Annotated in this window: 64 protein-coding genes (1 of these 64 cut by a window edge); 13 read left to right on the top strand and 51 right to left on the bottom strand. The window is 58.1% G+C overall.

Features of this window, described 5'->3' with window-relative positions; all coding sequences use genetic code 11:
- The 8 genes in view from F3K02_RS12715 to F3K02_RS12680 are tightly spaced (at most 52 nt apart) and all read left to right on the top strand, a layout consistent with a single transcriptional unit that may run on beyond the window.
- Positions 1 to 740: the final stretch of a hypothetical protein gene (locus tag F3K02_RS12715; RefSeq protein WP_177136002.1), read on the top strand. The gene continues 943 nt to the left of window position 1, outside the view; 740 of the gene's 1683 nt are visible here — the last part of the coding sequence; its start codon lies beyond the left edge, outside the window; the stop codon is at positions 738 to 740.
- Between the two features lie 9 nt (positions 741 to 749).
- Complete coding sequence (locus F3K02_RS12710) at positions 750 to 2048, top strand: type 4b pilus protein PilO2 (RefSeq protein WP_177136001.1); 1299 nt, start codon at positions 750 to 752, stop codon at positions 2046 to 2048.
- Positions 2035 to 2547 (top strand): hypothetical protein, encoded by a 513-nt coding sequence (locus F3K02_RS12705; protein WP_177136000.1) that lies wholly within the window; start codon positions 2035 to 2037, stop codon positions 2545 to 2547. Before F3K02_RS12710 ends, F3K02_RS12705 begins: the two co-directional genes overlap by 14 nt.
- A gap of 50 nt (positions 2548 to 2597) precedes the next feature.
- Positions 2598 to 4586, top strand: a complete 1989-nt coding sequence (locus tag F3K02_RS12700) for a GspE/PulE family protein (protein ID WP_177135999.1) — start codon at positions 2598 to 2600, stop codon at positions 4584 to 4586.
- Entirely contained in the window at positions 4583 to 5662 is a 1080-nt protein-coding gene (locus tag F3K02_RS12695) for a type II secretion system F family protein (RefSeq protein WP_177135998.1), read from the top strand. The genes F3K02_RS12700 and F3K02_RS12695 overlap by 4 nt, the downstream gene beginning before the upstream one ends.
- Before the next feature lie 52 nt (positions 5663 to 5714).
- Positions 5715 to 6308, top strand: a complete 594-nt coding sequence (locus F3K02_RS12690; protein WP_177135997.1) for a type II secretion system protein — start codon at positions 5715 to 5717, stop codon at positions 6306 to 6308.
- Between the two features lie 17 nt (positions 6309 to 6325).
- Positions 6326 to 7477: a hypothetical protein gene (locus F3K02_RS12685; protein WP_177135996.1), complete on the top strand. Its 1152-nt coding sequence runs from the start codon at positions 6326 to 6328 to the stop codon at positions 7475 to 7477.
- Positions 7478 to 7503: 26 nt separating this feature from the next.
- On the top strand, positions 7504 to 7773 hold the full coding sequence (locus tag F3K02_RS12680) for a hypothetical protein (protein ID WP_177135995.1): 270 nt from the start codon (positions 7504 to 7506) through the stop codon (positions 7771 to 7773).
- Between the two features lie 7 nt (positions 7774 to 7780).
- Here F3K02_RS12680 and F3K02_RS12675 read toward each other — a convergent pair whose 3' ends face one another.
- Entirely contained in the window at positions 7781 to 9277 is a 1497-nt protein-coding gene (locus F3K02_RS12675) for an IS5 family transposase (protein WP_246309432.1), read from the bottom strand.
- Between the two features lie 637 nt (positions 9278 to 9914).
- Here F3K02_RS12675 and F3K02_RS12670 point away from each other — a divergent pair.
- Positions 9915 to 10457, top strand: a complete 543-nt coding sequence (locus F3K02_RS12670; protein WP_177135994.1) for a hypothetical protein — start codon at positions 9915 to 9917, stop codon at positions 10455 to 10457.
- On the opposite strand, the gene F3K02_RS12665 is transcribed toward F3K02_RS12670, so the two are convergent.
- Positions 10438 to 10959 (bottom strand): CAP domain-containing protein, encoded by a 522-nt coding sequence (locus tag F3K02_RS12665; protein ID WP_177135993.1) that lies wholly within the window; start codon positions 10957 to 10959, stop codon positions 10438 to 10440. The two genes, F3K02_RS12670 and F3K02_RS12665, sit on opposite strands and share 20 nt — an antisense overlap.
- Before the next feature lie 233 nt (positions 10960 to 11192).
- Positions 11193 to 11786: a CAP domain-containing protein gene (locus F3K02_RS12660; RefSeq protein WP_177135992.1), complete on the bottom strand. Its 594-nt coding sequence runs from the start codon at positions 11784 to 11786 to the stop codon at positions 11193 to 11195.
- Between the two features lie 247 nt (positions 11787 to 12033).
- Between F3K02_RS12660 and F3K02_RS12655 the strand changes: the two genes are divergently transcribed.
- A complete protein-coding gene (locus F3K02_RS12655) occupies positions 12034 to 12405 on the top strand; it encodes a hypothetical protein (RefSeq protein WP_177135991.1) in 372 nt (123 codons plus the stop codon).
- Between the two features lie 60 nt (positions 12406 to 12465).
- On the opposite strand, the gene F3K02_RS12650 is transcribed toward F3K02_RS12655, so the two are convergent.
- From F3K02_RS12650 to F3K02_RS12610, 9 genes are all read right to left on the bottom strand, one after another.
- Positions 12466 to 12660: a YqaE/Pmp3 family membrane protein gene (locus F3K02_RS12650; protein ID WP_177135990.1), complete on the bottom strand. Its 195-nt coding sequence runs from the start codon at positions 12658 to 12660 to the stop codon at positions 12466 to 12468.
- A 10-nt stretch (positions 12661 to 12670) separates the two neighbouring features.
- Positions 12671 to 12931 (bottom strand): H-NS histone family protein, encoded by a 261-nt coding sequence (locus F3K02_RS12645; protein ID WP_246309430.1) that lies wholly within the window; start codon positions 12929 to 12931, stop codon positions 12671 to 12673.
- Positions 12932 to 13008: 77 nt separating this feature from the next.
- A complete protein-coding gene (locus F3K02_RS12640) occupies positions 13009 to 15009 on the bottom strand; it encodes an AAA family ATPase (RefSeq protein WP_177135988.1) in 2001 nt (666 codons plus the stop codon).
- Positions 15006 to 16070 carry a hypothetical protein gene (locus F3K02_RS12635; RefSeq protein ID WP_177135987.1) on the bottom strand — a complete coding sequence of 355 codons (1065 nt, stop codon included), beginning with the start codon at positions 16068 to 16070 and terminating at the stop codon, positions 15006 to 15008. Before F3K02_RS12635 ends, F3K02_RS12640 begins: the two co-directional genes overlap by 4 nt.
- Complete coding sequence (locus F3K02_RS12630) at positions 16027 to 16533, bottom strand: polymer-forming cytoskeletal protein (RefSeq protein WP_177135986.1); 507 nt, start codon at positions 16531 to 16533, stop codon at positions 16027 to 16029. Before F3K02_RS12630 ends, F3K02_RS12635 begins: the two co-directional genes overlap by 44 nt.
- A gap of 33 nt (positions 16534 to 16566) precedes the next feature.
- On the bottom strand, positions 16567 to 16953 hold the full coding sequence (locus F3K02_RS12625) for a hypothetical protein (protein ID WP_177135985.1): 387 nt from the start codon (positions 16951 to 16953) through the stop codon (positions 16567 to 16569).
- Positions 16950 to 17276: a hypothetical protein gene (locus F3K02_RS12620; RefSeq protein WP_177135984.1), complete on the bottom strand. Its 327-nt coding sequence runs from the start codon at positions 17274 to 17276 to the stop codon at positions 16950 to 16952. The genes F3K02_RS12625 and F3K02_RS12620 overlap by 4 nt, the downstream gene beginning before the upstream one ends.
- A gap of 112 nt (positions 17277 to 17388) precedes the next feature.
- Entirely contained in the window at positions 17389 to 18447 is a 1059-nt protein-coding gene (locus F3K02_RS12615; RefSeq protein ID WP_177135983.1) for a ParM/StbA family protein, read from the bottom strand.
- The gene (locus F3K02_RS12610) at positions 18444 to 18980 is read right to left on the bottom strand and encodes a hypothetical protein (RefSeq protein ID WP_177135982.1); all 537 of its coding nucleotides are present in this window, start codon (positions 18978 to 18980) and stop codon (positions 18444 to 18446) included. The genes F3K02_RS12615 and F3K02_RS12610 overlap by 4 nt, the downstream gene beginning before the upstream one ends.
- A 1043-nt stretch (positions 18981 to 20023) precedes the next feature.
- Here F3K02_RS12610 and F3K02_RS12605 point away from each other — a divergent pair.
- Both F3K02_RS12605 and F3K02_RS12600 read left to right on the top strand, forming a co-directional pair.
- Entirely contained in the window at positions 20024 to 21325 is a 1302-nt protein-coding gene (locus F3K02_RS12605; protein WP_177135981.1) for a DUF1173 family protein, read from the top strand.
- Positions 21326 to 21373: 48 nt separating this feature from the next.
- On the top strand, positions 21374 to 22186 hold the full coding sequence (locus F3K02_RS12600; protein ID WP_177135980.1) for a hypothetical protein: 813 nt from the start codon (positions 21374 to 21376) through the stop codon (positions 22184 to 22186).
- 24 nt (positions 22187 to 22210) lie between these two features.
- Here F3K02_RS12600 and F3K02_RS12595 read toward each other — a convergent pair whose 3' ends face one another.
- The 20 genes from F3K02_RS12595 to gspG all read right to left on the bottom strand — a co-directional run bounded on the left by F3K02_RS12595 (position 22211) and on the right by gspG (position 37333).
- Positions 22211 to 22501, bottom strand: a complete 291-nt coding sequence (locus F3K02_RS12595) for a hypothetical protein (RefSeq protein ID WP_177135979.1) — start codon at positions 22499 to 22501, stop codon at positions 22211 to 22213.
- A gap of 14 nt (positions 22502 to 22515) precedes the next feature.
- Positions 22516 to 22809 carry a hypothetical protein gene (locus tag F3K02_RS12590; RefSeq protein WP_177135978.1) on the bottom strand — a complete coding sequence of 98 codons (294 nt, stop codon included), beginning with the start codon at positions 22807 to 22809 and terminating at the stop codon, positions 22516 to 22518.
- 92 nt (positions 22810 to 22901) lie between these two features.
- Entirely contained in the window at positions 22902 to 23246 is a 345-nt protein-coding gene (locus F3K02_RS12585) for a hypothetical protein (protein ID WP_218179454.1), read from the bottom strand.
- Positions 23221 to 23508, bottom strand: a complete 288-nt coding sequence (locus F3K02_RS12580; RefSeq protein ID WP_177135977.1) for a hypothetical protein — start codon at positions 23506 to 23508, stop codon at positions 23221 to 23223. Before F3K02_RS12580 ends, F3K02_RS12585 begins: the two co-directional genes overlap by 26 nt.
- A gap of 245 nt (positions 23509 to 23753) precedes the next feature.
- Complete coding sequence (locus tag F3K02_RS12575; protein WP_177135976.1) at positions 23754 to 24557, bottom strand: SprT-like domain-containing protein; 804 nt, start codon at positions 24555 to 24557, stop codon at positions 23754 to 23756.
- Positions 24558 to 24642: 85 nt separating this feature from the next.
- On the bottom strand, positions 24643 to 25338 hold the full coding sequence (locus F3K02_RS12570) for an ERCC4 domain-containing protein (protein ID WP_177135975.1): 696 nt from the start codon (positions 25336 to 25338) through the stop codon (positions 24643 to 24645).
- 24 nt (positions 25339 to 25362) lie between these two features.
- The gene (locus F3K02_RS12565; RefSeq protein ID WP_177135974.1) at positions 25363 to 26175 is read right to left on the bottom strand and encodes a hypothetical protein; all 813 of its coding nucleotides are present in this window, start codon (positions 26173 to 26175) and stop codon (positions 25363 to 25365) included.
- Positions 26176 to 26250: 75 nt separating this feature from the next.
- Positions 26251 to 26517, bottom strand: a complete 267-nt coding sequence (locus tag F3K02_RS12560) for a hypothetical protein (RefSeq protein WP_177135973.1) — start codon at positions 26515 to 26517, stop codon at positions 26251 to 26253.
- Positions 26514 to 26684, bottom strand: a complete 171-nt coding sequence (locus F3K02_RS12555) for a hypothetical protein (protein ID WP_218179453.1) — start codon at positions 26682 to 26684, stop codon at positions 26514 to 26516. The genes F3K02_RS12560 and F3K02_RS12555 overlap by 4 nt, the downstream gene beginning before the upstream one ends.
- Positions 26685 to 27013: 329 nt before the next feature.
- Positions 27014 to 29770, bottom strand: coding sequence for a restriction endonuclease (locus F3K02_RS27890; protein ID WP_177135971.1), 2757 nt, complete (start codon positions 29768 to 29770; stop codon positions 27014 to 27016).
- A complete protein-coding gene (locus F3K02_RS12545) occupies positions 29754 to 31751 on the bottom strand; it encodes a site-specific DNA-methyltransferase (RefSeq protein WP_177135970.1) in 1998 nt (665 codons plus the stop codon). The genes F3K02_RS27890 and F3K02_RS12545 overlap by 17 nt, the downstream gene beginning before the upstream one ends.
- Before the next feature lie 120 nt (positions 31752 to 31871).
- On the bottom strand, positions 31872 to 32147 hold the full coding sequence (locus tag F3K02_RS12540; protein WP_218179452.1) for a hypothetical protein: 276 nt from the start codon (positions 32145 to 32147) through the stop codon (positions 31872 to 31874).
- 74 nt (positions 32148 to 32221) lie between these two features.
- The gene (locus tag F3K02_RS12535; RefSeq protein ID WP_177135968.1) at positions 32222 to 32677 is read right to left on the bottom strand and encodes a helix-turn-helix transcriptional regulator; all 456 of its coding nucleotides are present in this window, start codon (positions 32675 to 32677) and stop codon (positions 32222 to 32224) included.
- Positions 32678 to 32809: 132 nt separating this feature from the next.
- The gene (locus F3K02_RS12530) at positions 32810 to 33439 is read right to left on the bottom strand and encodes a hypothetical protein (RefSeq protein WP_177135967.1); all 630 of its coding nucleotides are present in this window, start codon (positions 33437 to 33439) and stop codon (positions 32810 to 32812) included.
- 78 nt (positions 33440 to 33517) lie between these two features.
- Positions 33518 to 34648 (bottom strand): competence protein CoiA family protein, encoded by a 1131-nt coding sequence (locus F3K02_RS12525; RefSeq protein ID WP_177135966.1) that lies wholly within the window; start codon positions 34646 to 34648, stop codon positions 33518 to 33520.
- 82 nt (positions 34649 to 34730) lie between these two features.
- Positions 34731 to 35480 carry a hypothetical protein gene (locus tag F3K02_RS12520; RefSeq protein ID WP_177135965.1) on the bottom strand — a complete coding sequence of 250 codons (750 nt, stop codon included), beginning with the start codon at positions 35478 to 35480 and terminating at the stop codon, positions 34731 to 34733.
- 53 nt (positions 35481 to 35533) lie between these two features.
- Entirely contained in the window at positions 35534 to 36094 is a 561-nt protein-coding gene (locus F3K02_RS12515) for a hypothetical protein (RefSeq protein ID WP_177135964.1), read from the bottom strand.
- Positions 36095 to 36213: 119 nt separating this feature from the next.
- Positions 36214 to 36420, bottom strand: coding sequence for a hypothetical protein (locus F3K02_RS12510; protein ID WP_177135963.1), 207 nt, complete (start codon positions 36418 to 36420; stop codon positions 36214 to 36216).
- Entirely contained in the window at positions 36417 to 36875 is a 459-nt protein-coding gene (locus F3K02_RS12505) for a hypothetical protein (protein ID WP_177135962.1), read from the bottom strand. Before F3K02_RS12505 ends, F3K02_RS12510 begins: the two co-directional genes overlap by 4 nt.
- Before the next feature lie 11 nt (positions 36876 to 36886).
- Positions 36887 to 37333, bottom strand: coding sequence for a type II secretion system major pseudopilin GspG (gene gspG, locus F3K02_RS12500; protein ID WP_177135961.1), 447 nt, complete (start codon positions 37331 to 37333; stop codon positions 36887 to 36889).
- A 47-nt stretch (positions 37334 to 37380) separates the two neighbouring features.
- Here gspG and F3K02_RS12495 point away from each other — a divergent pair, with 47 nt between their 5' ends.
- Positions 37381 to 38775 carry a phage integrase N-terminal domain-containing protein gene (locus F3K02_RS12495; RefSeq protein ID WP_177135960.1) on the top strand — a complete coding sequence of 465 codons (1395 nt, stop codon included), beginning with the start codon at positions 37381 to 37383 and terminating at the stop codon, positions 38773 to 38775.
- Between the two features lie 34 nt (positions 38776 to 38809).
- Here the strand turns inward: F3K02_RS12495 and F3K02_RS12490 are convergent, their stop codons facing one another.
- The 19 genes from F3K02_RS12490 to F3K02_RS12400 form a co-directional block, all read right to left on the bottom strand.
- Entirely contained in the window at positions 38810 to 39664 is an 855-nt protein-coding gene (locus tag F3K02_RS12490; protein WP_177135959.1) for a hypothetical protein, read from the bottom strand.
- A gap of 119 nt (positions 39665 to 39783) precedes the next feature.
- Positions 39784 to 40503, bottom strand: coding sequence for a hypothetical protein (locus F3K02_RS12485; protein WP_177135958.1), 720 nt, complete (start codon positions 40501 to 40503; stop codon positions 39784 to 39786).
- Positions 40504 to 40548: 45 nt separating this feature from the next.
- The gene (locus F3K02_RS12480; protein ID WP_177135957.1) at positions 40549 to 40878 is read right to left on the bottom strand and encodes a TrbM/KikA/MpfK family conjugal transfer protein; all 330 of its coding nucleotides are present in this window, start codon (positions 40876 to 40878) and stop codon (positions 40549 to 40551) included.
- Between the two features lie 111 nt (positions 40879 to 40989).
- Entirely contained in the window at positions 40990 to 41226 is a 237-nt protein-coding gene (locus tag F3K02_RS12475) for a hypothetical protein (RefSeq protein ID WP_177135956.1), read from the bottom strand.
- A gap of 105 nt (positions 41227 to 41331) precedes the next feature.
- Positions 41332 to 42678: a helicase associated domain-containing protein gene (locus tag F3K02_RS12470; RefSeq protein ID WP_177135955.1), complete on the bottom strand. Its 1347-nt coding sequence runs from the start codon at positions 42676 to 42678 to the stop codon at positions 41332 to 41334.
- Positions 42679 to 42870: 192 nt separating this feature from the next.
- Entirely contained in the window at positions 42871 to 44310 is a 1440-nt protein-coding gene (locus tag F3K02_RS12465; RefSeq protein ID WP_177135954.1) for a UvrD-helicase domain-containing protein, read from the bottom strand.
- 45 nt (positions 44311 to 44355) lie between these two features.
- On the bottom strand, positions 44356 to 47712 hold the full coding sequence (locus tag F3K02_RS12460) for a hypothetical protein (RefSeq protein WP_177135953.1): 3357 nt from the start codon (positions 47710 to 47712) through the stop codon (positions 44356 to 44358).
- Positions 47713 to 47999: 287 nt separating this feature from the next.
- Positions 48000 to 48437, bottom strand: coding sequence for a hypothetical protein (locus tag F3K02_RS12455; RefSeq protein WP_177135952.1), 438 nt, complete (start codon positions 48435 to 48437; stop codon positions 48000 to 48002).
- A 137-nt stretch (positions 48438 to 48574) separates the two neighbouring features.
- Positions 48575 to 48949, bottom strand: a complete 375-nt coding sequence (locus tag F3K02_RS12450) for a hypothetical protein (RefSeq protein ID WP_177135951.1) — start codon at positions 48947 to 48949, stop codon at positions 48575 to 48577.
- Between the two features lie 23 nt (positions 48950 to 48972).
- Positions 48973 to 49413: a hypothetical protein gene (locus F3K02_RS12445; RefSeq protein ID WP_177135950.1), complete on the bottom strand. Its 441-nt coding sequence runs from the start codon at positions 49411 to 49413 to the stop codon at positions 48973 to 48975.
- Positions 49414 to 49535: 122 nt separating this feature from the next.
- Positions 49536 to 49880: a hypothetical protein gene (locus F3K02_RS12440; RefSeq protein WP_177135949.1), complete on the bottom strand. Its 345-nt coding sequence runs from the start codon at positions 49878 to 49880 to the stop codon at positions 49536 to 49538.
- 126 nt (positions 49881 to 50006) lie between these two features.
- Positions 50007 to 50228: a hypothetical protein gene (locus tag F3K02_RS12435; protein ID WP_177135948.1), complete on the bottom strand. Its 222-nt coding sequence runs from the start codon at positions 50226 to 50228 to the stop codon at positions 50007 to 50009.
- 200 nt (positions 50229 to 50428) lie between these two features.
- Positions 50429 to 50740, bottom strand: a complete 312-nt coding sequence (locus F3K02_RS12430; RefSeq protein WP_177135947.1) for a hypothetical protein — start codon at positions 50738 to 50740, stop codon at positions 50429 to 50431.
- A complete protein-coding gene (locus F3K02_RS12425; protein ID WP_177135946.1) occupies positions 50719 to 51144 on the bottom strand; it encodes a DUF6283 family protein in 426 nt (141 codons plus the stop codon). Before F3K02_RS12425 ends, F3K02_RS12430 begins: the two co-directional genes overlap by 22 nt.
- 6 nt (positions 51145 to 51150) lie before the next feature.
- Positions 51151 to 51528, bottom strand: a complete 378-nt coding sequence (locus F3K02_RS12420; RefSeq protein WP_177135945.1) for a hypothetical protein — start codon at positions 51526 to 51528, stop codon at positions 51151 to 51153.
- Between the two features lie 14 nt (positions 51529 to 51542).
- Complete coding sequence (locus tag F3K02_RS12415) at positions 51543 to 52745, bottom strand: ATP-binding protein (protein ID WP_177135944.1); 1203 nt, start codon at positions 52743 to 52745, stop codon at positions 51543 to 51545.
- Positions 52746 to 52894: 149 nt separating this feature from the next.
- Positions 52895 to 53218 (bottom strand): hypothetical protein, encoded by a 324-nt coding sequence (locus F3K02_RS12410; RefSeq protein ID WP_177135943.1) that lies wholly within the window; start codon positions 53216 to 53218, stop codon positions 52895 to 52897.
- A 42-nt stretch (positions 53219 to 53260) separates the two neighbouring features.
- On the bottom strand, positions 53261 to 53647 hold the full coding sequence (locus F3K02_RS12405; RefSeq protein ID WP_177135942.1) for a hypothetical protein: 387 nt from the start codon (positions 53645 to 53647) through the stop codon (positions 53261 to 53263).
- A 219-nt stretch (positions 53648 to 53866) separates the two neighbouring features.
- The gene (locus F3K02_RS12400; protein ID WP_218179451.1) at positions 53867 to 54598 is read right to left on the bottom strand and encodes a hypothetical protein; all 732 of its coding nucleotides are present in this window, start codon (positions 54596 to 54598) and stop codon (positions 53867 to 53869) included.
- Between the last annotated feature and the right edge of the window lie 408 nt (positions 54599 to 55006).

Here is a 55006-nt window from a genome sequence, read left to right as displayed (position 1 = left end):
TCGTCGAAGAAAACGCCGGCAGCAGCGCAGGTATCGATGTGAGCATCGTCTACAACAGGTTCCTTGAGTCGGGACTGAAGGTGGATGGCCTTTCGACCGCGCAGAAGCCGAACTACAGCATCAACACGACCGCGCCTTCTTCTCTTCTGGATTCGGCAACCAGCGGGAGCATGAAGGTCAACTTCGCACGCGAAGGCTACTTCCAAGGCTCATCAATTGTTGCGCAGGCCCTCAACGGGCTTGGAAAGGTCGTCAGCAACTCGACCCGTTCGATCGTGACGACGAATCGTGTTCCGGGTCGTTTGCAGGAGGTGACGGACCGAGCCTACCTTGCCAAAACCACACCCGGCACCGGGAGCGCTACCGGCGGCTCCGCAGTCCCTGGTTTGGAGCCGGGCCTGGTCACCTACGGGGACAACATGACCATTGTCCCGACCATCCGGGACAACAGCGAGGTGCTGATGCAGTTGTTCTCGACTCGCAGCAGCCTGGTGGAACTCAAGTCCATCTCGGCTGGCGAAGGTGAATCGTTCCAACAAATCACAACGCCAGTCCTTGCCAGAAAAAAGTACTCGCAACAGTTCCGCGTGCGAGACGGGGAAACACTGGTCATTGTCAGCAATTCGTCGGAAACCATGGGCTCCACCGACAAGCAAGGTTTGACGGGCGCGTCGACGCTGGCCAGCAAAACCAAGCTCATCAGCGTATTGCTGATCACACCGCGAATCATGGGCATCTAAGGGTAGACCGTGGAACACATTCAACATGGCAAGTACAGGCTTGCTTCCGGTCTGAATTGGTCCTTGCTTGACCCGTTTGTTGGGAAGGGTAAGCAATTCAAACTCTGGACCGCTGCCGGACAGGGGTACGGCGTTGTCGTCAAGATCGACGGTGAAATGTTCTACGGGCGTTGCGCACCCGAGGGCAACTCAATGCTCAGTCTCGGTGCGCTTGCCGCCAGGCACCCTGAGCTGAAGGGCAAGACTGCTCTGGTATTGATCGAATTGCCTTCGGGCAACCCCGATTTCCACAACCAAGTGATCGTCATCGGGTTGAAAGAAGGCGTTCCTGAGATCGACGAAATTGTCGATGATGATCGCGTTCCAGAGTATCGAAGCAACTTCATCTCCGGCAAATCGAGTGTCTTCATTGCAGGGGATGGCAATGGAGTTGGTTTTGTCGAAAAAACTCTCACGCTCGATGATCTGATCAAAGGTGGGAAACCCGCCTCAGCAAAGATCGCCGTATTTCGCACGGGAGTACTGATAGCTGTGGCACTGGCAAGTGTCGTGGGTATTGGACTGATCGCCGGTGGCATTCACCTGTACGACCAATACCAGCAGGAACAGCAAAAGAGGGCTGAAGCTGTTCTTGCCGCTTCCAACACGCCGCAGGCGTTGTACTCGCAAAGTATTGTTCAATACCTTGAGCAGCCTAAGGTGTCGCTCAATGGTGCAATGAATTATGTGCGCGATCAACTTAAGAATTTCCCGATCGTTCATCAAGGATGGGTTTTGACGAGGCTGCGTTGCGAGCCCAAGAGCTGTGAATTTACTTGGCGCCGCATCAGCGCTTCAGCTGGGGTTCTGGACGACTTCCTCGAAACCGCTCCAGAAGAATGGAAAGGTATCAGGGCGATATCCCAAGATGAGGTTTTGCATACAAAAGAAATCGAATTGCCAACGATTGTCCTGAAGCGTGAGACCTTCCCAAAGCTGGATGAATGGCGAAACAAGAATTTGACGCAATGGCAATTTCTTGCGCCTTCTGGTTGGAAGACGGCATTTTCGGAGCCGGCTTTGCGTGGGTTGCCGATTGCACTGGCCGGCGGCCCTGAAGAGCAGCAGTTGCAATTTGCAACGGACAAGCTTGTCGGCAGCAATTTTGAGATGAAAGATATGCCGCTCTGGTTCGCTGACGAAGACCAGAATAGTCCGCTGAAATTAGAACTGATTGGTGATGCCATCCTTGATGGTGACATCCTGATCGATATTCAACCAAAAAACATCACCTTCACAACGAAAGGCCTGATCCATGTCCAGCCGTAAATCCCTCGCCATTGCAGCTTGCATGGTGGCAGCCCTCGCAACTCAGTTTGCAAACGCCCAGACGACGAAGGTTGAAGAAAAGGCCACTCCGGCAACCATCGGCGAAATCACAAGGTTGTCGCGCGAGCTGATGGTTGAGAACCTGAAAAAGGAACTCCGCGAAGCCAAAAAAGCCGGGACCGATGCCCCCGTATCGATGCTTCCGGCAGCAGGGTCGGGGAATGGCATTGCTGCGCCACGCTTGCCAGCTCTACCGCCCCCTGAACCCAAGCCGCCCATGGTTTCTTCCATCTATGGCGTCGGTTCTGGAGCCATGGCTCTGGTCGCAACGACAGGGGATGGCCAAACGTTGCGTGTTGGGGATCGAGCTGGAGAGTGGAAAGTGGTTGGCATCAACGAACGCAAGGTGAGCTTCGAGCGCTGCACGTCCACAACGAAGGGCAAGGGCACCAAAGCAGTCACCACCGAGAGCTGCAAGACAGTGGCCTCCGCTCCCTGAGCAACCCAAAGCGGCCAATCCTCCCCTCTATTGGCTGAATATTGATCTCTATGCTTCGGAAAATTCAATCATTGCTGACCCCAAAAGGGACCACCTCAAACAGTACGTTTGAAAGTGGATTCGTTGATAGTCAGGGGTCAATCGATGGATTCCCATCTGGCAATTCAAGAAAGCCACGCCAAAGGTTTGCGACAACAGCTGGGTTTGATGACACTGGCCCTGGCGGATATGTTGATTCCAGTTTGGGCCAGGGTAGTGGGGCTAGCCTGCACACCGGCGATGAGAATGATAGGAATGCATTCGAATTCGATGAGGCGGATAGCGACAATATTGAAGATGTCGAGGCTATTTCTGAAACCTTCACGAATACTGACGGAAACAGAGAGATTGCTATTCACCCAAGTTTCGGGGTGGCATCTGAGGTATCAAATCTCGCCCAGCTTCTCCATCGGGTGGGTCGACCAATCTATGGGTATCTGGTCGATGTCGTGACGCCATCGTTGCAACGCCAGCTCATGGTGCTCAACCTGGGATGTGGTGACACTGCGATTCTCGGAACACGTGAGGTGCTTAAGGAAGCTCACGCAACAACAGTTCGGGCAACCGTATCAGAGAATTGGTATTGCAATATCGTTGACGAAATCACATGCAAACCTGATTTTCTTGCCCAATACTCAGCAAGCTTCCCGATGGTGTCTGGCCTGAAGTTGGAGAAGCTCTACGTTTCAACCTACGATGATATCGTTCGCTTGGCAGTCGCTGCGCGGGCCTCTGATATTCACTTCACAAGCGATACAGTGAAGAATCAGATGGAAATTCATCTCCGAATCTATGGGACCTACCGCCTGTGGCGCACGAACAAGGCTCCGCTCATCCTCGGTGCTATTGCGGCATCATTCGGCCAGCGTTCGAAATCCGATACCGCCACTAAAGAACAGTTCAGTGATCGCAACCCGGTCGCCTATATGACCTCACAAGAGGTCGCTGGTACGGCCTACGAAGGACGGTTCAACGGACGGCCACACATCGGCGGATATGCAGGGGTGATGCGTCTATTGGAGAGTACGCCGCGCATCGACAAGATTCCGACGCTCCAGCAGCTGGGATACAACAGAAGCCACGAAGAGTTGATTACAGGCCCGGTTCAACGCAACTACGGCCTGATCATCATTTTCGGTTCCACTGGCTCTGGGAAATCGACAACGTTGCGAACCTTCATGACGAAGGTCACTGATCCATCGCGTTTGAAAATTTGTACCGCCGAGTCGCCAGCCGAATACGTGATGCCTGGGGTGGTGCAGTTCTCCTTGCCCGTTGATGTGACCCAGAGTTCGGCTGTTCTTTCCCAACGATTCACGGCCCTGCTGCGGGATCTCATGCGCATGGACCCCGACGTTCTCATGGTCGGTGAGGTGCGTGACTACGAAACCGGGCACCTGATTTCCGAATTGACCCAGACAGGCCACCGGACCTATACGACTGCGCACGGTGACGGAGCAGTTGATGGGGTTGCGCGACTTTGTGGTGGCGAGATTCGCATGCCCCCCGATACCGTTGCTGGCAACAAGTTTTTGAGCGCAAGTCTGTACCAGAAGCTCCTTCCTGTTTTGTGCAGTCATTGCAAGATTCCTGCAACGGATGCCGAACACGGTTTGCCAAAAGCCAAAGTTGACCTTCTTAAATCCAAGTTCGGGTTGGACCCTGGAACAATGTTTGTGGCAAGAGAAGGCGGCTGTCCACATTGCCAACCGAAAATTCCCGGCTTGAAATCAGACGGGACTGTCGGTGTGACCGTCGCAGTTGAAATCATGCTGCCGACCTCAGAAATGAGACGCGCAATCGTCGGACGTGATTGGCCAACGCTCGATCTGCTGTGGCGCGGTCAGAGAAGGGCGACATTCGCCGAAGAAGACATGCTCGGAAAGACCGCATTTGAGCATGGATTGTGGATTGTTTCACAAGGAAAGGTCAGTTTGAAAGACCTTGAGGAACAGTTTGAGCCCATTGAATCCTACGAAGTCCGATCGATCAAGCTATGAGTCCATTCCTCAATCCCATGCTATTTATCTCGGGGTTCAATCTTCGATTGACCCGCGAAGATCTCTATCAGTCAATCATTGACAAGCTGGACAATACGACCGCCGCATCCATGGAGCGCCTGGACCAGATCTTTGGCATGTGGAGCAAGCGTGACCAAGATCGCAATGATCTGAGAGCGATGGCCATGAAGCACATTCATCGGTGTCTCCTGAACGGGCAGTCGTTTGCTGACGCCATTCGCCCATTCGTTCCGCGCACCGAAGCATTGATCATCCAGTCGGGCGAGGTCAAAGGCAACCTAGGTGAGGCGTTGAAGCTCGCTGTCAGGAACATGAACGACAGCGACAAGATGCGTGGTGTGGTGATGGGAGCTATCTCTCAGCCGTTGATGGGATTTCTCTCAATTCTCGCCTTGTCCATCATTCTTGGTGTTTTCATGTGGCCTGACATCCTGAAGGGTGTGCCCCTGGAGTTTTGGCCTACATGGTCGCATCCAGCCATTCATTTCCAACTGTGGCTGGGTGAGCGTTGGATCTGGCTGGGCACGCTCGTCATACCGGTTTGGCTCTACATGTACACGGTCGGTCGGTGGACCGGTTCAACGCGGCACGTGTTTGATTCGATCACACCCTGGTCGATCTACAAGAGCCAAAACGCCGCAATCTTCCTCTCGGTCCTCGCTGCCTTGGTCGAATCGGGAAAGACCGTCCGAGAAGCCCTCCTTTTGATGCGTGACAACAGCAATCCTTACTTAGCATGGAGAACCAGTCAGATCATTCGCCGCTACGACGCAGGAGGTAATGAAGGCATCAAGGCTTTGCGCACCGGATTCTTCAACCGACAGATCATGGATCGGGTTGAGGACGCCGCAACCAACAAATCATTTGGCGATACCTTGCGCCACGTTGGGACCAAAGCCTCTCACACGATTTTCAAAGCTGTGCAAGCTCAGGCTGCTGCAGCAAACGGCATTTTTCTTGTTGCAGTCGGTGCGGCCTTCATTTACACGACAGCCGTCATCGTTTTCGGAATGCAGGAGGCTGTTGATGCATTGACACGTAGCTTCGGTATCTAACCACGTTCGCTTTCATTTTCCTTTCGTTTTCTTTTCACAACTGGAGTCTTTCATGACCAACAAATCCAATCTCACCCGCTTTGCACGCGCCCACAAACAACGCGGTGTGAGCTTGCCGCTCGTCGCCATCGTCATCGCGATCTCGCTCCTGCTCGGTCTCGCCGCGCTGATCTTTGGTCCTCGCTACATCACGCAGGCCAAGGCCGACAACCTGGCAAATGCCATCCAAGATCTGAAGGGTCAGGTCGTTGCCTACGGTGGCCGTGTTGGCGTTTTCGTTGCTGCCAACTCGACCCTCCCAGTCCTGGTCGGTCAGGGCGTTTTCCCGCGGTCCCAAGTGACAGGCACGGCCGCTGCTCCGGTCGTTACCCACGAATTTGGCGGCATTGTCAGCGCAGTCGCCATCGGCACCACGAGCGTGCTTGGGGATTCACTCGACTTCTCGTTGAACGGTATTCCACAGGATGCCTGCACTCTGATTGGCAGCTCCATGGATGACGTGGCTTCGCGCATCACGGTCGGTACCGGCGCTGGCGGTGGAACCGAGACCAAGGCAGTTGGTGCTCGCACTGTTGTGGCTACCTTGAACACTGCTTGCGCTGCTGGCCTCCAGAACAACACCATGACGTTCCGTCTCTCGCGTTAAACACTGGAGCCACGTTGATGTTCAAGAAACAAAAGGGTGTGTCTCTGCCCCTGATGGCCTTCACTCTTGCGGTTCTGGCCATCATCGTGGGTTCCCTCGGTGCTGTTCGGGTCAAAGAAGCCAGGGCCTACGCTGGTCAAACACGAGGGGAAATACTTGATGAGTTGGCCAAGGGTGTTGAGCTTTACCGAAAGGTCAACCTTCAAGTGCTCATCGGGCCAATGCCGGTGACAGTCCCTGGCTATGCTGACCCCTATGCCCCAACGATGACAGAACTTCGGGCAGGTGGTTTTATGACCACCCCCGTTGTTCTCGATAACGCTGACTACAGTGTCCTTCTCAATCGAAGCCCGGTGGGATGCGTTGCGCCCGCCCCGTGTTCAATCTGGGCACAGACTTCTCTGACCAACCCAATTCTTGATGCAGAGGGTCGACTCGATACCGTCTATCTGAATTCCCTTTCAGTCCGGGTAACGAATGCCAGCATCGGCTTTTCTGGACCTCCCAACCCTGGGGTCATCACTGGTTCGCAGGGAACATGGACCGTAGCCAATCCCGACCCCGCAACGCGCAACGGCATTGTTGTGATGGTTTCTGGCCTTGGTGGTTCTGCCGAACCATGGTTGCAAGTCGGTGATCGGCGCAACCCCAATTTTCTTGGCCCGTCCGTAACTGGGCCACAATTTGACACCCCTGTTCAAGCACCAGGGAATGCTTGTACGCCCAACGGTGCATTTGCAACTGGCCCTAATGGCATCGTGTTTTGCAATGGTGGGCTATGGACCATCTATTCTGGGCCAATTGAAGTTGGAGATACGGCTTGCGCTGTCCAAGGTGCTTTTGCAGTCCAGGCTGATGGACAGTCCCTATTGTGTGTCAACAATCGTTGGCGAGATCACCGAACCTATGGCTATAGCAGCACAGCCTATTACGTTCATGGGAGCACTGTCACTATGCCTGTTTGTGGGGTTGGCCTGACTCCAGTTGCAACCATTTCTTCTACTTCGGCTTCCGTGATCATTGGCGCGAACAACCCAGGAAACAATACCGGCAGCTTTATTTCGAATATCGATGCTGGCACAAATATGGTTTCCATCACCGGTTCAAATGGCTCGCAGGCTGGTACCAATGCTCGGGCGCTGGTGTTGACATCCTGTGTACCTACCTGATCCGTAGACACAACCGAAAGCTATCCATGAAAAATAACCGATTCCTCGCAGCCTTGCTCGTCGCAGCTGCTGGTGCTTTTACGAGCATTGTTGGTGCGCAGCCGTTGAATGACCCGGCTATACACGGAATGCGCAACCTGCCGATGATTGATGGTTGCAATGCGCCGGGCGGGCTCACTCCAATCACCAGCTCGGATTCGCCGGAAAGCGCGATGTTTTGGTGTGGAGTGGCGCCGTATTGTCTGACGATGCCCATCGGCAATTCTGAGCGGTGCCACATCGTCGCCCCTGATTAATTCGTTTTCAGGCGAGCGCCAAGGGTGAGAGCGCCCTCGCAGAGGGCGTGAAGAAGATCGCACGCAGGACAAACCTCCATTTGGCCGGCACGCCCACCGCCGCACATAGGCGCAAATAAACGCGCCGCAAGAAGGCCACACCCTTCCTGGCGATCATGCGCAGCAGCCAGCGGATGTTGTAGCCCGCCGCACACAGCACCGCATGCAACCTGTCGCCCTGTGCCCCTTTCAAGTGACAGCGGTCCATCCCGTGGTCATCCTTCAAGTGGCCGATGATCGGTTCGATCGCCTGGCGCCGCTTGAGCAGCTTCCATTCTTGCGGGGTGAGTGACTTCGCCTTGCCCCGGTGCTTGATGTCAATGCCCGGGTTGTCCGCATCCACACCCCGGTAGCCCAGGTCCACGTACGCCGTGCTCGGCTTCATCCCCGTGTCCTGCATCAGGATGCCCGCCTGTTCCAGCTGCTCTCTCAAGGTGTGCCCGTCGTACGGGTTGCCCTCGAACGCCCTGGCCCCCACGATCAGGTTGTGTTGCAGCGTCATGGCAATGCCCACCTTGGCGCCGAACTCGTACGGCGTGTGGCTCTTGCCCTTGGCCATGCACACCACCTCGGGGGCGTGCCAAGCATAGAGTTTCGGTGTGTCCGGGTCGTTCTTGCGCCGCGCGGCCTGCGCCACGATCCGCGCGGCCTTGTCCAATGCCTCTGTGGTGTGTTCGCCCAGTGTCTGCCCTGCGGCCAGGGCCTTGCGCACGATCTCCCGGCACAGGCCCGCGACGATGGTGCGCTGGCGCTTGACGGTTCTGCGCAGCCGCTTGAACTGGCGCGCGTGGGCGTAGCGCCCGGCCTTGAAACGCAAGGTCTTGCCCTCCTTGGCAAAACTCTGTTTGAGATCAACGCCGGCGTCCTTGGCCGCTTGCACCAGCTTGCGGCGGGCCACTTCGAGCAAGCGCGCGTCGTTGGGGTGGGCGATGGCCTTCTCTTGCACGGTGCTGTCGACCACCACGGTGGCCAGTGCAGCGGCGGGGATGAGTTTCATGGCGACGGCCTGGTTGATGGTCTGGGCCAGCAGCTCTTCGCAGCCTTCTTCACCCAGCAGGCGGCGGAATTTGACCAGCGTAGTGGCGTCACAGGGCAGGCGCGGCTCGAAGTAGGCCTGGCCCGAGAAGTACTGGAAGTTGGGTGAATCAGACCAGCGCTCGACCAAGGCCTCGTCGCTCAGGTTGAAGGCGTGTTTGAGGTAGAGCAGCGCGATCATCACCCGCAGCGGGACACGGGGGCGCCCGGCGTTGCCGGAGCGGGTGCTGCGCTGGACTTGTTCGCCAAAGAGGTCCAGATCGGGCAGGGGTTCACCGGTGCGGGCGCGGCGCGAGAAGGTCTGGGAAACACGCGCTTCAAGGGCCTGCCAGGGCATGTGTGAGGCCAGCACCACCAGCGGCTGGCGCAGGTCGATCATGTGGTCGAGACGGGCGCGAAAGAAATCGTCGGTGGCGGGGCAGGCGAACATCAAAAACTCCCAGGAACTGGGTGCTATTGGAATTCAATCCGGGAGTTCTGACTATCAGGAATCACCCCAGAAACCCAGCATTCATGCGGGTTGTGGGAGTTTTGCAGGGGCGACCACATCGTTCCTGGTTCAAGAAATGGCGGAACAACCGGTGTGCGCAACCCCCAGGACCTGGTTTGTGACACCACCAGCCTCCAGCCCACGGGCCCAAGCCATGCAACACCAGGACGCTGTCCCATTGCACCTACGCTGCAAGTGACCGTCAACAATGCAGCGACGACATCGGTCACCCGTGGCGGAGGCGTAACCCTGCGTGTGAACACTGCCAACGCCACGCCGTTGAGCGCGCCTGATTCGCTCACCATGGCTTGCTCAGGCGCGAATGCCGGTCTGTATCCATTCAACCAGACCGACCTGAATTCATATGCAGGCCAAGATCGCAATTTTGGTGCGACGTCAGTGACAACCGATGGCGTGACCAATTGCACCGTGAATGCGACGAACCCGGCAGGAACTACCACTGCAAGTGTGAGCTTTACCGTCACCGCACCAATCCCTGCACCGACAGTCTCTGCCAGCTTTAGTCCAACAACACCTACGGCCGGCGGCTCTGTGCGGTTGACTACTTCGACCGCAAATGCCACCAGCCTCCGGTGGAGCTGCAGTGGTCGGTGGACGAACTCGAACACCAATCGAAGCACCGGCAACAACATTCGCACCGATCACACAGTACCCAGCTCGGCAGGCACTGCAAACTGTACCTTCACTGCGACTGGTCCAAGTGGGAGCACATCAACAACAGCCAGTTGGACCTCTGCCGCCGCCAGTGGAGGTGGGAGTGGTGGTGGTGGGTCAATACCGGTTATTCAAAATTGTGCAGCAACAACAATATCCGCTACGGCGAAAACATACGAGTGCTACACGGGAAGAAATTATTGTAGTTACAATGTCCCGGCTCTATCGAATGGTGCCACTCGTTTTGTGTACGGTTCAGCTGCCGATTATTGTGGTGGCGGAGCTGGTGCAGATGCAACAGTTCAGTGCAATAATGGAACACTACAAATCAAAAGCTACACGTGTTGGATGTCTGATGGTGGTGGATGAAATTTGTCAAATAGAAAAAAAGCCCGCGTTGCGGGCTTTTTTGTTGGTGATTCGTTTCAATCACCGAACACCATGACGGTGTATTTTCCGCTCTGAGCAAGAGCGACAGAGCGAGCCAGCTCCGCCATAATTCCCAAGCAATGACCTTGGCTTTGCATCCAGGCATTCATGATTGCCTGTGGGCTGCCACGTCCGCCTGCAGCGTTCTCGACAACGGTGAGCCCTTGATATCCGAAGGACTTATTTCGCGAATCCGCATCGGAACCATCGCTTCCCGTGTGCGAAAAGAAGTTATTTCGCGCCATATCGTCAGCATGCTTTTGTGCAGCCTGTTGCATTTTCGGGTTCCACTTTTCCAGCGCAGGTACAGCTGGAGTAGACACGCTGCCGCAGGTTCGAGCCTGAGCCCGGGCAGAATTGAAAAGCCCTGCGTACTGTTGAACCAGCGCCGGGGCTGCGGAAAGAGGAACATCCGCCGGATCACCACCACCTCCCTCATCACTACCTCCACCGCAAGCCGACAGGCCAGCCACCATTGCGAGGACCACGGCCAATTTCAATTTGTTCATCACGAGCATGCTTTCTCCAATAAAAAGTTGTTGAGGTGCTATCAGCTTCACACGGATGGGACACAAGTCAAATCCGTCTTGGACCAGTATTCTTCCGAATGCCCCGAGCAATCACCTGCAGGGGGTTGATCCAGATACTGAGCCGCGAGAGAGATCGTTTCGGACGCCTGCAAGTTGAGATCCATCTTCAAGGCATCAAAAAACTGGCCACCTTGAAGGTGACCAGTTTTCGATCTGCAGCTTCAGGATGCAGAGCGATGCAGGCCAAAGGTCTGCACCCAGAAGGGCACCCCGTTGGCGGCCTTCACACACGCAGCGCCCACTTCAGAGATGTTCGCGCTCATGATTTTTTGGCAGTGCTCAGGGCTTTGCAGCAAGGCGGTCATCAGCTTGGGCACGGTGGGATAGCCCTTGGCGAGGTTTTCCCCGACGGCATGGTAGTCATAGCCGGTGGCGCTCACCCGGGCTGTCACGTCAGCTCCCGCAGCATCCACACCGGTGATGGTTTCGATGCTGGCCATGTACCCCGCCTGGCTGGCCGACGACGCGCTCAACAACTCGTTCCAGCCCAAAGCCTTTGCCGGCGCATAGCCGGCGGAGCCACAACTGCGTGCAGCAGCGCGTGCCGCATTGATCGCTTTGAGCATTTCAACGGCGAAGTTCGCGTTCCCGCATGAGCTGTCTTCGCTCACCGGAAACGCCCCGACCGCGATCGCACCGTTTTGTCCAAGGACTGGGGGGCCGCTCGGTGCGCTGGAGTCATCGCCTCCACCTCCACAGGCAGAAAGTAAGGCAGCGCACGACACGTTCAGTGCAACCAGGGCGAGTTTTTTCATGAGGACCTCAGATGTGAATGATGGAGCTTGCAGAATCGCACGCCAAATTCAGATACAGAGGCCGAAAAAATTCACCCTAGGTGCTGTTTCACAGTTTTGTGGACGAAGGGACCGGCGAAAGGTCAGAGAATCCCCTGCTTTTTAGAAGCGCCGCAGTTCGCACAACCGTGATACTTGTAACACTCTCCTAAAAAAGTTGAGCTAAAAACGACAGAGAGACACAATTGCACTGGCGACACTTCATCCAATGACCACTTCCAGCTTCGATCTTCATGACCTCGCGGCCGCTGAATTCATCAGCCTGCCGTGGCGGCATGTCCTGACCGACACTGAGCCCAGCGCAGGCTCCAAAACCGCAAGAAGCGGGATCACACACTGGAATGCTCCGACGCCCATCGGGCAGGTGTGGGTCGCTTGGCGCTGGACGATCGAGTCAGAAGGTGGATCACCGACCTATGTCCGGGGGACAGGGATGGCGTTGAGCAGAATTGATGGCTACGCGGCTGGCCCGGCCTACGATCAGGTGATCGAAGGCCTCGCATCCCGCTTGGACTGGACCGACAGAGCAGTGCTCGCCATCCAGGACGATGACAAAGGCGAGTCCCCCGCTCAGGCGTAAAAAAAGCAGCCTGCGAGCTGCTTTCTCTGAATCAAGCGCACCGAGGTGCGCTTTGTTTTTTTAGGCCTTGGCGGACAGGGCTTTCGCAATTTTCTTATCGGTCTTGTACTGACCCAGGGCGTAAACCGCCCAGATCGTGGCCGGCAGCCAGCCGATGATTGTGATTTGCAACAGAAGGCAAAAGATGCCGGCAAACGGACGGCCGATCGTGAAGAACGTCAGCCAGGGCAACAGCAGCGCAATCAGCAGTCGCATCCACCCGTCCTCAGATCCGGAATTCTTCGATGTTCTTGCCAGCGGCAACAGCGTCCACCACCCACTGAGGTTTGCGGCCAGGACCACCACTCCAGGTTTCACCATTGGGGCCGCGGAACTTCGGCTCGGCTTTCGTCTTGGCTTTGCCCGAAGATTTGGATTTGCCATCACCCAGATCGTCAACCGTGATGCCCATCTCGCGCATCTTGGTTTTGATGTCGGCGATCACGGTCGACAATTCAGCCTTGCGGGCGGCTTCGGCTTGGGCCATCAGCGCTTGAGCTTGGGCCATCAGTTCGGAATAGGTAGCGGTCATGTTTGATCCTTTTTTGGGGTGAATGATGTTGGCTATATTACCTGCTTTGCAGCACGTTCAATGTCGATTGCCTGCAAAGATACGGTGGATTCCTTGCGGCCAATGGCCCGGTTGACGGCGGCTTGCAACACCGCCTCAATGTTGGCAATGCTCTGATCGCGAAGGCTGTGGGCAATATCGCCATGCGACAAAGAAAGATCAAGTCGAATAGAACGGGTTTTCAGCCATTTTTCGATGTGAGCAGAGATGGCGCTGGCTTGAGGCAGTTCGAATTCCAGCTTTTCGGTGAATCGGCCACCGCGCAACAATGCCGAGTCGATTTGCTCGGGATGGTTCGTCGCTGCAATCCAGACCACGTCGTGCACGCGGTCTGAGGCTCCGTCCATGATGGACAGCAGCTTGTTGGTCGACGCGGTGTGGGTCGAATGCTGGCGACTGAGCAGCAGTTCGTCGGCCTCATCGATGAAGATGAGACACGGCCGGATCTCCATCGCGTTCTTGTAGAGCTTGCTCAAGGTCTCGGGATCGCGCGATAGCTCCGCACCGGTGGCTGTGAGAAATGCCCAGCCGACTTCCTTGCACATCGCCTTGGCCACGGCGGTTTTGCCTGTGCCCGGTGGTCCGTAAAACAGCAGGCCAGTCGGCAAGGTTCCGCCACGGCGTTCAGTGCCATCGGGGTCCTGCAGGCGGGCAACGATCCCGTCGAGCGCATCGCGCAGTTCTTCACCCAGGATGAGGTCGCTCAGTGGGCGAACCTTCTCCAGCTCGATGCCTTTGCGGCCTTGGACCGAGCGCAGTGCGCCCATGAAGTCCTCGAAGCCCAGGGGCGCACCGAGCGGCCGCTGGTGGCGCTGCAAGTAGGAGGGCAGTTCCTCGGTCACGGCCAGGATGCGTTTCACAGAAAACCCGTTCCAGCGATCCGCCACGCGCTCGGCCACCTGATCATCCACAGTGGCCTTGGGCAGGTTGCGTTGGAGTCCAAGGCGCAGCAACCCGAGACGCGCTTTGGCGTCTGGGGGCGTGACTTCGATCTTGTAGTCGAACCTGCCTTCCCTGATGGCCGCAGCATCCAAGGATTCGAGCAAGTTGGTCGCCGCCATCACCAGCACCTTGTGATTTCGCAACTCCACCAGTTCGGTGAGCATCAGGTTCACGATGTCTTTCGACTCAGGCCGGTTGTTTTGCTCGCTGGAGCGCTGGCTGATGAACGAGTCGATCTCGTCGATGAAGAACACGCATGGCGCGTTGCGCTTCGCTTGCTCGACCGCCGATTTGAGTTTGCGGGACTGCTCGCCCACCCACATCGTCGCGGTGTCCGAATAGGAGATGCTGAGAAATTTGACCTTGAGTTCGCCGGCCAGTGCTTGCGCAAATGCGGTCTTGCCGTTGCCGGGGTCACCGTGCAGCAAGATGCCATTGCGCGCGCCTTTCTTTCCCTTGCTCGCCATCACCTCTTTGCCGGCCGCCAGCAGCCGAGCCTTGAGTTCGTCCATGCCCAGGATGGCAGCGAAGCCGATCTTGGGCTTGCTCATGGTGAACTGGTCGGTATGCAGATCCGCGTTCGAGGGCATGGAGCCATCGGCCATTGCAGCCCGGCGTGGGGGGGTGGTCTCGAAGAAGCGGGAGTGCGAAAAAATCACCATCAAGGCCAGTGCAATAGCCAGCAGCGCAAGAGGCACACCGATCCCGAACGTGACAGCACCGCCCCTGATCAGGTAGTAGACGGCGGCCAGCAGACTGACACTGCACAGATAGAGGCTGATCTTGCAGGCGTAGTAAGCCCACCTGGATTCGAACAGCCGGTTGGCGAGCACGTGCAGTACGAGCAGGATGGCATTCACCGTGGCCACCATGCTCGCATTGTTTTTTACATCCAGAGGAAGGAGCGGTTTGCCATTCAGAACCGAAGTTTTATAGGCAAGGATGAACATCGATGTCACCGCCACGATCATCAAGAAATAGGGGACGAACCTGAAGAGAAGGACGAAGCCATTCTGATTCTCGATGGGGGTCTGGTTCGGGTTCGTGGTCATGGCATGGATGTTCCGGCGATTTCTTTCTTGGCTTCAAACGTACCCGCTTTTTGGTCGACCGCAAGAAGTTGCCTGCCATCGGGCAGCTCCTGGCCTATGCGAATGGGTTTGACCTGCTGGCCGGTGCGCACCAGCACGCCATCGCTGAGCACGCTCACCAGCGTGAACCGGGCTGTCGGCGCTGATGGGGCGCTGGTGGTCGGCGCTGGGCTGCTGCCCGGGGTGCTCGCGGGGGTGTCCTTCGCAGCCCGGTTGCCCTCAGCTTTCTTGAGCTCAACGAACACACCGGTGGTGCTTTTGCTGGTTTGCAGCGCAGCGCTCGAACCGGCGCTGACACGTGTTCGGGCTGCTTCGACCGCCAACCTCAGGTCGGGGTCAATGGCTGGTTCTTCTACTCTGGTGGGTGCAGCCTGTTCCGTCGTCCCTGTCTCAGCTACCGGCAAGGGGTCCAACCGGGCTGGGGGTGGTTTGCGTAGGGCTTGCGCCAGTTGTTGAGGCGCAGCGCTTTCCTTCCGCCCAGTGATGGGCGCGGGAATGCTTGGCAAGGTGATGGCCTTCGCATCCAGCGGCGAAGCAATCGCTGCCAGATCCTGGCCGACGTTGATCGGCACCGGCATGGTCAACGCACCTGCATGGGCCGACTGCTCTGTTGTGCGTGTTGGGCTGGTTGCCATTGGCCGTTGGATTTCCGCTTGCGCAAGCGTGGTCGGGCCGGGGGCTGCTGGCGCTGGGCCCGATGTAGCCACTGGCCCACTCGGATCACCCTGAATCCATGCCGCGGCGCGCTCGTGGATCTGGTCCAGGTTCTGCACCACGAGAACGGCGGTGGTGCTGGCCAGCACAAGTGAGACGCCAAACAGCTTCAGGGTCCGGTTGTTGCGCAGGTTGGCAAAGCGGCGTGTCTTGAAGGCCGTGAACTGGGCCTCGGCGCTTCTCAGGCGATAGCGATTGAGGATGCCGTCTGCACGGCCGCTGGCTTCGCGTTGGGCTTGTGTTCTGGCCTGCTTGAAAGCCTGTTCAGCTTCGCTTGGCAAGCCGCGTGCGTGATGGGTCGGTTCCATGTTCGGTTGTCCAGCCGAGGCTGCTTGTGGTGTTGGGAGGGCGTTGCGGGGGTAGCGCCGTCACGGTTTGTTGGGTGCGCTCGATGCGCACGAGGCGCGCGTCGACCAGCGGGCTGATGACGACCTTGCCGTTGCACTGAATGAGGCCGGCGATGCGCGCCGATGCGGTCACCTCGACATCGCCGGACGCGAAGATTTCGCCGGCGAAGTCGCCCTCAATGACAACATCGTGGCCGTGGACCTGGCAGGCCAGCATCTTGGCCAGGGCGGAGACAACGATGGGCTCGTGCTTGGACGCATAGATGTGGCAATGGCGCATGCGGGCATCGATCTGCATCGAACCCTGGCAATACACCTTGCCATGGTGAAACGTCAGGCTGGCCTGGAGGATTTCGCTCGGTAGTTCGATGGCGCGGTGAACATGCGCTTTCCGGTCCTTGTTGAAGAGTGCAAAGAGGCCCATGGTGTGCTTTGGGAGAGTGGTTTCAACGCAGGATCAGAGGATGGAACCATCGATCTGTTCGGCCACGGGGCGGGGCGTGAGCAGGTGGGTGCGCAGTTCCTCGTTGCCGACCAGGCGATACAGCCGGATGGCGCTGACCGCAGACATGCACAGCGAGAGCCCAAAAATGCCGCCTGCGATCAACGCCGTGTTGCCCATCGACAGGGCGCCGGCCACCGATTTGGCAACGTATCCGACGCTGGCTGCAGCCAGCCAGAGCAGGGGAGAGCGGTTGGCCCAGAACCCCACGATACCCAGCAAAGACCGGTTCGCCGCGTCAGGCTCGGCACCCTCACGGCGCAGCTCCAGATACAGCCGCTTTCGAGCGGCCTGGACCATGAAGATCACGTCCAGGACCACCAGCAAGCGCAGGATGATCATTCGAACGTCTTGCCGCGATGCATCTGGTCCCGCCACGTCGTCTGCACCAGTTCCCGCGCGTATTTGATCGAGCCGAGCAGGCCGATGATCGAAAACACCAGGCCAAGGTACATGAACAATGCGTAGGCCGAGTTCGACTCGATCAGGTTGAACAACATCGTGCCGATCACCATCACGGTGATGGCCGTCAGCAGCATTTCCCGAAGGCTCATGTAGGGCTCCATCCGGCCCTGTTCCTTGCGCTGGGCCAGGAGCCGTTCGGTCTGCGTCAGTTCGCCCGGAGCGAGCGGCTTGAGGTTCCAGAAGAGGATTTTGTTGATCATGTGGGTTCTCCTTAAAGATTGGTTCGTTGGGTTGTGCGGGTTGCATTCTTTCCTCGCGCTTTCAGTTTGAGGGAGTCGACGGCAGAGTCAAATTTGAGTTACGGAGATACCGTCATGCGCTCATGAACTTGTCGGCGCCGGCCAGCCAATAACCGCGGGCGTTGGACATGACACTGTTGGACATCGCGATGATTTCGTACCCTGGCAAGCGCTTGCGCAGCGCTTCCTCGTAGAAATGAGCGCCACCACCGGTGAGGAAAATTCGGCTGATGTTCGCGTTGGTGGCAGAAAGCCGGGTGACAAATGCGGAGACTTCCTTTTCGGCCGCATCGTTTGCCACTTTGCGATAGGGCGTCATATCGATGACGGTGTGGCCCAGATTGATGGTGCCGGTGTTCAGGCCGTGTTCCACCATGTCGAATTCGAGGCTTCCAAAGCCGGTGTCAAAGCCGAGCTTCGAACTCACGGCACGAAGGATCGAGCTGACGCCACCATCAAAACTGCCGCTCATGTTCAATTCGGGGTGCAGGCCAGAACTGACGAACCAGTCGAATGTGCGATAGCCGGGGTCGATCACCATGGAGACCATGCCGTTCTTGAAAATGGGATCGTCTTCGGTGAGCGTGTCGGCGGCCAATCGAAAGCCACCATAGGGTTGCGGGAAGATCATGCAATCCTTGGCCTTGACCTCAATCGAGCGCGCCTCGCCGAACTGATGGTTCATGCCCACCGGCACGGGAACCGTGCGCGGGCGCATCGCGATCTCGTGCAGCCGTTTGGCGTTGCTCTGAAAACCGGAGACGGGCAGGCCCAGGACCAGCAGGTCGATTTCGGACTGGAAATGACCGGCCTCGCGCATCGCGATGTGGATCGCTGTGCGCAACAAGACCTCGTGCGTGACGGAGCCGATGTAGTCGGGCGAGAGCGTGCGGGGAACGCTGGCGCTGGTGGGCTTGAGGCCGGCGAAGTAGTTCTGGCCGTCGACCTCGATCAGGATGCGGTTGGGGTTGTTGACGCCCAAGATCATGTCTTCGGCCATGGCCCTGGGTGCCACCGATGGGAAGCAGAACTCCGACCAGCGGGAGTGGCCTTGTGCGTCGATGAGGTGTCTGTAGACCAGCTTGGTGTTCCCGTAGCCGACGTCGATGGAGATGATGGTGCGCGGTTTCATGGTTGGGTGGGTTCGAAGGTGGATTGAAAGAAGGAAGAGGCGTTGGAGAACGCTGATCGAGTGCGGGTCGCCAGGCCAGATTCGGGCTGGGGAGATGCCGGTGGATTTATTGCTGCGGGCTGGGGCTGGGGCAGGGCGGCAGGCTGTGGTGGGGATACGGGATGTGTGGTCGTTTGGACCTGCGTGGCAACAGCCGGCAGCCGGATGTCAGCCGGGGCAGAAGCTGAAGACAGCAAATGCTTGATCTGGCGTGGATAGCTGGATGACGGGTGGCTCATCAACCACTGGAGGACGCGCGACAGGGCTGGTTCGTCCTCTCGCAGGTCCAGGCGGATGGTGATCTGGGACGTGATTAGTGGGCATTGGGATGGGATGTCTAGAAACCATTGAGGTAGCCGACCGACCTCAATGAGGTGCGGCAGCAGAAAGCGCAGGGCGCTGGCTCGTGTGGATTCAGTCTTGAGCCCTGCGAGTCGGGAGAAGACGTCATCGAGACCGAGTTCGTGTGCACTGAGAGTGATCTTGGTTTTCATGAAAAGAGGGTCGTTTGGGGCAGAAAACGGCAAGGTTTTCGAAAGAGTTGGCTCCTGAAGGTGGGTTTCTACGAAAACAATGGTGTTTCTACGAAAGGCGAGCAATGGGTTGATCGCTTTTCGTAGAAAAGGCACCTTCCTTGCAAAAGCATCTCGCGGTTCGTGCGGAAGTCAAATCTCACATGGCTTCCACGAAACCTTGTCAAAATTCTGTCCCGGTTGGGGCAGAAAGCTGCCCCAAAAGCACCCCTCCAGCAGGTGAGCTTTCAACTTGCCGAGAGAACCGAAGATGTAGTAGAGTCATCACCACTCCCGCCACCTGGGCGGGTAAAGATCACCAAATCCGCTGTTGCGGGATGATCTGGAGGCCGAGAAATTGGCTGTAGATTCGATAGGTTTTGACCACCCCATCCAAGGGCGGTCTTTTTTTGATGCCTGGTCATAAGGAATGCCCTTCCTCAAGCTGTCGGGATTCCAGAACAGAGCCATACAGAGTGTGAAAAACATCTCTAAAAATGGTTCTAAATCAATGACTTATCAAAAAAATTAAGTGGGGAAAGCCTACAGAGCGTGAATTACTTACTGTTGGAAGGTAGGTATGACGGTCTGGATTGGTGATATCTGCTTAAAAATTAATCAAAAGCTATGTTTAGGCCTGCCGCTGTAGCAAGCGGGTACTCGACTGAGGGCGAAAGTCCAGGGTCGTGTATGAGGTTGGCCATCTGTTAGAACACCGTGAACATGGTGTGGCTGCAGTACGGACGGGTAACGCCGTCTACAAATATTCAGGGGGTCTGCGCTTCCCCTATTCCGCCCCATGTGGGAGGGAAAGCGCACGTGCGGGACACGAAAGTTCCAACGGTCACGGATAGTGGGATTGCGAGAGCATGAACACGCCGAACCCACTGGTAGCCGTGAGGCGCCAGGGCCATCAGGTCCGCACAGCCTGTTGGTTAAAAAATCTTTGCTTAAGTACCGTGCTGTCTTTTTGATTTCTGGTTTTTGTGTAGGTGGTTGGTGCGGTCCAAGAAGGGGAGACCCGGATGGTTGACTGGTCACATGAGAATGCTCGGGCGCAAGCTGGTCCGGAACTGGTGCTGCTCGGTGGGCGGGTGTTGTCGCGGCAGGTAGCTGAGTCCGACCCTGGGCGCTGGCAAACGGTGCTGCAGGACGTGTACCTGTCGCGGGAGACACCGAGGTGCCTTTGCCGAGGAAGGGAGAGCCCAATCCCTATGTACGTCGAGCGCAGGGGCAGGACGTACAGCCTGAAGCGGACACCCGGAAGCGGTGAGAGCCATCACCAGGCGTGCCCATCGCATGGCGGGATGGATGTCTCGGGGGTGAATGGGGGGTCGACATCAGCGATCCACAAGAGGTCCGATGGGCTTCTGGACATCAAGCTCGACGTCCCGTTGAGAACGGTTCAGGTGGGCAGGGGTGCCACGGCAGCGAGTGCGCCCACGGCTGCAACGCCGACTGGTGCCGGATCGTCGCGCCAGCAGGTGAAGCTGCTGGGCCTGCTGCACCTGTTGTGGGAGAGGGCTGGGCTGCATCGCTGGACACCGCCGGCGCCGGAACAGCGGCCGCGCACCCTGGGCGACGTGTACGAGAAGCTCAGAAACGAACTCGATGACATCGTGCTGGGCAAGAGCAGGGCATCAAGCATCGTGTACGTGCCAGACACGCGGCTGGATGATCCAGCGCAGAGACACAAAGAGGCCTTGATCGCAGAGAGCTACATGCACCTGCAGGCGAAATGTCCAGCGGGTGAGCGGCCCGTGCTGATGGTGATAGCGGAGTGCAGATCGTTTTTTGATGGGAAGTACAGCCGCGGGCTGCGCCTGAAGGGATTCCCGGACAGCATGCCGATCTGGATCCCCGCGTCAGCGATGACCCAAATCGAGAAGGGCTGGAACGGCCGGCTGGAGAGATTCATGTCAGCAATGGGTGGATCTGCCGGGGAGGGAACGCGGTTGTTCGTGATCGCAGGGCTGCAATTCAGCGAGAAAGGGGCGCTCAATTGGCTTTACGGATCGCTGATGGAAACGACCGGCCGATTCATTCCTGTTGAAAGCGGATTCGAGGCGCAGGTGGCCAATGCACTGGTCGAAGAGGGACGGGCGTTTGTGAAGCCGCTGCGGTACACCGGCCAGGAAGAAGTGCATCCTGATTTTGTGTTGACCGACACGAAGCGCCCCTGGTACTTGGAAGTCTTCGGGATGGCAACGCCGCAATACCTGGAGAGAAAACGCGCGAAGATCACCCACTACCGTGAGAGCGGCAAATTGCTTTGGAGCTGGGATGCGGCAGCGGGAACACAATTGCCGCCGTTTCCCGTGGGCTGATGCGCCAGGTGCGGGCACAATGCGCCCATCTTCTGGAGTGAAAAGCGCATGATCTTCGACCCTCTATCTGAACTGACCCAGCCCGGATCAAACCTCAGGGTGCACAACGCACGTCTGATCGATGCTCAACAATCAGAAACCGGGCAAACGCTCCTGACGATTGAGCACGCCGGCATCACGCGGGAACTGATCGGTGCGGGTCCCTGGAGCGAAGAACACAACCGGCGCGACGTGGGCCAGATCGGCTACGTCGTGGCCGCGAAACCCTTTGGCGAGGTCTCCCCCGGGGGCTGCTACTTCCGCCCCTACTTAGATCAGAGCCTGCGACGTGTGCCTGAGCTGGACAGGTTCGAAGAGGTGAGCGGCGATGAAGGGCCACAGCCCGAAGTGATCGGCTGGTACTGCGACGCCAAGCCGGGTGGATTTCGAGCGCCTGTGGGCATCGTTCCAGGGGAAGACGGGCGCTTCGTACCGGATGAGACGATCGAAGTCACGCTACGGGTGCCACCTGAATTCGTGCGTGAGGCCCATCAGGTGCAAATGACCCCCGCCGAACTCTTGCGCAGCTTTGTAGGGGACCTGGCCGGCATACAAAACTTCACCGCTTGCCCGCGTGCGGACCGCTACGGGAGCAACGGGAGCGACGAGCGAGATTACGCCGAGGCATGGTTGCATCGTGCCCACGGCTTCAACGCGATCGATCTGGATGCACTGGAGAACCGTGCGCGCGAGGATCAGGAAAGGCAATGGCAGCGCGATGAATTCGCTGACCTGCTCGATGAGTTCGAGAGTGCCGGTGGACAGGCTGACGAACTGTTCGCGGCCGTACAGGCGATCCTGGACAAACAGGAAAAGGGCTGATCGCTGAGATGGGCGGGCTCGGGCTCAGGACCACCAGCCGCCGATGCCGTCCCAGGCGAAGTTGAGTTCGTAGCCGATCTCATTGGAGGAGCCGGTCATGTCCTCCACAGCATCGTGCAGTCGCTTCATGGCATCGAACCCACCGAAAAAGGCCGCGGTGCGCCCGATCGTCCGAATGGCTTCGCGAACAGCGTCCCGCTCTGCATCGACACCGGATACCCCGCGCAGCTCGGTCATGCGACGGGCCAGGGCGATCAGCTGAACCTCAATCTCGACGTTGACTTGGTCGTGGTAGGACAGGGGTGGTGCTTGCATAGCTTCCGCTTCCATCATGAGAGCCAGTCCGGTGTGGGTGTGGATGGCAGATTGCAGCCGGCGTAGTCCTGACAGTCTACCCAGGCCTGATCCCGGGAACGCCGATATGGCTGGTGCTCTTTCCAATCGGACTGCTTGGCCTCCGAGGCAACATGGATCCAGCCAAACAATGCAGGGTCATAGTCATTCATCGGTATGACGTCGTAGCCAGCCTCTCTGAGCTGCTGAATCTCGTCGGCGCTCAACGCTCTCGGGTCTTGAGGTGTGAGCGCTTTGCGTGCTGCGCCGCTGTAGTTGTTGTTGGCCATAGCCTTGATCCTTCCTGGGTGATGGGCTGCCAGTATCCCCGTCAATTCGGGCTTTCGCGCCATCACCAACACGAATTGTTGTTGTCGGTAGGCTACGAAAATCGAACCAGGCCACGCGGGACGGCAATCCCGTGATGCTTGAGCATCAGTTCAACGAACGCCTGCCAATCACCCTCCGTTGCCGGCGCGTGAGTGCAGTGGAGGCACTGTGAAACACCTGCGAGCTGTTGTGTGACGGTGGAATGCACGTCCATACCGAAACACTTTGAGAAGCGGCCAACGGTGCTGCCATCGGTGGTCGAATGAACCCAGACCGTGGCGCCGTCCTGAGACACCTGGATCTGGTCCTGGTCGACGCAATTGGATGCGCTGTGCGCCCATGCCGTCTCCCGCGCAACGCCACCTGCAGGATCAGTCATCTTGCTGACCATCAGCACGAAGTCGCCGCTCCACGATCAGGTTCCAGACATAGACGAGGACCACCATTCCCGATAACCCCAACAAAATGAGCTGATCCATGTGAGGTGGAAATTCAGAGTTGGGGCGGACCCACTCCAAATATGCCAACGGGAGCAAAGCCGTCGCGAAAACAAGGCTCAACCGGCCAAGCCGACCATGATGGAAAAGACTGATGATGAACAGCACAGCCAGCACAACCATCAGCGGCAGCATCAGTTGAAGCGCAAAAGACATAGTCATGAAATTTCAAAGATAGAGCGGGCTTTGTTGCACCGAGTCGGAGCCCGTGGTTGGCAGCAGCGCACGAGTGAACCCATTGCCGCCAGGACCACCAACAGTGTCGGGTACAACTTCACCCCCGAGACCGATCACCCGGGCAGGGCGTTCGGCTTTTTACCGATGGAAATCAGCATACCAAACAGGTCGTTGGATGCAATCATCTATCTGTCGTTGCATCGGGGCTGGTGGCATTGCATCAGTCGTGCTCAAACACCTTGCCGCGGCGGCGAACCGGCTGGCACTGCCGTGGCTTCGTTTGTGCAATCCAGAAACGGCTTGGAGCACAGGAGGCACAAGAGCTTCATGCCTGGCTTGCCCCAGACGCTCTGCCGGCATGCGCAGGTGTACTTCGACCGCGTGGGCGGCTTCACGGGGGCAGCTTGCCCGGCTGCAGGCAGGTGAAGCGCTGTCCTGACCGCCTGGCTCTGTGAGGATGTCACACCGCCACCCACCGACGCACTCAGCTGCATCGACTGCACCTCATTCCCTGCTTCCATCTGGCGCGGCTCCGGGAACCTGTCGTACCAGCTGATCTGGAAGTCCTTGGTGACCAACTCCGCGCAGGCCTGAAGGAACAGGCCGCCCTCGATCGCATAGTCGGCAACATGGTCGCCAGTGCGTTTGCCACCTGGTTTGCCGGTCGAGGAGGGCATCAGTCCGATGGATTGCATCTTGTTGGCCCACTCATCGTTGTGATAGCGGGTGCGGCCGGGCTTGCCCAGGTGGTGCTGCCACAGGTGGACCATCTCGTGCACCAGCGTCTGCATCGTCTCGACGAGAGGGACGATTGCGAAGTAGGCCGGATTGAGCGCGATTTCGTCGGTCATGACGCCCTGCAGATTGGCAAAGCGCTGGTGAGAAAAATAGCCAAAGGACCGCTTCTCGCGCTGCAGCGTGATCAGGCACGCCGGCAGAGCACCATCGAAAAGTGCCTTGTTGAAGTGGTCATAGGCCACCTGCAGCTCGGTGTAGTTCTGAACCGTTGGCGAAGTGGGTGCATTGGCGCTCATGCTTTGTATTGTGCAATACAAAAGATGAGCAAGAGGCCGGACTGTTGGACCGTCACCCGCCTCGGGTGACACGGAATTCGGGGCTTCAGCGCCAGTCTGGTGCCGTTTTGGTGCTGCGAAAGCTGGTGGGTCGATGCTCAAGCGCTTCGACGATCTTTCGGGCCGTGCTGGGGCCAACACCCTTGCATGAGCGCAAGTCCAGCTCAGAAGCCTGGAACACCCCGTTGGCGCTGCCAAAGTGGGTCAGCAGCTTCCTGGCCAGCTCCGGGCCAACGCCGGGAAGGCCACAGACCAGGTACTGGGCAGCCGCACCATCAGGGGCTACCTTGGGCTTGGCCACACGCGTGGCAACCTCATAGCCCAATCCCTCGGTCATGTGCTTGTGCAGGCGGCCCAGGAAACGGGCGCTGGCTGCTGCGGAGGGCATGAAGATGATCTGCAGACCCCAGAAGACGGTGAGCGAAGAGATCGCGCCGTAGAGCGACTCGTCCTGGATCTGGGATTGCCCTGAAGCGAGGTCCCCTTCGATCAACAGCATGGGGCGATCAGCACTGTTGCAAACCGCCTCGGCTTGCTCAAACAGGCGGCCATCGAAGATGGAGGCGGCCAGATCGTTCACCGTTTTGCGTTCGATCAGGTATGGCCCAAGCCTGTAGTCGCCGGCGGGCATCTCCACCATGTCGAAGGGCACCCCGGCTTGCTTGAGCATCGCGGGGATCAGGCTCCGAGTCTCGCGCGAGTCAACGAAGAGCATTTGCGATGCGCCGATCGGTTCGTCCACGGGTGGTCCTGTTCTTGATCCGGTTCAGGGGGCAAGGATGCGCAGGCTGTCGGCGCGAAGGACAGTCGAACTGTCCTTGTCCCGTGACGGTACCAGATAGCCGATCAGCTCGACATCGACCACGCCCGGCATTGAGCTCATGAGTGGTTTCAACACATCTTTTCTGACGATGACTTTGAGGCGATCGTCCAGCACCAGCAAGAACTCGTCATCGAACGGAGCGAACCTACTTTGCACCAGAGTGAGCTTGGTGCGGACAGGCCGCTTTTTGTAGGCTTCCGGATGGAGCGCCAGCTGGTCCGGGTCTTTGACCGTGACCGGGATCGGCAACGTGAGCTGAGCGCCTGGCAAGGCTTCCTTGACGGGCTGCGGCTGTGTGAGGAATCGTTCGTCGGCCTCCCCGTCATCGCTGTTGACGATGAAGTCCTCGATCTGGATGGTGTAGAGCAACTTCTTGCCCTCCGATACGTCCACGGGACGGCCCTGGAAGGTCACGGTGTACATCCTCTGCGGATCAAGTCCCAGGGCGATCCACCTTGGAAGCGCTGCATTGGATGGCATCATGGATGTGAAGGGCGATGACGCCTTTCGATCATGGCTGATCACAGACACGGACTCGCCCATCAGTTCAGTTTCACTGTTCCCCCGAACCTGCGTGACATAGAAGACCACCGTGCGACCCTCGTAGGCCGATGTGTTCCTGAACAGGTCTGCGGTGTCGACGATCTCACCCTTGAGCGTCTTGGGGCCTTGCACCTCTGTGCCAGCTTGATCGGAACAGCCACTCGTGACGAACGCCAGCATGGCTGAGAGAAAAATGGAGAGGAACTGTGCCATCGAATAGGCCCTGCTGGATGTCGTTTTGTGCGGTGGATTATGTTGGAACGGATCTCGCACTCGGCATGAACAAACTCATTGGGCAGCGGTGTCGAGTTGGCCGCAGAAATCTGTTTCGATCAGGCTTTCCAGGTCTTCGATGACCTGCTCAAGGGCTTCGATCGCTGCATCCGATTTTTGCCCCTTTTCACCCCCTGCAATGGAATCGGGCAGGTTGTCGCGGTAGTCCTGTTCCTCGCTGCAGATGAGCTCGATGCCGCACTTGATCGTCTCGGCCTGGGTGAGCAATATTGCGATGCGGGCCTTGATGTCTTCGATCTGCTGACGACGGGCCTTGTTCATGACAGCGCCACCAGGTGGTCATTCGAGATGAAGCCCAGGTCATCGGGGGTGCTACGCGTGGCGCGCTCTTCGGCCGTGTGTGGCACGCCTCCGAAGTCGGTGACCAGCGCGTTGATGGTCAGAGGTGAGGTGCGGGCCTGAAAAGTGGGGCGGGGCATTCTGGACATGATCGAAGCTGCTGGTTGGGTCTTTTCAGCAGGCTACAGCAGTACCATCAACTGTCAATTTGCTGATCACGAGCCCGAATCCTAACTAGGGTGCTCGTTAGACAGGAGCATCCATCATTCACTTCCTGACTTAGATTGGGGTAGCTGCGGCTGCGTCTCGCGCAACTTTTGCAGCTCCGTTCCCATGTCCCGATAGCTTGACCACCTCGCCTCGGTAAGCTCCTTGTGGACTTCCTTCTGGGTCAATACAGTGGAACGCGGTAGGGAGCGTTACCAGATGGCCGGGACCACAGGCCCGGCATGCGCACGAATCGCCCGAGTGCAACAGGCTAAAGCCGCAAACCGTCCTTATCGGTCGTGTGGTTGAAGTTCACCTCACCGTTCGGAGCCGCTTCGAAATACCTCTTCGCGAATCGAATCCGCATGGCCTCGTCCCACTCCAGGTCATCGAGATTCAAGGTGCTCTTGGTCTCGCGAACAAGGTACAGACGCTCCGTACCGTTCTCATCGCAAACGATGGCCCAGTCCGGTGAATACTCGCCCACTGGAGTCCGGACCTTGAAACGACGCGGGAGTTTGGTGAAGAGCTTGATTCGATCAGTATCGTTTTCCAGCTGCTCGGCAAAAAGCCGCTCGACGTGACTGTCGTAGTCAACGTGATCGAACAGATTCGTTCCGCCTTCCGGAGCGCCCGCCACGCCTGATTGAGGCGCAGGTTTACCCGCTTCAGCTTTCTGTGCGCTCTTGGTCTCCACTTCAAGAAAAATCACATTGGCGTCCCACCAGGTCTCTTCGTCCATGGGCTCGTAGGAGATGTTTTGAACCATCTGCTCGATGACCACCACTCGGATAGCCTGAGCCACTACACGTGCCCAGCGGTCGGGGTCATCCATCGCGCCAACCTTCAACACATCCGGAATAGTTCCCAGAATCGCGACGATTGTTGGGCGTGTCAGGTGAAGCGGAAACTTGCCGTGGAGCAGCTGATCCTCGACCAGAGGAACGACATTCGGCAGTCGCTGCCCGACAAGAAGGATACGCTCGCCCGAGCCCTCACTGACTGCGCTGTCAGCCGTTACGACTAGACCTTTTTCGTCGTAGATCAGTTCGGCTGACTGCACTACGTTGGCCCGGCGCTTGATGTACTTTAGATCGTCAAGGTGCTCAGAGGCGGCAACGGCGGCCACAAGTGATGGAGTGTCTACAGAAACCCTGTAGACCGCCTTATAGCGGATGCGTTTCCAGAGCTCGGAAAACGCTGGACTCTTGAACATCGTAGACCGGCGACGAATGACAACCTCGGAGTCGGCATCTTCCACGTCAGGCGCTGCACCGCCCTTTCCGCCCGCCGCGATGTATTCGGCGTTGAGACCGTCGCGGAACTCAGCGAAGGACTCATCCACTACCAGGGTTAGGCGATTGATGGCGGGGTCGACGATACGGTTACCGCTTTGATTGACCGGCAGGCGAAGGCCGCGTCCGATCTGTTGGCGACGCTCGGTATCCGAGCGGGTATGCCGGAGAAAACCGATCTGAAAGACGTTGGGGTTATCCCAGCCTTCCCGAAGAGCCGAGTGAGAGAAGATAAAAGCTCGGGGATTTCCTCGGTCGAGAATCAATTCCTTGTGCTCGATGATCTCCTTGTAGGCCCGGGCCTCGTACTCCGCATCCGAGGCGAGGCCACCTTTGGTGTCCTTCAAGATGCCGGTTTTTGTAGAGGGAAAGTAGGCCACCCGAAGCTCTGAGGGCTCCGGCATCTTTTCATCGCCCAAGCCAGCCCTGGACCACTCCTCCCGAAAGATCGTGTCAAACATAATGGGCAAAGGCGCACCCTCACCAACGTAGTCCGCCACCCGCTCGACAAAGAACAGGGAGAGAACCTTGGCATCGGAATTAGCTGCATCGATTGTTGCCTGGCGAGCAAGATGCGTACGAATAGTCTGTCGAACCTGGTCGCGCCAAGTAGCTAACTGATCGACGCCAATCTCTTGACCAACGCTCAAAGTCAATCCGTTCTCGAACGTAACTCGATCTGGCTTACGCAGAATATTGTCGATAACAAGGTTACGATATTGGGCCAGTTGGCCGGACTCGTTGAAAAGATCAGTGCCAACTTGAGCGATGATTTCGACACGTTCGGACCCGTCCTTCGTAACCTTTTCGATCATCAGCGTCGCAAAGAGCTTCTTGCTTTTACTGGCGACTTTCTTGACGTTCAAATAGGGCTGACCATCGGAACCGGCGACGATGCCCTTGACCGCCACGCGCTTCACCAAGCCAAGCTCTGCCGCTCTTTTAGCACTCAGCCGGTGCACTAGGTTGAAGGGCTCTTTGTGCGTCGCGCTGTAGCGCAGGGCCACAAGGGGATTTAGGGTCGCAATGGCTTGCCTTCGAAGCGTCGTTGCCATGTTCTGAGGCTCGTCTATCAAGACGACTGGTCGTGCCTTGGCGATTTGAACGATCCCTGAAGTGGTTTCTCCCCAAATGCGAGGCTGCTCAGGCGAGGAATACAGCGTATTCGTATCTGGCTTGTCCAGCGACTGGATGCTCGCGACGAGAAACAGCACACCACCAGAGGGTTCAATGAAGTCCTCCAATGCTCGGCTTTCGCCCATGAGGTTCCAGCTGTATGGAAGATTCGGAAACCTACTTCGGAAATGCTCGTAGGTCTGCTCGAATGTCTTCATGACACCCGCACGTATCGCTACAGAGTGAACCAGTATCACGAATTTTCGCAGCCCGTAGGCTTCAGCCAGGCGCAACGCAGTCCCGATGTAGACGTAGGTTTTACCAGTCCCAGTCTCCATTTCCACGGAAAAATTAGGAAACTCGCGATCCTGCTCTTGCAGATCAGCCTCAGCCAATAGAGCGAGTGCATCCTGTGTGTCCACATCCTCGCGGGCAGTGACCGTCTTTAAATTCTCGGTCAACAGGTCACTATTGAGCTGAAAGTCCTGGTGTCCCTCGGCGCCAGGAGCCTGACCAGCAACCACGTTGAGAGGCGGGAGTAGAGCCCCCCGAAACAGGTCAACGACAGCATCAATTGCCGCCGCTTGGTGGGGTTGGTCATCAAAGCGAAACTTCACGAGCCACCCGTTCCAGCAAAATTAGTTTGGAGCGCAGACGTGGCGCCAGCGTCAGAGTTACTGCGTTGTCCACCATATCGCCTCGGAGGATGAGAGTATCGTCATCCGTCAATCCGATGTGCTTAGCAGTATCCAGTGTGAAGGCTTCAAGACAGATAAGGAACCGCGCTGTACTTGAGGCCTCCGCACCAAATGGACGGAACTCAAAGACCTTGATGCCGCCGTACTCGTTTGCCGCTACGCGGGCATCCAGCCTGCTATTCGTCGCTTTGAGCGCAACTTCCCAGGCGACCGCAGCAGGATCAGCACTGGTTTTCACAGGTGGCTGTCCTGCATTTGACAGCATCAATGACATCTGTTGATTGGCATCCTGCCCTTCCTTGGCAAAGACCTGCCTCTCAATTTGCAGATTGGTTTCACATGCCCGGAAGAGGCGGAAGCCAAGGCCGCCGCCCAGCTGTGCTGCGGCTCGCCGAAGACGTTCGGCGGTAATGTCGAAAATCGTCTTGTAGCCTGCGTTGAGCGCATTCTTACCAGACTCAGTAGTTGCGTCGGGCGCTTCAGGGCGCTGCACAAGTATCCAGCGACGATTTTTCCCATCCTTGGGGTTCTGCTCCCATATCGCCTGACCGGATGAGCCCGAGCCCGCGAAGAAGTCAAGGATCAAGTCACCATCGTCAGTAATTGCGTGGAATAGGCGAGCCAATACATCTGTACTTTTGGGGTCATCAAAGACCTTTGCACCCATAAGTTCGTCAAGCTGCCTTGATGCTGAGCGCCTGTCTCGGTAAATCACCGAGGACGGAGCCCATGTTTCTCGCATGTGCAAGTACGACTTAATCTGAATTCGCTTTGACTTGTCTTTCGGATAAATCAGTCTCTTATCATCATGCAGTGCCTGCATTGCTTTCTTGTCGTAACGCCAACCATTCTCCGGCGGGCTGTAACCTTTCCAGTCGTATATAAGATTTTCCCGAAAATTCGGACTAGAAATATTGTCTGGAAACCAAATGCCTCGCTCGTCGACGCGATTGTAGTAATCGTGCGCTTTAGATGGATTTTCATCTGACAGAGATCTATACCAATCCCTCAATGCGGAAGTGCTGGCCTCATGATCTTGGCCAAATTCTTCTCTGAATTTTGCAACCTGATCATAGATCGGTTCCAGCCCTTCCTTTCGCTCGCGCCATCGAACGTTATTTTCACGGAGGAACTCGCGATCCCGCGCATACATCAAGATGTAGTCTTGGCCACCCCCCATCAGCTTCGCGTCACCCTTTCGAGCGCCGCGCCAAGTGACCATATCAACAAAATTCTCAGCACCAAACACCGCGTCCAGGAGCAGGCGCAGATGATGAACCTCATTGTTGTCAATCGAAGCTAGGAACACACCATCTCTGCGCAGCAAATGCCGCGATATAGCAAGCCGGGACGACATCATCGTCAGCCACGGCGCATGCTTGCGACCACCCTTTTCCTTTTTTGCGGTCGTAGCCTGCCCCTGCTCATCGACTTGTCCAGTCGCAACCAGATACTCGGTTTCGGGAACGGAGAAATCGTCGTTGTACGTGAAACTGTCCCCCGTGTTGTAAGGCGGGTCGATATAGATTAGCTTCACCGCCCCTGAATAACCGTTCTTTAAGAGTTTCAAGACCTGAAGGTTGTCGCCCTCAATCAGAACATTACCAGCATCATTCCAATTGACCGATGCTTCTGGATCAGGAACGAGTGTCGCTGTGGTTGGAGAACGACCTTCGATGCGAGCCTGGGACATGCCCGGCCAAGCAAAAGTAAACGCTTGGGAGGATTCCCCGAGCCCTAGTTCGGACAACAGCAACCCTTGGTCAAGCTCTCCATCAGGAAATGCACCCGGGATCAAGTCGCGGAGTTGAGCCAGCAACCCGGCCTGGCCATCCTCTGTTCCGCTGGGTACCTGGGAGGGCTCTTGCTCGCCTGATACCGTCTTCTTGTTTTCGCTCATGCTGTCCTTCCGATTCAATTTCTACCCTTGTGATTTGCGCTTCATCGAGGTTCGTACGCGACTTCGCCGGCATGGTGGACGAGTGTTAGTACACGCCGTCGACTGGCGGCAATCCGTGTCTCAAGCCAAGTCTTCGACCGTGATGCCGTGAGTATGCATGGCCTCAACAATCTCACGGATCGCGTCATTCCTGCCCTTGTCGGGGTCAGATGGTGGCTTTGAGAGGGCCTTCTCTTCTGAGGCTGAAAAGTAGGCGCCGGCCTGCCGTAACAAATCGCGGTAACGCACATCTGAGAGCTGTCGCGCCTGTGAGGACAGAAATTCAGATCGCGTGTGGTGGTGCTTGTTCTTCATCAACTGTTGTGTCGATCCAGCGTGGCAGATGTCCGCCAACATGCGATTTGCAGTGGGGGTGGAGATGCGGGATTTCGAGACTGGCGTGCGAGCAGCTGGCGATGTCAGCTGAAGCCCTAGGCTTTGGACTGCTTGATCTGCTCCAGATGTGCAGCGGCACTTTCCTTGCTGAGGTCCAGCGCCTTGACGATCCGCGTCAGTTGAGCGCGGCGCGGAACCGCTTTGCCCGCCTCCCAGCGGCCAATCGATAGGGCAGAGCACTCCAGCAGCAAAGCCATGCCCTCCTGGGAAACGCCCAGCTTCTTGCGCAGGGCAATCAGCGTTTGAGGGCCGAAGTTGCGCGCTGGCTTTGACAGAACGTTAGCTGCTGCCATGGGGCTGGTGGGTGCTGCCGGGCGGAATTTGGTGAGAGCCTTGACCTGCGATTGCAGCGATTTGATGTCGCGCTTGAGGCCCGCGATTTCGCTTCGGTGGCTGGCCGACAACTTGCGCAGCCGCTCGAATTCTGTTTTCGTTTCTTTGCGAACCAGACGCGCGATCTCCGCTTTGAGAGCGTCGGTGAAATTGGCCATTCGTGACTCCATAGAGCGCTGCGGGACTGGTTCAAGGGTGATTTGGACCAGCTCGGAAAATCCATTATCGCCGTCGCCCTGTTGCCTCCCGCATTGGGCGCTGCGGGCCATGGGTTCGAGAGACAGAGATGGTCAAGCTGAAACGTGACCTGCAGCCGACGGTTGAATCACGTTCACCGAAGATCGCACCAGCGTTGAAAAGTCTTGCCTGGCCTTCCGATACTCGGGGCGTTCGCGAGAGAGGGAGCAAGAAGACGCGCGATCACGACACTTCACGACGGGCAGGCGATCGCGCTTTGCAACGGTGTTCAGGAATGCGCGGCTTTCGTCAGACACACCACAGGCAATGGGCCCGGGGACATCGTTAAAGGCTCCGTCGACAAACCGAACGTGCACGGCATCGACACGACCCCATTTGTCCTTCGCTACCCACATCACATGAGCGGGTTCATAGAGGTGTGCCCCGTGGCTGGACAGGCGCTCCTGCGGCGACAGGGAGAGCCGTTGCAAGAAGCGAACACGGGGCATGGCGTCAACGATCAGCGGATCTGCCAGAACCACGTCGCACACGTCCAGCGGTGATACCCGGGCCATGTATCCACCAGGGGATCGAAGCTCCAGCAGACATTCCCATTCACACTGGAAATACCAGAACGGCAACACCATCGGTGCTCCGAATGCGCTCGCGTCGCGAATCACCGCCTTGGATGAGACCTGAATTTTCGACAGTGGGGGGATGCTCAGAAGCGATGCGAGATTCATGACAACCACCCTACGGCAAAGGAGCCACAAATCAATCCGCTACCAACCCCACCGGATGCGAAAGCGCCTGCCCTTCTCTCACAACTCAAAACGCTCGCCGGCGGAAGGCGCCGTATCGAATCCACCCACCCCGGCAAGCTGCTCGATTTCGCTGGCGCTGCTGGTGGTCCTGACCTGTTCCGCTCTGGCCGCCAGGTAGCTCATGGCTGCAATCAGCTCCGGTGTGCGGTAAGCCTCTGCATCCACTTCGGGAATGCCCACCGATGGCGGCATCGCTTCGTCCCAGCCATCGAACTCGGGTAGGGGAACCATCCGGTACGAGCCATCGAACAGCTGGTAGATCACCCAGCTGCCCTGTCCGTCGCGCAGCTGGTAGAACAGAAACGAGCTATATGGCTTTCGATCGGGTGCCCACGGAACCGTGTTGTCGGGCAGGTTGGCGTCCTTTGCCGCCTTCTGGGCCTGCCACTCGGCATCAAAACGATCTCGCTCCTGTCTGGAGCGCAGCTCTTGCCGGTTCCACTCCTCGCGCATCCTCGCGCGGCAGTCCATCCGGGCGATTTCATCAGCTTCGGCTTGCTGCTGGGCCTTGTGCCGGGCAGCAGCGACCAAGCCCTGGTATTCAGGGTGTGAGCGCCAAATCCAGCGGCCAGCGCGGCCGATGTGCTGCTCCAGGTCGGTGCGCCTGAGAAAGTCCGAGTGCACGGGCGTAGCGAGCCAGTAGACCAGGTGAGCGCGCTCCTGATCGGTGGCCGGCGGGAACGTGGGGCACTGTTCGTTGACAAGGATGAACGCATCGAAGGGAACGCCCGTGGTCAGCATCCCACTCAGAAATGGCTGTGATAGCGTGCCGCGGACATCCCATGACAGACCATCTGGCACGATCTGAGCGGCCCAGCTCGCAACCCCGGTGACAACCTGCGACGGCGATCTTCCGGTGACAAACTGGTTGTAGTCCGAAAGCACAGGCAGGGGTTTGCTCAGAAGCATTTCTGCTGTGACCCTGCGCAGCATGTTCAACGCACCGACCTCACATTCGACGCGCTCCTGCGACGCCTCGTGGGCAAAGTGCCATTCCTTGAGCTGGCCCTGCCTGGCCACAAGCGGGCTCGCGCATACCGGACAAAAGCATCCGCATGCGCTGCCTCTCTCAACCTCCCCAACGAACCGTACCGCCCCGACCGCATCCAATGCAGCAAATAGTTTCATTCTTTGTTCAACTCCTCGGGGTACTTCTATCACCGGTCCAATTCAATAGCTGCTGTACGGGAATTCGACCCAGCACCCACGCTCAGCCAAGCGCCTGAAGCACCTCCTTGAGCCGATCCAGGTCGCTGGTATCGAAGGTGGCGATGCCCACCACGCCGCCCAGACCACTACCTTCCATCCGGTAGATGGCCACCGTGCGTTTGCCCACCGTTGCCTTGACGGAAGTGCCGGCCTGCGAGAAGCGCATTCGTCCTCCCAGCTTCACCAGCTCGCCACCGGAACGGCCGTAGACAGGGCTGCGCTTCGTTGGAATCCGAAGGACCTCGGTGCGTGTCGCGCCATCCTGCGCGAAGCCAGCGGCCTGCAGGACGTCGATCGCTGCCGCCATCGCTCCTTCTGCTCTTGAGAGAGTCGGTGCACCATCCACCGGCTGGTGCGGCTCATCCGGGTCTGGTGAGCTGGTCGGCTGTTCCACAGCACCAGGTGGGGGGTACAGTCGCGCAAAAAGGCCGACGTCCTCCATGAAGTCGTCGACCAGTTTCGAAGGGCGATGGTTCTCGCACATCTCGGCTGTGGCGAGCTGTTCGCGCAAGGGACTGCCGAGAAGACCGTGGCGTTGAAGAAAGTCCATGGCGCGCGTGGCCAGGGCGCTGTCCGGATGAGAGAGGCGAACAACCTGTACCAGCTGCTTCACCAGCATCGCCAGATCGAGCTCCAGCGGGGGGCTTTGTGCCGGCTGGGCCGTACCGTCGAGCAGCTGCTGTGCCTTCGCTCGGGCCTGCGACTCGTCAAGGCCCTCATGGGCAATGAGCAGGCTCGCTGCAACATCCACGGGACCCGTCATTGCAGTTGGTGTGGATAGGTCAGGGATTGGGCTCATGCAGCCTACTTTTCAAATGGAATGAGGGCTCTTGTTGGCAGGTTTCCATTGACACGCTGGGTGAGGTCAATGGTGTGCTCCAATGTCTGGTTGCCAACCCGGTAGAAATGCAGGGGAGCGGTCGTCTTTGATCTCTTGCCTGTCACGCCGAAGAGCTCGATGGGGCCGTACCAAGTTGTTCCGCTGGCGAAGAGGAAGTGATAAGCGCCCAGTGGGATGGTCAATCGCGCAACCTCTCCTTTGCGCAAAGGCACGAGACCAATTCGTCTCCCTGTCCCAGCCTCATCGATCGAAACGGCATAGAGCTCGTCGCCCATTAGGGGCGCTTTGATGGTGAGCTTCGAGCCGGCGGCAACGGGTGGATTGATGTACCAAAGCACCTGCCCTGGAAGAGGAAAGGGGATGCCAAAGGACAGCCTGATGAAGTACTTGGCCGAGAAGAAAACCGCTGTACCTATGACTGCGGTCCACCCGATGATCTTCAGCGGCGTCCAGCCGTTGGTTTCACCTCGATGTGGCTGGGTTTCTCTTCTTCTGTGACGCTCTTGCATGTAGTCGCGGTCCATTAATCCCATTGAGCCTCCTGAGCTGTTGCTTAAAAAGCTTAGCTCGATTTCAAAGGGAAGAAACTGCGAAAGCGAGACGCAAAACACTCGATGTCGAGACGCTGCGACCTCGACATGATTCAGGGGACCAGACTCCAACAGGTCGCGTAGGGCCGAACACGCCACGACACGCCGTCGATGCACTGGGCTTCGGCCAGGATCGTCTGATCGCAACTGCGTTTGATCATCGTCGCGTGGGCACAGCCATCAGGCGTGAAACCCATGCGAATGAGATCAGCGCCGTGAAAGGCCCTGCGCAGCGGGCAAAAGATCATGGCTGTGGTCATGGCGTGCTCCCTTGGGCATCGGAAACAGGCCTTGCCTGAACCCATGCCACGGGGACTGGATCGTTCGTGCAACGCACGCTCAGACCATCGTAGCGGGTGCTGCGAAACGCCGGCGCCGGGTCTCGGTGTTCAGCTACCGCCTTCTCCAGGACCTTCAGAACCTCGTAGGCACGGTGGCCGGATGCGTGGACGTCCCGGTTGAAGATATTCAAGCTCACCCCAGGATCAAATCCCAAGCCTCGCTTCAGGTACCGGACATGGATTTCCGCGATGGCAGCGGAATCGCTCGGAGCCAGGCCCGTCCTGTCCGGACCGAGCATCGGGATGATGCCCTTTCTCACCAGTTCAGACAGCTCTTCGAGTTGGCCGGTGCACACGCGCGAGTAGAGGTCCAGCGCCGCGGTCACAGCGTCGGCCTGTTGTGGAGTCAGTGAGAGTTGAACGCGGTGTTCCATGGGGGCTCCTTCTATTGCCAGCTGCCGACATCGGCATCGCGGCCTTCGCCACCCGGTTGCCCATCGGCTCCGAGCGAAAGCACATCCACATCGCCATGAACCCCGGGGCTGAGGTACTGGTACGGCCGATTCCAAGGGTCGGCGGGCAGCTTCTCCACATAGGGTCGCCAGTTGGCTGGTACCGGGCTGGTCGAGGGCTTGACGAGAAGGGCGCCCAGGCCTTGCTCGCTGGTGGGGTAGCGCTGGTTGTCCAGCCGATACAGCTTGAGCGACTGCATCAGGTTGTTGACATCGGTTCTGGCGGCCGTGACACGGGCATCGTCTGCGCGGTCAAGCACGTTGGGCACGATCAGCGCGGCCAGCACGCCGATGATCACCAGCACCACCATCAGCTCAATGAGCGTGAAGCCAGCGCTCTGCTGTGTTCGGCACCACGGGCGCCTGCAGGGGGTTTTCATGGAGGGTAGGCAGGGGTTGGACATGGAGCAAGCATGAAGCAGATTTCGTGCGCGTCAAATTTCAGAAAAATGGCGGTTGGGTGAGCTTTCAACTGCTGCGGCCTCGCACGGGCGGGCAATATTCAGGTATGGAACCCAAATTTCTACCTACCGACAGCCGAGCCCTGAAGAACCTGATCACCAGCGTTGCTGAAGTGATCGACCACCACGGGCGCGAGCGGACGAACGGGAAGGTGGCCAGCGAACGCACCTTTCGGCAGAACCACGAGGTGATGACAGCGTTCTGCCGGCGCCTGCACAAGCTCGGCTTTGCCATTGAGGGGGCGAGTCAGCTGCGGCGAACGCACATCGAGTCCGTTGTGCAGGACTGGTGGCGCGATGGAATCTCGCAGAAGACCATGCAGAACCAGCTCAGCCGCGTGCGCATCTTCTGTGGCTGGATTGGCAAGCCAGACATGGTGGCCCGGGGCAATGGGGTCGCGCAGTTTCTGCCCGACGTGGATCCAGCGGCCGTGAAGGTCAAGACGATTGCCGAGAAAACCAAGAGCTGGACAGGCAACGGCCTGGACGCCGGCCGGATCATTCGCGCGGCGATGGCAGAGGATTTCCGGCACGCGGCCATGCTCGCCCTGGGCCTGACATTTGGCCTGCGCAAAAAGGAAATGCTGCTGATCAAGCCCTGGAAGGCTGACAAAACGACCTATCTGGAGATCACCGACAACGTGGGCAAGAACGGGAAGTACCGCCAAATCCCGATAGAGGATGGCGAGTTCGGTCAGTCCCAGCGAGCTGCATTGGAGATGGCGAAGAAGGCCTGCCGCAAGAGCGAGTACCTTGGGTGGCCAGAAATGACTCTCAAGGCTGCGGAGAACCGTTACTACTACCTGATGAAGCGCCTGGGGCTCACCAAGACAGAGTTGGGTGTGACGGGGCACGGGGCGCGGGCCGAGTACGCCGAACTCACGCTGTTGCTGCAGGGCGTGGTCCCTCCCACCCTGGGCGGCCAGGCAAATCAAATGCCCAAAGCGGATATTGAGGATGCCATGCTCAAGGTGTCGGGTGCGATGGGGCACAACGATCTCCACGCGACAGGGGCCTACTACGGCAGCTATGCCAGGCCTCAGTCGATGAACCCACTGGGTGGGCGGATCGGGCCGACGCTGATTCTGGATTCCGTACTGGCTATCACCTGCCAGATCTGGGCGAATCCGGCACCACGGCCGGACGAGGAGGGCACCGACTACATTCCGCGATCAAGCCGATCCAAGGTGGTGGGTACCGCCGTGATCGACTCAATGGACGGCATCGAGCAAAAAATGAGTTTGAGTGAACTCGTTGAGCGCTGGCCGGGCTGTCGTGAGCAAGTGCTGGGCCAGCTGGCGGGCCTGAAGATTGAGCACCTGATCGAACAGGAAGAGAGCGAATCTAAGAACACCTGCTGAGCCCGAAGGCTTCAGCAGGCGGCTCCTTGGGGGCTCAGACGCAACGCCAGTCCCGCGCGAACTTGTACTTGGGGTCGATGACCTTGGCCGCAAGAACAGGGAATATCCGAACCAGGAACTCCAGCCCGATCCAGCTGCGCCCCTTCTCGCCACCAACCAGGTTGCCAAGGCTGAGGCAGGAAAAATTGCTGATGCCGTCATCGAAACTGATCAGAAAGTCGCCCCAGGTTTGGATGCGTTTGGCTTCCACCTCGTGGTCGACTTCCTCCTTCCAGCCCGAGAGGAATCGGTCGATGTACCTCTCGGTGCCGTGGCGCCACACATGCGAAACATAGAAGTCGTAGATCTCCGACTGCTGTGTGACGAATCCCCATTCAAACTCGTAGATGAGGGCGTGCGTCAGGTCGATGCCGCGCTTTCGCACGTCCTCACGCTGCTTGAACTCCTCCACCAAGGGGCCGGGGCCGGAGGGCTTTTGTTGCAGGAATGAGAGGATCTGTTCCTGCTTGCTGCTGAACAGCGGTTTGTATTCTTTCCTCGAATTCCGATGCTGTTGTTGCGCGAGTCGAGCACGGTGCGCCTGCAGTTGCGCCAGCCATTGAAGATACTCGTCGCGCCCCTCCTTCTTGCTCAATCGCTTCAGCAGCCGCTCAAAGTGACCCTGGGTCAGCCAGCCGGATCGAACCTCCATCTGGATGGACTGAAACATATTCGACCGAATGACATGCTCGTCCTGATGAGCAGACATGCCACCTGGGTACTTCGAGGTAGCTTCTCGGTACCTTGCCAGGGCCTCCTGAGGGTCCGTCGGATCGTCTGCGCCGGGCATTTCCAGCTTCAGGTCTGCAAAAAGTACATCGATGAGTCGGTCGAGATCTTCAGTCGTCATGGGCAAAAAACTTGGATTGGAAATTGCGGCATACCTCGTCCTTCAGGGGATGGCAGCAAGGTATCCGGGGGGTAACTTTGGATGGTGAGCTTTGGGCTCGGTATCAGCTGCTGGGCCGGTCACATGGCCTTTGAGGGCTTGTCACTGTGTGTGGCCGGTGTGTCGGTTGGCAGAGGTTCCATCCCGCAATAGGGGCAGGGGCTTGCCTCGTACTCCGTCATCTTCAAGGGACCAACTTCGCTGTCAAAGCGCATGTACAGCCGATCGTTGAGTCGGCGGCCGAACTTGGCCAGTTCCTGGTGCACAGCACTCAGTGCGCCCGGGTGTGCCAGTGAGGCTTCATACGGCTCGTTCAGCCGGAAGCCCTCGCACAGAGGCCGTCGAATCTTGGCCGTGATCCCGGCGCGACTGTCTTTGAAGTAGACATGCAGGCGGCCCGAATTGATGCGCTGCGTGCAGCCATAGCGGGCGGCCGACCAGGCGCGGTAGGCGACATGACCGAGGCGAGCCTGCGCCGCGCGACAGGTGTCCAGTTTGGCGATGGGTCCGTTGCGTTCCTCGAACATGTCGACCGTGATGACGGTGATCACGAGGTGGTGAATCGCGATGCCATCCTGGATGTTCGATTCAGTGACCAGCACGGCGTGCACATCGCCACTGGGGAAGTAGCACAGCCGGAAATTCACCAGCTTGTTGTCGTTCCAGTCGCCCTGTTTGAGAAACACCGTCTCGTTGGAGAAGCGACGAATGCTCTGGAAGTCGGCAATGGGGTCTTCGATGTTCAAACGCTCGCGAATGCGATCAGCGGCGTGCTTGGAGAGGGAGGCTTGTACTTTCATGTGACATTCATGATCGCTCAACGATTCGCTATCGCAAATGCGAAATCAATTGAACACGAATGGCGACCACTGGAGCATGCCGAATTTCGCGTGGATGCGGTCCCGGTCGCTCTGGCGGGCATCCTGACAGTGCTCCAAGATCATCTCGTAGCGCTTCTTGGCCGTTCGAACCGGGTCGAACTTGGTCTTGAAGGTGCCCTTCTTGTACACGCGAATGTCGAAGTAGGCCTCCACATACGGCTTGCACTGGTGGGGTGCCGAGGTGCTGCTGGCGTCGGACATGCACAGCAGAACGCCACAGGCGGCCTCGTTGGCATGGCTGCTGAGAGCCGCAAGCAAAAGGGCCGCGGCCAAGAGTGGTTTGATGGTGCGCATGATCGTGACTCCGAAGCAGAAAAAAACCACTCTACTTCGTTCTGATCAGCGCGAAGAGGTGAAAGCGAGCACCGCGGCAGTGCTTTCGATCACCGGATGAACGGGTGCGTTTCAGCCATTCTTGGGGCGAGAGCCTGGTGGCGGCACCTGAAAAACAGGTTCGCCATAGACCTCTCTGATCCGCTTCATGTCCGATTCGGGCAGGGGAGGCTTCCGACCGTGCTCAACACCGGCAACCCAAGCTTCGTAGGGTGTTGGATCACGTCCGCGGTCTTGCTTGAATTCCTTTTTCCAGGCGTGGTACTCGGGTTGGGTGATGGTCGATGAAGGTTCAACGTCATTGCTCATGAGGTACTCCTTTTGAGGTCATGGTGTGATATCGGTCATTCTATTTCGGAAATTTTGGAGAGAAATATCGAACCAGATGAAACAAACCCCCAGGTGATGGACGGACTACACAGGTAGTTGATCTTGCGGATGCAAGATTGGACCAAATAGATCAGCGCATTGGATTCTCTCTTTCCCCCATGTGACATTGATTGAATGAAGTTGCTCTGCGTGTGAAAAACTGAGGGACATATCACGTGATTTTCGAATCATATGCTCCATGAACTTGTATGCGTATCCCTTGTCATTCCACTTCAGGTGAACGAGTCCTGCATTTTTCCCATGTGCCTTTATTCTTGAGATCAAGTCGTTCATATTTCGCAGAAATTGGATGTGAGCCGTGGTCGTGGCTGACATTCTTCGTCGATGCCCATCAATGAGTGATTGAATAGCCAATGGACGCGGCTTCACCATATACACAGTGCTCGGCATTAATTTGCTTTTTCTTTTGGTGAGGCTCGACATTTGATCGCCAAGAATCGCGTCGTAGCTGATAATCACTTGTCTCCCAAGATGATCGGTTGATATGCAACCATATCGACTTCGATTGTCATAGTATCCGATTAGGGTTGTATCGCTGAGAATAAGGCTGCTATAAATATCGTTCACATTAACTGGATTTGAAGAGACGGTGGTGCGAATTCGATCAACCCCGTCCCGCTTGAAGAGTTCGATATCGACGAGCCATGAATGGTCTGTATCGCCGCCTTCGCGAATTTCCACTCGAAGAACCTGACCAAACAGTGCCGCACGTCGAAGCATCTTGGTGATGACAGATAAGGCTCCGGCAGATTTTTCGATGCTGCTGACTCTTTCCAATAGGAGTTGCGGCAGTTTTTTCATGTTCGAATGGATCAGTAGATCTGCATCGATTTCATGCGTAGGTTGCTTCGGATTGAAGCCATTGAAGGTGAGGCCCTTGGATTCATTGATCTGTGACTTTGAAGCACCATCGAAGACAAACTCTGGAATTCCAGACTTGAGAATCTGGAGCGCTTCGAGCGCCGACTCCTTGCTCCCGGTGGTGAGACCTGACTGACCGTTTGTGTCGCGAAAGCGGCCCCACCATTTGGTAAGAGCCGCACCACCGTCCGTCTGGGTTGGTGCGTAGTGACCATGCAGTTGGAAAAAGACCACGAGATTTCGGGCATGGTCTTGATCCGTAGGGGTCTTGCTCTTTCGAGGAGCGACAAAGGCAAACCCTGCTTTGTCGAGGGCCGCTTTCTTCCAGGGCAGCAACTTGGCTTGATGGTGCAGCGTGCGCTGCTTTTGAACCCACTTTTCGAGTTCGTGTCCTCGCGGCGTGATTCCGTTCCAGCCCACTGACTTCAAATGCGTGTAGCGCTCTAGGCTGGCCAGCCAAGCCTTTGTTTCGTTGGTGAGACGATTCAATCGTGGGTACGTATGCTGCATGGGGGAAGTCGCCGGAGATTGGAGATGCACCAAGCGTCGCATGTCAGCTTGCGGTTCCTCCTACGAAAGCTTCACTAAATGAGGGGGTTTCAGCTTGCCGCAGGTGTCGACCACCTCATTCCACCGAATTGGCATGGTCGGGACGAATTCGATCAGCGTCACGGGTGCGCTTGCGCTGATGTCTGAGGGGCGCTATTGCACGGGCCCGAAACGGTCATGCCGCCACAAGAGATAGTCCTTCGTGGTGGCGTTCAACGTGAGTGAGTGCACTGCCCGAGTCGCAGTCACATAGGCCAGGTTGATCTCCTGCAGGTCCAGTTCATCAACGAGTTCATCGTCCTCAACGATGGCCGGAAAATCGTCGGCCATCACCACGTGCTCAAGAGTCATCCCTTTGCACCTGTGCGCCGTGGAGAGGATGATTTGGGCGTCAAGATCGGTGCGTGCCTTGGCATGGATCGCGTCGACCAGCTCGAAGATCTGATCGCCGTATTCGTCGCAGGTCTTGACCAGGCGCATGAGCTCCATGTCCTCGACCTCATCGGCGTATTCTTGAAGCTGCCAGTAGCTCTTGAATGAGCGCAGGAACGGGTCACGCACGGCCGCGAAATTCCCGTTGGCGATGTGCCGGGCATCGGAGAGTTTGTGCAGGTTGTACGACAGCACGCCACCGACAAAGCTCAGCGACTTTTCGGAACGAATGGCTTCAACCGCATGACCGAAGAGGCCTGCGTTGGTGCGCGAGATGATGCTGATGGATTTCGCCACGGGCCGGCGCTGCTCGTTCCAGTTCAACGCCGTGCTGGGACCGAGGCCGATCAGCAGTTGAGGCTCTCGCTTGATGTCCAGCAGCGCGTTGGCAACGCGGGCCACCTTCTCGCCGAATCGAAAGCTCTGCGTGATGGCCAGCTCCTTATCGGCTTTGAAGGTCTCCATGGCGTTGATAGCGCCTCGGAAAGCGTAGATCGACTGGTGGGAATCGCCCACAACGATCATCGGCTGAGTCTGGCGTCGGATGACATCGAGCATCACAGGGTTGGTGTCCTGGAACTCGTCGACCATGAGGTAGTCGCCCGGCAGGCGAGGGCGGGAGAGCTGGAAGAGCTTGAAATAGCCATCGTGGGGCATGGGGACCGCACTCTCCGGGTCGCACATCAAATCCCAGAGCTGGCGGGCCATCACGTTGAGCTGGGCTGCTCGCACCGGGCTGATGCGGTTGGCCATTTCACCCAGGCGGATCTTGCTCGGGAACTCCATGGCATCGCTGATGCACCAGTCGTTGACGGCATCGAGAAGGATGCGGGCTTCGGTGAACTCGCTCACCAGTCCTGTGATCTGGATGACCTCCAGGGGCTTCATGGAGCGCAGCTTGTGCTTGTACTTCTGGCCGAATCGAGGAAAGGCCAGGGCGTGCCCCGTCTTGCAGATCGCACTTTGACCAAAGCGGGCTTGGGCATCGGTCTGCGCCGACTTGTTGAACGCCACATACAACCCACGACAGCCGTCTTCAGCTGCGTGACGCTGCGCCTTGTGTACCAGGCACGTGGTTTTACCGGTGCCAGCAAAGGCCTTGACCTTGAGGATGCCGCGCAAAGGGGCATTCACCACGGCAGTTTGTTCGTCTGTGAGCATGATCTTCTTCGGTGCTGGTCTATGCACCCATCATGCAGCGCAGCGCTACAAAATCAACTTTGAAAGTGATGCTCTGGCGCACAGGTATCGATTCGCGATGGAGCGTCCGAGTATCGGGTCCCAGAGGCAAGCGGCAAGCTCGATGGCGGCGGGCTGCGCAGGTTCGAACCTGCGATCGCGTTCAGCCTTGCGCTGCTGGGCGATCTGATCGCGGTTGGAGGTGATGCCGCCCCAGATCCTGTCAACGCGTTCTTGAACATTTTTGTAGAAAGTGCGGCGTTCAAGAGGCTGGATGCCCATCAATGCGTCGATGGCCCGATTCCAGGAAACCGCCACCTTTCTGCTCTCGTGCCAGGGCTCGCCGCCAGCCTCGCGGCGTTGCGCCCGGGTAGATCCACCACGCCAACGGTCATTGCGCATCTTGCGGCTGTAGCCACCCGGCTTATGGGTCTGAACCTTGGACCATGCAGGTTCGGTGCTTCCCTTGACCCGACCACCAAGGTCCACAGACACGCCGAAGAACTCTGTGCTGGTCACCGGGTGCCAGTGGATCGGATCGGTCTTGTCGAGTTCACCACGCGACCAATTGGAGCGCATGCCCTTTGTTTGAGATGCCCGCAGCTTCTGTTGCGCGGTTCCGTGGCTGCGGACGATCTCGTAGAGCGTGCTGCGCGCATAGAGGATCTCTGGTGGACTGTTTTTCTTGGGCTGGTACACACCCAGCGGGATGGAGAGATATGCGGTTTGCGAATAGCTAAGCCGCGCCGCTTGCTTGCTGACTTCATTCAGCCATCCGTGCAACAAGGTTTCGTCCAGCCCGCTGCCCAGATCGCGTGCCTGTGTGATTTGTTCGATCACGCGCTGGCCATCCGCTATCGCCGCCTTGATCTTTGCCAGCGTCGGCAGTCGGCATGGCTCGGCCTCTTGATGCACCCATGCGTCGAGTTCTGGCCAGCGGATCACGATTTCCTCAGTGGCTTCCAGCGTCTTGTGCTGCAGCCAGACGGTCGAGGATGAGCCCAGGCTGGCGCGGTCGCGGCCGACCTTGATCAGGTGCCGGCGCACCCATCCCCAGGCAACACCCGTGCTGTAGGACGTCTTGTCTGCCTCGGGCACCAAGCTGTACAGCGCAAACTGGCTCTTGCCGGTTCGAGTGAGCATCAACGGTTGGAGGTGCTCACGCTGACACAGGGCATCGATGATGGGGCGCAGAGAGCCCGTAAGGTAGCCCTTCGGGAAAATCAGTGACAGCAGCTGCTCGACGGCCTTGGCCTCCCCCAGTGCCGGCGCGGGGGCTCCACGGTGATCGGCCCGCCAGGTGGCCACCGCGGTGTCGATCGCCTCGTCCACCGATGCGGGTGTGTGCACCTGGGCGTCCAGCGCCGATTCGCGCAGGTACGCGCGCAGCTCGGTCTGGGCCACATCGTCGGCCACCAGCTGCTGTTCGACCCTTCGCAGGGTGCGCAGCCACGCGATGGAGCCGATACGCTGGCTGCGGTCGTAGATGTGGCGGCGCACCTCGGCCACCTTCACGCGGTCGATGCAGAGAAACCACGAGTGCCAGCGGTCGTTCTTGTAGGCGTCAGGCCCGGTCAGCCACGCGCTGGCCGTGCCGGACTTGGACAGGCCCTTGATCGTCGGGATGTTGAGGAACAGGTTGCCCGATTTCTCGCCAGCGATCAGTGCGGCCTTGCGCACCGTGGTCTGGTCGATCTGCAGGTCACGCATCCGGGCAATGTGCGGTGCTGCTGCTCGCAGGGTGCTGCCGCTTTGGACCACCACACGCGAACCCGAGCGCAGCTGGCTGTTGTGGCGCTGCATCCATTCACGCACGCTTTCTGTCTGTCCGCCGATCAAGCGGCCGGGGTCGTCGTTCTCCAGGAACCGAAAGAAGCGCTGCTGGAAGGCCTGGGACATGAAATTCGACTTTTCCTCGGGAGGGCAGAACTCGCCAAAGAGGTTCATTCGGTGGTCCAGTCCGCACAGCAGGATCAGGAAGCGCCGGTAGTGCAGGGCCTGGTCCTCAAAACGGCCGGAAGCCTTGCCGAAAGCCACATCCTGCAGACCGATGCTGGATCCATCGATCCCCTTGAACGGCTCGTGAATCTCATCCTCGGTGGGGAACAGCCTCTTGGCCGCCTCGTGTGAGGGCTCAGTGGAATACACCGCATGGACGTTCTGGCCGTTGCGCACCAGCAGGAACACCCGCTTGTTCTCCAGAGCGCGGGCGACTGCTTCGAATGGATTCACGCGCTCCCCGTACTCGATGGCGCGGCGGGTGATCTGCATGGAAACCACACAGCGCGGCGCCGGCAGGATCTGGTCCAACAGCTGTTCATCGGTGGACAGTCGCTTGAAGAAGATCTCCTGGCTGGTGCAATCGAACTCATCGTCGACATCCGCATGAACGGCCAACTCTTCATCCATGGCCAGCTTCTCCTGAACCAGTGTCAGGGGCTCATGGGTGGGGGCATCAACACCTTCCCGAACAGGGATCACCACGACCCCATCACCGGTGTAGAGCTTGAGCGAGGTGATGCCGCGTTCAATCTGTGCCACGCGCTCGATGGCACCATGTGCGCTGGCCAGCGCCAGCTGTCCGTGCTCGGCCAGGTAGGGGGTGATGCATTCCAGCAGTCGGGACATGCGCTCACTCCGCTCGGCCAGCCACTTGCTGGTGACCTCGGCGATCGCCATGCGGCGGCCGGCCTCCAGCTGCAGTTCCCGCACACCATCGGAAGTCACGCCTTCGCTGATCATGACGTCCAGGCGATCTGAAATGGTTGCCTTGCGCACGGCGAGTGGATTCCCCTTGGCTTCAGAGCGGCGTGCGGCGCGTCGGTGGATGCGGCGCAGATCGCTCTCGCGCTGGACCATGTCCTTGACCTCGGACTGGACGCGGGCCGTTTCATTGGCCTCGAAGGTTTCCACCGCCTTGCGAGCCGCCTCCTGCACGCCGGGCAGCGCCAGTGGGTTGAGCTGGGCCTGCCGCATTTCTTCCTGAACGGCTTGCACCTTACTCATCACATCGGCCTGTTCCTGAGCGCGTATGGCGAGTGCCTCGTCCATCGGTACCGGATCAAAGGCCTGAAGGAAGTCGGCGGTGAGTAGCGTATGGTTGGCGAAGCGGTCCTTGTTGGCCTCTCGTGGGTGCTCCAGGATCGTCACCGAGTGCAGGGCACCTTCAAACTCGAAGAGCTTGGTGATCAGGTGCATGTCACCCTCATGCAGCGTCTCATCTCTGTAGAAGCTGCTGTGGGGGTTCTTGACGGTGATCGAAGTCTTCAGGCGCCAGTATTGACCGGGCTCCAGAGCGCTGCGAGCTTCCAGGCGCTTCAGGTTGGGGTCGTCCGCATCGTTCGCGCGGGCTTGCGCAGGGTTGAGTGAAGGGACTTGGGTCATAAACCCAGTATGGCCACACAAAATCCAGAATCAACTTGCAAAAGGAGCCCTGCGGAGCTGCCTTTGACACTGGTTCTGCTGCCTCTCACATTCGTCCTCGGATGTAGCTTTGAGGCAGGGCGAGCAGGGCCGCTGCCCTACTGCCGTGGTCGCTGAATTGCGCGGGCTGGATCAGCGCACATCGGCAGCAGGCAAAGAGATCAAGGGCCTGACCGTCGCTGCCAGCTCATTGAGCGTTCATTCGCGCAGAACGAACGATGCGGGCGGTGTTCTTCTGAGGTTGAATCTCATGAGCGCGCATTGATTGGGTCTTCGTGACCTTCAGCTTTTTCGAGGATGGACTTGGCCCACTCGATCTGCTCCGAAGCTTTCACGTACCAAGCTGTCTGGCCCAATTGCACACCGCGAGAGAGGTTGAGCAAGCCAGCTCGTTCCACAATGTCCACCAGTCCCCTGAGACTGTCGAGCAGGTCTTGTGAGGCATCCATGATGGCTTGGGCGCGCAGTTGTTGCGCCATGTCCAGCCCGCACAGAATTCCTTCGTTGCTGAGGATTGATCGACGGCCAGTCGGGATGCCACCCGTGGTGTGTTGTGCAAACACCTGGAACCCATGTGAAAACGTGTTCGTGGCCCGTTCGCAATAGTCGGCATTCGAGTAGGCCGTTCCTACGGGGTAGACCGCACCAGGTAGGTGGGTGTGGTTCTGGTCGGTGGTGGTGGTCATGGATTTTGCAGAGACAAGTGCTGCGTGTTGGCGCTCAGGGGCGGGGGCTCAAGGATTCAGCGGATCGTTGGGGCAACCGTAGTCATGCCCACGGGTCCAGCCGCAGACTGGGCATGCAGCGCGAAGTCGCAAATACATCAATTTCCTTTCGAAGATTCATCGCCCATCTCTTGGATGAGCGCGTCGATCAGCAGACCAGCGATGCGATCGCGTCGGGCGAGTTCTTCGGCGTCCATTCCGCGCACACTGTGGGTGATCCCGAATGTGTTGTCGTTGAAGCTGCACATGCTGCCGGCGGGAACCAGTTCGAGCGCATCGAGACACCCGGCCGTGGCCATGCTCAGGCAGCATGCCTGGGAGCTATCGAGGGCGTTCAACGCATCGAAGTGCGCCTCATCCAGGAAGTGCTGAACGTATTCGCGGTCGCGGTAGGACTGCAGGTCTGTTCGCATTCTGATGGCCCGGCGGGTGTTCGTCGCCGAACCGATCGACTCTGAATGTGAGGCGTCCATTTTGTTCCCCCCAATGTTCAAAATCAAAAGGTGTCCAACGCGGACTGCTCGTTGGCAAGTCGGTCCATGAACGGCCCAGGAAAGGCCGCTTCCAACGCCCCGATGGCATCCTTGGGGAGCACACATGCTCCAGCCAATTGCCACGCCTCACGGAGAGTTGTAGCCGCCGCGGAGATGGTCTGAGAAGCGGCCACGGCCTCGGCATCAACGACGAATGGTGCGCAGCGGGGAACTGGCCCGTTCTCGGGGCTGTCATCCACCCCACATTCAACAAGGGCCATGCCGAACTCTTCCAGCCCGGCAGCTGCCCGGGCGATCAACCGAAGGGCGTCTTGCATCATTTCTTCTGCAGGGACATGACGACGGGGATGTCCTTCGGGCAGTGCCAGATCGTTCAGCAAGCGCAGCGCCTGCTTGAGATCAACGTCGGCAGAATCGAATGGGAAAACGTCGTAGAGGTTCATAGCACGAGTAGGGGTTGGCTCATTGACATGGTCACATGCGCTCCGCCGAAATCAAGTTTGATTCGGAAGGTGCTTCCTCGTCGGTGCTTGCGTTGAGAAAGCACAGCGTCTGACCGGGTCTATCAGTCCGGTGTCTTGCAATAGGGACTGTTCTGGCCAGCGCGTTGCGCGAGCTCGTTCACCGCTGCTCCGAACTCAGGGTCTTTGCGAGCAGCCGCAGATGCATAGGCCACCAAGGCATAGGCCGCGTTCTCGTCTTTGAGCTTGATCGGGAAGAACTCGTCGGGGTCGCCGGTCTTCCCCCATTCGAGGGCACCGGCCTCTTCGAGTGTGCGCAATGCATCGGCCACCTCGGGCGTCCAGCGATTGAAGGGTCCACTGTCACCACTGGCGCCATTGAGCTTGCGCAGATTGATGAGGGCGTATTTACCCAGGCCGTCGGGGTTCACATCGCGGTCAAGCTTCATTGTTTTCCTTTTGACATTGAGATTGCAGCGTGGCAAGGCAGCGCCTGGCGATAGCCGGGGCGTCGCGCCAGCGGATTTCTTGCGCCCCCGTCTGCACTGCCAGTGCTCGCTTCTCCGAATTGAGCTTCACTCGACAATACCCAGGGCGCGAGCCAAATCGCGCGGCAGCGTGACCGTCACGTTTGCGCCGGCTCTTTGCGTTTCAAGCTCGACGGAAACCCCTTCAAATCGCAGGTACACCGGTGCCGTTTCGGCGTTGTCCATGGTTTCGAAGCAGTCTTCCCACAAATGGAATCCTGGAGCATCGTCGGTCTGATCTTGCGACTTGATGCTTTGCTTGGTGCTCATGCTTATGTCCTTTCCTGGGCGGCAGCCCAACTTTGTATCGAGCCGACCGCTGGCGCATCAGCGACTGTGTTGTCCTATGAACAGCGTAGGGCAGAACGACCGGAGTTCAAGTTCAAAAGGAGTGCTCGAACACATCGGTTTCAAGGCTTTCCTGCCAAGGCAGGGCGGCCGTCAAAATCAGCAGAGGTGGGTCGCGAGGGCTATTCGCAGAGCGCGGGATTGAGAAGGTCGATTCCGGCACCCTTGCATTTGATCCAGGGGCCACCGGGGTGGCCGCGGCCGTCCCAGGCTTGCAGCGCCTCAAGGGCTTCGTGCTGGTGCTCGTAGCAGTACCGTCGCTCGTAGTGGTCGGTGTTGAGCCCAACCACCAGTCCTGTCGTGAAATTGAAGCGGTTCAGGGCGCACAGAACACCATCGATGCGCCGGAAGGCGGAGTAGCTCGGTTCGTGAGCGCGCAGATACGCTTCTACAGCGTCGATCGCCGACTCGTCTAGCGGCACTGGCGCAGGCATTCTTCGTCTTCTCCGACACCGTTGGCGACGGCCATGTCACGGTAGCTGTCGAACAACGCACGACCGTCTTCCCGAACATCGGACAGGTCCAGTCGGTCCTGCAGTTGAGCCAATCGAACAGACAAGTTGTGCTCGGCGCCGCGCAGAAGGAATCCCGCACATGAAGCCGGCCGGGCAGCGCCCGACTCGTGGCAAGCAAAGACGTGCTGGCTCATGTCCACCGCCGTCCTGGCTGAATGGCGGAACGCTTCAGTCGGGAACGTGCCGGCATTCGCAACCACCCATGGGCAACCCGGGCAGGGTGAGCGGCGGTAGCGGCCGGCTCCACCCGACAGCGAGACCACCTGGTGATCTTCACCAGCTGGGCGGACCTCAAGGACCTTCGGGGGCTTGGATCTGTTCATGCGTGCTCATCTCGCGATTTTGCCGCCAGCCTTTGTGATCAGGTCTCGGATCTGCTCGGTCAGTGCCTTGTCGCACTCAACGACGAACGACGTGGTGCTCTTGGCCTTGAGCCAGTGGCGCAGATAGCTCTCCACCGTCGGCCCTTCCTTGCCGACCACTTTCCCCAGTACGACGCCACCACTGACGGAGATCGAGTCGGTGGGCTTGATGCCGGTCTCGTAGTCGAACTCGTACTCTGCCGTTGGTTCGCCATTCACCAGGATGTCGTCTTCCCAATAGGTGTGCTCTTCCCCGGGTTTGAGGTTGCCATCTTGCTCAGAGAACCACCAATCCTTGTCGTTGTAAAAGCACAGAAACTCTGCGCCAGTGCATTTGACTGCCACGTGTTTTTCTCCCTTCAGCTTTCGTCTTTCGGTGACCGCGGGATCATGTTGTCGGGGAAGTTGCGGCGCAGGAAATCCGCGAACATGGGGACGGTGAATGCAATGTCGCCATGTGCCGGGCTGTAGACCATTCCTTTGCTGATCAGGCGCGCACGCAGCGGGCCCAGCGATTGAGGCGACTCACCCATGCGATTGGCCACTTCGGTGGATCGGTACGGACCATCGCCCAGGCGGGCCATGGCGAACACGTAGTCGCGCTCTTTCGGGGTGAGACGCTCAAGGCGGACGTTGAAGAACCCTTCGTCGAGCCGGCGCAGGGCGGCTTGGGTTGCTGCTTCGGCATCGCGAAGCGTGATGCTCTCGCCATTGGCATGGGTCCAGGCCTGGAAACCCCACTCCTGCAAGAAATAGGGGTAGCCATGCGTCTTCTGAGCAATCGCCTCCACGGCCTCGGGGTCGATCAGCTCGCCTTCGTCTTCAATGGGCTGGCGAATGGCCTTTTGTGCCGACTCTGCGTTGAGAGCGCCGACCTCGGGGTAGGTGAAGAGCCGCTCTGCGTAGGACTTTGCTTCACCGGCCATGCCGGCGAGTTGAGGCAGGCCCGCGCCGAAAAAGATCACGGGCAGGTTCTTCTGACCTACCCGGTGCAGCGCTGCGATCAAGGCGCTGAGGTCTGCTTGCGAAAGGTACTGCACCTCGTCGATCAGCAGGGCCCAGCCTCGCTTTGAGCTGGAAGCCGCTTCACCGACCAGCAAGAACAGTTCGGTGAGGTCCTCTTCAATGATGCCGCTGTCGGCCACGCCGGGCTCGGGGTCGTAGGCAATCGCAACGTCCCCGATGGAGAGCTTGAAGGCCCCTGCGAACGACTTGAGGCCCTTGAGGGCGGAAATCGCTTTGGCCTTTGCCGACTCGATCAAGGACAGCTTGCGCAGCACCTGGTGCACACGCGGGTAGAGCAGGGCGGCCAAAGACGTGTCGTCGCGTGCCTCGATGTAGGAGGTGAGGTAGCCGGTATCTTCGGCAAGGCGCTCAATCCGGTTAAGCAGGACGGTCTTGCCCACGCCCCGCAGGCCCAACAGGATCTGGGACTGCGCCGAGCGGCCCTGTATCACCCGTGAAAGCGCAATCTGCGCCTCGTGAATGATCGCTTCGCGCCCGGCCAACTCTGGGGGCTGGGAGCCAGCGCCAGGTGCAAAGGGGTTTTTGTTGGGGTCCATCGGGGTAACTCTACTTTAAGATATCAATGTATAAGCGTGTATAACATCGTATAACGCTGATCTGGTAGAGTCAAGCCGATATGCCTAGACTTTTCGGTGCTGGGCGAAGTCGGGACTTGGGGCTCCCATGACCACCTACTGGGCGGGCATCAAGGGCTTTCACTTTGTTTGGCACTATCTGTCCATTCGCGCACAGCCGCATCACGACGGATGGCATGGTGAGCAACCTCCGGGTGCAGCATCTTGGCTTCCTTGATCAGTGCGGCCAAATCGCTTGGGACGATCAGAATGTAGAGATCCGATACGGCTGCAAGCCGCGCGGACAGACTCCAGGCTTGCTGAAGGTCGGGACATTCTTCAAGCTCAGGCGGAGGGTTCTGACTTCGAAAAACGCGACGAAAGAAATTCGGAATCTTCATGAGCACCTCGAATGCCTGTTTGGTTGGGGGAGCGTTGCCGTTGGAGAAGATCAAGGCGACGTGATCCAGTCGCGATCGCCGCAGATCAAGAAAGACTCAGGCGAGAACTTCAACCGGTTGAACCGGCTCGGCCTCAACCCCGGTTGTCTTCATCCTGATGACGCGAAACATGGCGCAGCGCCTGAAGCCCTTGAAGGCCTTGAAATTCGGAACCGGTTTGTCGAAGCGCCCGTTTCGGGCAAGCATGACGGACTCGGCCGCGCGTGCTGCCTTGATGTCACCAACTGCAGCCGCCGCCTGGATGATGTCCTGCAGGCCGTCCAGCTCTAAACTTGTCGTGTCGATCTCCAGGTCTCGATCAACACGTATGTCAGAGGCAATGTCGCGGTAGCTTTTCAGGGCTTGGCTCTCGGTGGCACTGACCAACTCGGCCGACACGGTGAACGACATTTTGGAATCCCATTTCTCTGTTGTGGCGAACATGGGATAGCTGCACCAATGCACACCGGCCATCCCGCCTATGAACTACCTTGCCAGTGCGCATTCCAGTTTCAAGTTTGGTTTCTATCGAGATCAGATCTTGGGCCGGTGTGGTTTCATGCTGAAGGCAGAGAAGGGTGTGCCGGTAGGCCCGAACCCATAAAAAAACCCCATGAAGCCACGGGGTTTCTGTCTACATGCCCACCGTGTGGGCCTGGCGGGCTATCCCAGCAAACCGCCCAAGAGCCCATCACTGGCCGAGCCATCGGTCTGCCCGGTGCTGGAGATGGGCGTAACGATGCTTTCCAGAAGGCCGGTGACTGGTTCGAGCACGGCGCCCACCACTTCAACTGCTTGTTCAACAACCGAAAGCGCAACGTCGAGCAGTTCAGTCACTGGGCCAGCTCCCAGAATGTCTGTCACAGGTGCCAGGGAATCACCTGAAACCAAGTCAATGAGTGAGGATGTGGCATCGCCACCCAGCAGATCGCCACCCAGCAGGTCCGTGACAGGTGCCAGTGCATCGCCACTCAGCAGGCCGGTCACGGGCGCGAGCACATCGCCGCCCAGCAGATCACCACCCAGCAGGTCCGTGACAGGTGCCAGCGCATCACCGCCCAGCAGGTCGGTCACGGGTGCGAGCACGTCGCCACCCAGCAGATCACCACCCAGCAGGTCCGTGACAGGTGCCAGCGCATCACCGCCCAGCAGGCCGGTCACGGGCGCGAGCACGTCGCCACCCAGCAGATTGCCGCCCAGCAGCTCCGTGACGGGTGCCAGCGCATCGCCACCCAGCAGGCCGGTCACGGGCGCGAGCACGTCGCCACCCAGCAGATTGCCGCCCAGCAGCTCCGTGACGGGTGCCAGCGCATCGCCACCCAGGACCGCGCCACTCAAAAGGTTGGTGACAGGGGCGAGGGCATCACCACCCAACAAGCCAGTCACCGGGGACAAAATGTCGTTTTCAAAAGAACCAGAGATGGCTTCCACCACAGGATCGGTAGATGCGCCAAATCCTGTTCCAGCCAGATTGGCAAAGATCGCTCCATGAACGTTGTGACCAATAACAGACATGCAAACCTTTCAAGGTTGTTGAGGGTTTTTGATGTACCAGTCAAAGGTGGTCGATGTTTCAGGGAAAAATGAGCATTTGTGTCGAGAGGTTACCGCTTCAAAAATCACGAATATTCGGAACATTTATTAATCAGCGTGGGGGACAAGTTGCCTGTCAATGTCCTGAATCCGTGACCTCACAGTCGCGTTCAGGGTAAATCCTCATACGAATCAAGCACGTGAACCCCATCTGCCTCGCACCCTGCAGGTGAAGGAAGCGCAAATGGCTGATCCGGTTGAATTTATTGT

Source organism: Hydrogenophaga aromaticivorans (genome assembly GCF_013387465.1).
In the GTDB taxonomy this organism is placed as follows: domain Bacteria; phylum Pseudomonadota; class Gammaproteobacteria; order Burkholderiales; family Burkholderiaceae_C; genus Hydrogenophaga; species Hydrogenophaga aromaticivorans.
This window is presented reverse-complemented; position numbering and strand designations above follow the sequence as displayed.

Excerpts from the sequence above, each read along its gene's own strand:
- F3K02_RS12600 (WP_177135980.1), top strand. The coding sequence starts at position 21,374 with ATGATCTTCGACCCTCTATCTGAACTGACCCAGCCCGGATCAAACCTC.
- F3K02_RS12450 (WP_177135951.1), bottom strand. The coding sequence starts at position 48,949 with ATGGACGCCTCACATTCAGAGTCGATCGGTTCGGCGACGAACACCCGC.
- F3K02_RS12655 (WP_177135991.1), top strand. The coding sequence starts at position 12,034 with ATGACCACTTCCAGCTTCGATCTTCATGACCTCGCGGCCGCTGAATTC.
- F3K02_RS12455 (WP_177135952.1), bottom strand. The coding sequence starts at position 48,437 with ATGACCACCACCACCGACCAGAACCACACCCACCTACCTGGTGCGGTC.
- F3K02_RS12660 (WP_177135992.1), bottom strand. The coding sequence starts at position 11,786 with ATGAAAAAACTCGCCCTGGTTGCACTGAACGTGTCGTGCGCTGCCTTA.
- F3K02_RS12460 (WP_177135953.1), bottom strand. The coding sequence starts at position 47,712 with ATGACCCAAGTCCCTTCACTCAACCCTGCGCAAGCCCGCGCGAACGAT.
- F3K02_RS12545 (WP_177135970.1), bottom strand. The coding sequence starts at position 31,751 with ATGAGCGAAAACAAGAAGACGGTATCAGGCGAGCAAGAGCCCTCCCAG.
- F3K02_RS12645 (WP_246309430.1), bottom strand. The coding sequence starts at position 12,931 with ATGGCCCAAGCCGAAGCCGCCCGCAAGGCTGAATTGTCGACCGTGATC.
- F3K02_RS12430 (WP_177135947.1), bottom strand. The coding sequence starts at position 50,740 with ATGCCTGCGCCAGTGCCGCTAGACGAGTCGGCGATCGACGCTGTAGAA.
- F3K02_RS12480 (WP_177135957.1), bottom strand. The coding sequence starts at position 40,878 with ATGCGCACCATCAAACCACTCTTGGCCGCGGCCCTTTTGCTTGCGGCT.
- F3K02_RS12490 (WP_177135959.1), bottom strand. The coding sequence starts at position 39,664 with ATGACGACTGAAGATCTCGACCGACTCATCGATGTACTTTTTGCAGAC.
- F3K02_RS12620 (WP_177135984.1), bottom strand. The coding sequence starts at position 17,276 with ATGATCAACAAAATCCTCTTCTGGAACCTCAAGCCGCTCGCTCCGGGC.
- F3K02_RS12435 (WP_177135948.1), bottom strand. The coding sequence starts at position 50,228 with ATGAGCACCAAGCAAAGCATCAAGTCGCAAGATCAGACCGACGATGCT.
- F3K02_RS12565 (WP_177135974.1), bottom strand. The coding sequence starts at position 26,175 with ATGGCACAGTTCCTCTCCATTTTTCTCTCAGCCATGCTGGCGTTCGTC.
- F3K02_RS12640 (WP_177135988.1), bottom strand. The coding sequence starts at position 15,009 with ATGACCACGAACCCGAACCAGACCCCCATCGAGAATCAGAATGGCTTC.
- F3K02_RS12555 (WP_218179453.1), bottom strand. The coding sequence starts at position 26,684 with ATGTCCAGAATGCCCCGCCCCACTTTTCAGGCCCGCACCTCACCTCTG.
- F3K02_RS12440 (WP_177135949.1), bottom strand. The coding sequence starts at position 49,880 with ATGAAGCTTGACCGCGATGTGAACCCCGACGGCCTGGGTAAATACGCC.
- F3K02_RS12675 (WP_246309432.1), bottom strand. The coding sequence starts at position 9,277 with ATGTTCGCCTGCCCCGCCACCGACGATTTCTTTCGCGCCCGTCTCGAC.
- F3K02_RS12695 (WP_177135998.1), top strand. The coding sequence starts at position 4,583 with ATGAGTCCATTCCTCAATCCCATGCTATTTATCTCGGGGTTCAATCTT.
- F3K02_RS12670 (WP_177135994.1), top strand. The coding sequence starts at position 9,915 with ATGCCACCAGCCTCCGGTGGAGCTGCAGTGGTCGGTGGACGAACTCGA.
- F3K02_RS12530 (WP_177135967.1), bottom strand. The coding sequence starts at position 33,439 with ATGAATCTCGCATCGCTTCTGAGCATCCCCCCACTGTCGAAAATTCAG.
- F3K02_RS12415 (WP_177135944.1), bottom strand. The coding sequence starts at position 52,745 with ATGGACCCCAACAAAAACCCCTTTGCACCTGGCGCTGGCTCCCAGCCC.
- F3K02_RS12580 (WP_177135977.1), bottom strand. The coding sequence starts at position 23,508 with ATGACTATGTCTTTTGCGCTTCAACTGATGCTGCCGCTGATGGTTGTG.
- F3K02_RS12610 (WP_177135982.1), bottom strand. The coding sequence starts at position 18,980 with ATGAAAACCAAGATCACTCTCAGTGCACACGAACTCGGTCTCGATGAC.
- F3K02_RS12425 (WP_177135946.1), bottom strand. The coding sequence starts at position 51,144 with ATGAACAGATCCAAGCCCCCGAAGGTCCTTGAGGTCCGCCCAGCTGGT.
- F3K02_RS12485 (WP_177135958.1), bottom strand. The coding sequence starts at position 40,503 with ATGAAAGTACAAGCCTCCCTCTCCAAGCACGCCGCTGATCGCATTCGC.
- F3K02_RS12475 (WP_177135956.1), bottom strand. The coding sequence starts at position 41,226 with ATGAGCAATGACGTTGAACCTTCATCGACCATCACCCAACCCGAGTAC.
- F3K02_RS12650 (WP_177135990.1), bottom strand. The coding sequence starts at position 12,660 with ATGCGACTGCTGATTGCGCTGCTGTTGCCCTGGCTGACGTTCTTCACG.
- F3K02_RS12615 (WP_177135983.1), bottom strand. The coding sequence starts at position 18,447 with ATGAAACCGCGCACCATCATCTCCATCGACGTCGGCTACGGGAACACC.
- F3K02_RS12540 (WP_218179452.1), bottom strand. The coding sequence starts at position 32,147 with ATGTTGGCGGACATCTGCCACGCTGGATCGACACAACAGTTGATGAAG.
- F3K02_RS12590 (WP_177135978.1), bottom strand. The coding sequence starts at position 22,809 with ATGGCCAACAACAACTACAGCGGCGCAGCACGCAAAGCGCTCACACCT.
- F3K02_RS12515 (WP_177135964.1), bottom strand. The coding sequence starts at position 36,094 with ATGGACCGCGACTACATGCAAGAGCGTCACAGAAGAAGAGAAACCCAG.
- F3K02_RS12405 (WP_177135942.1), bottom strand. The coding sequence starts at position 53,647 with ATGTTCGCCACAACAGAGAAATGGGATTCCAAAATGTCGTTCACCGTG.
- F3K02_RS12445 (WP_177135950.1), bottom strand. The coding sequence starts at position 49,413 with ATGAACCTCTACGACGTTTTCCCATTCGATTCTGCCGACGTTGATCTC.
- F3K02_RS12560 (WP_177135973.1), bottom strand. The coding sequence starts at position 26,517 with ATGAACAAGGCCCGTCGTCAGCAGATCGAAGACATCAAGGCCCGCATC.
- F3K02_RS12535 (WP_177135968.1), bottom strand. The coding sequence starts at position 32,677 with ATGGCCAATTTCACCGACGCTCTCAAAGCGGAGATCGCGCGTCTGGTT.
- F3K02_RS12470 (WP_177135955.1), bottom strand. The coding sequence starts at position 42,678 with ATGCAGCATACGTACCCACGATTGAATCGTCTCACCAACGAAACAAAG.
- gspG (WP_177135961.1), bottom strand. The coding sequence starts at position 37,333 with ATGAAAACCCCCTGCAGGCGCCCGTGGTGCCGAACACAGCAGAGCGCT.
- F3K02_RS12625 (WP_177135985.1), bottom strand. The coding sequence starts at position 16,953 with ATGATCATCCTGCGCTTGCTGGTGGTCCTGGACGTGATCTTCATGGTC.
- F3K02_RS12630 (WP_177135986.1), bottom strand. The coding sequence starts at position 16,533 with ATGGGCCTCTTTGCACTCTTCAACAAGGACCGGAAAGCGCATGTTCAC.
- F3K02_RS12465 (WP_177135954.1), bottom strand. The coding sequence starts at position 44,310 with ATGCTCACAGACGAACAAACTGCCGTGGTGAATGCCCCTTTGCGCGGC.
- F3K02_RS12510 (WP_177135963.1), bottom strand. The coding sequence starts at position 36,420 with ATGACCACAGCCATGATCTTTTGCCCGCTGCGCAGGGCCTTTCACGGC.
- F3K02_RS12635 (WP_177135987.1), bottom strand. The coding sequence starts at position 16,070 with ATGGAACCGACCCATCACGCACGCGGCTTGCCAAGCGAAGCTGAACAG.
- F3K02_RS12705 (WP_177136000.1), top strand. The coding sequence starts at position 2,035 with ATGTCCAGCCGTAAATCCCTCGCCATTGCAGCTTGCATGGTGGCAGCC.
- F3K02_RS12680 (WP_177135995.1), top strand. The coding sequence starts at position 7,504 with ATGAAAAATAACCGATTCCTCGCAGCCTTGCTCGTCGCAGCTGCTGGT.
- F3K02_RS12595 (WP_177135979.1), bottom strand. The coding sequence starts at position 22,501 with ATGCAAGCACCACCCCTGTCCTACCACGACCAAGTCAACGTCGAGATT.
- F3K02_RS12700 (WP_177135999.1), top strand. The coding sequence starts at position 2,598 with ATGCTTCGGAAAATTCAATCATTGCTGACCCCAAAAGGGACCACCTCA.
- F3K02_RS12665 (WP_177135993.1), bottom strand. The coding sequence starts at position 10,959 with ATGCTCGTGATGAACAAATTGAAATTGGCCGTGGTCCTCGCAATGGTG.
- F3K02_RS12690 (WP_177135997.1), top strand. The coding sequence starts at position 5,715 with ATGACCAACAAATCCAATCTCACCCGCTTTGCACGCGCCCACAAACAA.
- F3K02_RS12525 (WP_177135966.1), bottom strand. The coding sequence starts at position 34,648 with ATGAAACTATTTGCTGCATTGGATGCGGTCGGGGCGGTACGGTTCGTT.
- F3K02_RS12605 (WP_177135981.1), top strand. The coding sequence starts at position 20,024 with ATGGTTGACTGGTCACATGAGAATGCTCGGGCGCAAGCTGGTCCGGAA.
- F3K02_RS12505 (WP_177135962.1), bottom strand. The coding sequence starts at position 36,875 with ATGGAACACCGCGTTCAACTCTCACTGACTCCACAACAGGCCGACGCT.
- F3K02_RS12685 (WP_177135996.1), top strand. The coding sequence starts at position 6,326 with ATGTTCAAGAAACAAAAGGGTGTGTCTCTGCCCCTGATGGCCTTCACT.
- F3K02_RS12575 (WP_177135976.1), bottom strand. The coding sequence starts at position 24,557 with ATGAGCGCCAATGCACCCACTTCGCCAACGGTTCAGAACTACACCGAG.